At 50.1% G+C, this 57,671-nt stretch carries 37 protein-coding genes and 1 pseudogene (1 of these 38 running past the window's edge); 10 read left to right on the plus strand and 28 right to left on the minus strand.

From position 1 onward, the window contains the following. From PGL02S_RS24035 to PGL02S_RS24045, 3 genes are all read left to right on the plus strand, one after another. A partial coding sequence (locus tag PGL02S_RS24035; RefSeq protein ID WP_164762890.1) for an energy-coupling factor ABC transporter ATP-binding protein occupies window positions 1–863 on the plus strand: 863 nt, incomplete at its 5' end. Then, entirely contained in the window at window positions 838–1,647 is an 810-nt protein-coding gene (locus PGL02S_RS24040) for an energy-coupling factor transporter transmembrane component T family protein (RefSeq protein WP_036636435.1), read from the plus strand. The genes PGL02S_RS24035 and PGL02S_RS24040, both read left to right, overlap by 26 nt. 33 nt (window positions 1,648–1,680) lie before the next feature. Then, window positions 1,681–2,457: a PHP domain-containing protein gene (locus PGL02S_RS24045; RefSeq protein WP_036636433.1), complete on the plus strand. Its 777-nt coding sequence runs from the start codon at window positions 1,681–1,683 to the stop codon at window positions 2,455–2,457. A gap of 1,340 nt (window positions 2,458–3,797) precedes the next feature. Here the strand turns inward: PGL02S_RS24045 and pstB are convergent. The 7 genes from pstB to PGL02S_RS24080 all read right to left on the minus strand — a co-directional run bounded on the left by pstB (window position 3,798) and on the right by PGL02S_RS24080 (window position 14,981). After that, window positions 3,798–4,553, minus strand: a complete 756-nt coding sequence (gene pstB, locus PGL02S_RS24050) for a phosphate ABC transporter ATP-binding protein PstB (RefSeq protein ID WP_036636430.1) — start codon at window positions 4,551–4,553, stop codon at window positions 3,798–3,800. A 54-nt stretch (window positions 4,554–4,607) separates the two neighbouring features. Beyond that, window positions 4,608–5,516: a phosphate ABC transporter permease PstA gene (pstA, locus tag PGL02S_RS24055; protein WP_006207718.1), complete on the minus strand. Its 909-nt coding sequence runs from the start codon at window positions 5,514–5,516 to the stop codon at window positions 4,608–4,610. Further along, a complete protein-coding gene (pstC, locus tag PGL02S_RS24060; RefSeq protein WP_006207717.1) occupies window positions 5,513–6,475 on the minus strand; it encodes a phosphate ABC transporter permease subunit PstC in 963 nt (320 codons plus the stop codon). Before pstC ends, pstA begins: the two co-directional genes overlap by 4 nt. A gap of 106 nt (window positions 6,476–6,581) precedes the next feature. Next, a complete protein-coding gene (locus PGL02S_RS24065) occupies window positions 6,582–7,436 on the minus strand; it encodes a phosphate ABC transporter substrate-binding protein (RefSeq protein ID WP_036636428.1) in 855 nt (284 codons plus the stop codon). A 55-nt stretch (window positions 7,437–7,491) separates the two neighbouring features. Beyond that, window positions 7,492–8,886, minus strand: a complete 1,395-nt coding sequence (locus PGL02S_RS24070; RefSeq protein WP_228029897.1) for a stalk domain-containing protein — start codon at window positions 8,884–8,886, stop codon at window positions 7,492–7,494. Between the two features lie 283 nt (window positions 8,887–9,169). Continuing rightward, a complete protein-coding gene (locus PGL02S_RS24075) occupies window positions 9,170–14,125 on the minus strand; it encodes a pullulanase (protein ID WP_036636425.1) in 4,956 nt (1,651 codons plus the stop codon). Between the two features lie 403 nt (window positions 14,126–14,528). Further along, the gene (locus PGL02S_RS24080; RefSeq protein WP_006207713.1) at window positions 14,529–14,981 is read right to left on the minus strand and encodes a hypothetical protein; all 453 of its coding nucleotides are present in this window, start codon (window positions 14,979–14,981) and stop codon (window positions 14,529–14,531) included. Window positions 14,982–15,388: 407 nt separating this feature from the next. On the opposite strand from PGL02S_RS24080, the pseudogene PGL02S_RS24085 reads away from it, so the two are divergent. Then, a pseudogene (locus tag PGL02S_RS24085) lies at window positions 15,389–17,303 on the plus strand (family 20 glycosylhydrolase). A gap of 116 nt (window positions 17,304–17,419) precedes the next feature. Here PGL02S_RS24085 and PGL02S_RS24090 read toward each other — a convergent pair. Then, window positions 17,420–18,739, minus strand: coding sequence for a sulfatase-like hydrolase/transferase (locus tag PGL02S_RS24090; RefSeq protein ID WP_036636423.1), 1,320 nt, complete (start codon window positions 18,737–18,739; stop codon window positions 17,420–17,422). Window positions 18,740–18,898: 159 nt separating this feature from the next. On the opposite strand from PGL02S_RS24090, the gene PGL02S_RS24095 reads away from it, so the two are divergent. Continuing rightward, complete coding sequence (locus PGL02S_RS24095; protein ID WP_036636421.1) at window positions 18,899–19,768, plus strand: AraC family transcriptional regulator; 870 nt, start codon at window positions 18,899–18,901, stop codon at window positions 19,766–19,768. A gap of 28 nt (window positions 19,769–19,796) precedes the next feature. Here PGL02S_RS24095 and PGL02S_RS24100 read toward each other — a convergent pair whose 3' ends face one another. The 17 genes from PGL02S_RS24100 to PGL02S_RS24180 form a co-directional block, all read right to left on the minus strand. After that, window positions 19,797–20,711, minus strand: coding sequence for a hypothetical protein (locus PGL02S_RS24100; RefSeq protein WP_235187289.1), 915 nt, complete (start codon window positions 20,709–20,711; stop codon window positions 19,797–19,799). Between the two features lie 68 nt (window positions 20,712–20,779). Beyond that, window positions 20,780–21,268, minus strand: coding sequence for an RNA polymerase sigma factor (locus PGL02S_RS24105; protein WP_036636417.1), 489 nt, complete (start codon window positions 21,266–21,268; stop codon window positions 20,780–20,782). A gap of 193 nt (window positions 21,269–21,461) precedes the next feature. Continuing rightward, complete coding sequence (locus tag PGL02S_RS24110; protein WP_036636414.1) at window positions 21,462–27,722, minus strand: 5'-nucleotidase C-terminal domain-containing protein; 6,261 nt, start codon at window positions 27,720–27,722, stop codon at window positions 21,462–21,464. 182 nt (window positions 27,723–27,904) lie between these two features. Next, window positions 27,905–28,858 carry an ABC transporter permease gene (locus tag PGL02S_RS24115; RefSeq protein WP_036636412.1) on the minus strand — a complete coding sequence of 318 codons (954 nt, stop codon included), beginning with the start codon at window positions 28,856–28,858 and terminating at the stop codon, window positions 27,905–27,907. A 6-nt stretch (window positions 28,859–28,864) separates the two neighbouring features. After that, window positions 28,865–29,920, minus strand: a complete 1,056-nt coding sequence (locus PGL02S_RS24120) for an ABC transporter permease (protein WP_006207704.1) — start codon at window positions 29,918–29,920, stop codon at window positions 28,865–28,867. Further along, window positions 29,913–31,445: an ABC transporter ATP-binding protein gene (locus PGL02S_RS24125; protein WP_006207703.1), complete on the minus strand. Its 1,533-nt coding sequence runs from the start codon at window positions 31,443–31,445 to the stop codon at window positions 29,913–29,915. Before PGL02S_RS24125 ends, PGL02S_RS24120 begins: the two co-directional genes overlap by 8 nt. A gap of 397 nt (window positions 31,446–31,842) precedes the next feature. Next, window positions 31,843–32,955, minus strand: coding sequence for a BMP family lipoprotein (locus PGL02S_RS24130; RefSeq protein ID WP_006207702.1), 1,113 nt, complete (start codon window positions 32,953–32,955; stop codon window positions 31,843–31,845). Between the two features lie 525 nt (window positions 32,956–33,480). Continuing rightward, window positions 33,481–33,669: a hypothetical protein gene (locus tag PGL02S_RS24135; RefSeq protein ID WP_006207700.1), complete on the minus strand. Its 189-nt coding sequence runs from the start codon at window positions 33,667–33,669 to the stop codon at window positions 33,481–33,483. A gap of 443 nt (window positions 33,670–34,112) precedes the next feature. Further along, the gene (locus PGL02S_RS24140) at window positions 34,113–35,132 is read right to left on the minus strand and encodes an SPFH domain-containing protein (RefSeq protein WP_036636411.1); all 1,020 of its coding nucleotides are present in this window, start codon (window positions 35,130–35,132) and stop codon (window positions 34,113–34,115) included. Between the two features lie 21 nt (window positions 35,133–35,153). Further along, the gene (locus PGL02S_RS24145; RefSeq protein WP_036636410.1) at window positions 35,154–35,954 is read right to left on the minus strand and encodes a TPM domain-containing protein; all 801 of its coding nucleotides are present in this window, start codon (window positions 35,952–35,954) and stop codon (window positions 35,154–35,156) included. After that, complete coding sequence (locus tag PGL02S_RS24150) at window positions 35,951–36,982, minus strand: TFIIB-type zinc ribbon-containing protein (protein ID WP_036636408.1); 1,032 nt, start codon at window positions 36,980–36,982, stop codon at window positions 35,951–35,953. The genes PGL02S_RS24145 and PGL02S_RS24150 overlap by 4 nt, the downstream gene beginning before the upstream one ends. Window positions 36,983–37,009: 27 nt before the next feature. Continuing rightward, a complete protein-coding gene (locus tag PGL02S_RS24155; RefSeq protein WP_172964080.1) occupies window positions 37,010–37,711 on the minus strand; it encodes a PspA/IM30 family protein in 702 nt (233 codons plus the stop codon). Between the two features lie 160 nt (window positions 37,712–37,871). After that, the gene (locus PGL02S_RS24160) at window positions 37,872–38,318 is read right to left on the minus strand and encodes an Hsp20/alpha crystallin family protein (protein ID WP_006207695.1); all 447 of its coding nucleotides are present in this window, start codon (window positions 38,316–38,318) and stop codon (window positions 37,872–37,874) included. Window positions 38,319–38,584: 266 nt separating this feature from the next. Next, entirely contained in the window at window positions 38,585–38,812 is a 228-nt protein-coding gene (locus PGL02S_RS24165; protein ID WP_006207694.1) for a helix-turn-helix domain-containing protein, read from the minus strand. Window positions 38,813–38,889: 77 nt separating this feature from the next. Then, window positions 38,890–39,132 (minus strand): cold-shock protein, encoded by a 243-nt coding sequence (locus tag PGL02S_RS24170; protein ID WP_006207693.1) that lies wholly within the window; start codon window positions 39,130–39,132, stop codon window positions 38,890–38,892. Window positions 39,133–39,239: 107 nt separating this feature from the next. Beyond that, complete coding sequence (locus PGL02S_RS24175; protein ID WP_006207692.1) at window positions 39,240–39,440, minus strand: cold-shock protein; 201 nt, start codon at window positions 39,438–39,440, stop codon at window positions 39,240–39,242. Window positions 39,441–39,763: 323 nt separating this feature from the next. Next, window positions 39,764–42,550, minus strand: coding sequence for a glycoside hydrolase family 3 C-terminal domain-containing protein (locus PGL02S_RS24180; protein ID WP_036636405.1), 2,787 nt, complete (start codon window positions 42,548–42,550; stop codon window positions 39,764–39,766). 1,078 nt (window positions 42,551–43,628) lie between these two features. Between PGL02S_RS24180 and PGL02S_RS24185 the strand changes: the two genes are divergently transcribed. Beyond that, window positions 43,629–44,114 carry an RNA polymerase sigma factor gene (locus PGL02S_RS24185; protein WP_006207689.1) on the plus strand — a complete coding sequence of 162 codons (486 nt, stop codon included), beginning with the start codon at window positions 43,629–43,631 and terminating at the stop codon, window positions 44,112–44,114. 8 nt (window positions 44,115–44,122) lie between these two features. Further along, window positions 44,123–44,722, plus strand: a complete 600-nt coding sequence (locus PGL02S_RS24190; protein WP_160163972.1) for a zf-HC2 domain-containing protein — start codon at window positions 44,123–44,125, stop codon at window positions 44,720–44,722. Between the two features lie 189 nt (window positions 44,723–44,911). Here PGL02S_RS24190 and PGL02S_RS24195 read toward each other — a convergent pair whose 3' ends face one another. Next, on the minus strand, window positions 44,912–46,933 hold the full coding sequence (locus PGL02S_RS24195) for a fructose-specific PTS transporter subunit EIIC (RefSeq protein ID WP_036636506.1): 2,022 nt from the start codon (window positions 46,931–46,933) through the stop codon (window positions 44,912–44,914). 249 nt (window positions 46,934–47,182) lie between these two features. Continuing rightward, window positions 47,183–49,135 (minus strand): BglG family transcription antiterminator, encoded by a 1,953-nt coding sequence (locus PGL02S_RS24200; protein ID WP_036636400.1) that lies wholly within the window; start codon window positions 49,133–49,135, stop codon window positions 47,183–47,185. Between the two features lie 266 nt (window positions 49,136–49,401). On the opposite strand from PGL02S_RS24200, the gene PGL02S_RS24205 reads away from it, so the two are divergent. Next, the gene (locus PGL02S_RS24205) at window positions 49,402–53,388 is read left to right on the plus strand and encodes an endo-1,4-beta-xylanase (protein ID WP_036636398.1); all 3,987 of its coding nucleotides are present in this window, start codon (window positions 49,402–49,404) and stop codon (window positions 53,386–53,388) included. A gap of 138 nt (window positions 53,389–53,526) precedes the next feature. Here the strand turns inward: PGL02S_RS24205 and PGL02S_RS24210 are convergent, their stop codons facing one another. Further along, entirely contained in the window at window positions 53,527–54,780 is a 1,254-nt protein-coding gene (locus PGL02S_RS24210; RefSeq protein WP_036636393.1) for a mechanosensitive ion channel family protein, read from the minus strand. A gap of 252 nt (window positions 54,781–55,032) precedes the next feature. On the opposite strand from PGL02S_RS24210, the gene PGL02S_RS24215 reads away from it, so the two are divergent. After that, window positions 55,033–56,715, plus strand: coding sequence for a sigma-54-dependent transcriptional regulator (locus PGL02S_RS24215; RefSeq protein WP_036636392.1), 1,683 nt, complete (start codon window positions 55,033–55,035; stop codon window positions 56,713–56,715). 162 nt (window positions 56,716–56,877) lie between these two features. Beyond that, window positions 56,878–57,671, plus strand: partial view of a 2-keto-3-deoxygluconate permease gene (locus PGL02S_RS24220; RefSeq protein ID WP_036636391.1) — the 5' portion only. It continues 190 nt past the right edge of the window; 794 of the gene's 984 nt are visible here — the first part of the coding sequence; the start codon lies at window positions 56,878–56,880; the stop codon falls past the right edge of the window.

Below are 57,671 nucleotides of genomic sequence, written 5' to 3' on the forward strand. Positions count from 1 at the left end.
AGCACAGCACGGTTGTGCAGTTGAATCAGGCCGCTCTAAGGTACCGCACGATCCGCAAAGTAGATCATGAAGTGCTGCGAGGCATCGATTTGAGCTTGCACGAAGGCGAACGGATCGCTCTTGTAGGCAACAATGGTGCAGGCAAATCGTCCCTTCTGAAGCTGATCGCCGGAATCGCCAAGCCTTCAAGCGGCTCTGTGGAAATTATGGGACAAAGCACAGCGTTATCGTCGATGGAACAGATCTCCTCAAAGGTGGCTTATGTCTTTCAGAATCCGGAGGATATGTTCATTGAGGATAGCGTGTATAAGGAAGTTGCCTACGGCTTGACGAGCCGCCACTACCCGGAAGCGGAAGACAGGGCCAATCGAATGCTGGCCCACTTCCGCCTCGAGCCCTTCAGGGAACGAGATGCCCGGCTTCTCAGTGGAGGGCAGCAGCGGCGTGTATCGCTGGCGATAGGCTCGGCGATGATGCCTCATCTTATTCTGCTGGATGAGCCTACCGCCAATCTGGATTTAGCCACCCGTGAAGAGCTGCTGGGCACGCTGAAGGAGCTGGAGCAGCAGGTCCGTACGGTCATCATCGCCACGCATGACATGCAGTTGGTCCACCAATGGGCAACCCGAGTGATCGTGCTGCATCATGGCATGGTCGCTGGGGATGGCTCGGCTGCCGACATTTTTGCTGATCCTGCCTTAATCCATCGAGCCGGGCTAGCGCCTACTCAGATGATGGATTTATCCGCAAGGCTCGGCATCAACCCGCCGTACAGCTCTCCCACTGGGTTGGCACAGCATGTATACGCGATGATGACAGAACAGGAGGGAAGACACGATGCAGCTCGTCCGCAGCTGGTTTAACAAAATTACCATCGAACGCATTCAGCTTGAGCTGATGAATACCGCCTATGGGAGCGGTCATGCCACGCTATCTCGGCTCGATCCGCGCGGGATGCTGATCTGGTATCTGTTTTTTGCCATCGCGCCATGGTTTATCTCCAGTATGACCGTGCTGGCCGGATTGTTTCTCATGATGGTGGTCACCACGATCCTGTCGCGGGTAACGCCGTTTATTATTTTAGTCCTCTGTCTGGGCTTGATCGGGCAAGTCGGCTGGCTGTTTATCCTGTCTCTCTTTTTTGGCGGGGACATCAGCTCGGCCTTGCCGCTGCTGAAGCTGACGCTCAAGCTATCGGTCGTGTCGCTGGCCAGCATCACGGTTTTCTCCGGAATGGATCCTGAAAAAATCAGCGACGGTCTGTTGGCGCTCGGCATGCCGGCCGCTTTCTCGTTCAGTCTGTCTTACGGCTACCGGATTCTGCCGGTACTGTTCGAGGAGTTCCGCCATGTGCTGCTCTCCTACCGACTGCGGGGTAAAGCGCCGGATCAACCCGGCTTTCTCTACTGGCGGCTCGGCGTCTATTATTTGAAGCTGCTGGTGCTATCCTTCTTCCCATTAATGCTGGCCACGGCCAAGCGTTCCCGCACGACGGTGGAAGCGCTGGAAACCCGCGGTTTTTCTTATGGCATGAAGAATCCGGCAGCGAAGAAGCTGAAGCTGTCCCATCTGAAACTAACGTCGCAGGATATGCTCTTCCTATCCGGTACCGCCGGATATACGGCTCTGCTGTTCTGGGTCGGCTAACTCTAATACAGATTTTATAAGGAGTGTTTGAATATGAAGATTGATCTGCACACCCATGCCAAATTGTCCAAGGCATCAGACTTCTCACAGACCTACTATGAAGAGATGGTCCGCGAAGCCATGGATAACGGGCTGCATGCACTCGCGCTCACCGAGCATTTTAACACACGCAACTTCGACGAGGTGTACCAGCAGCTGGACCGGATGTTTCCTTACAATGGCGAGTATTATGATGCAGGCGGTTTAAAAATATTCCCCGGCATGGAAGTCGACATTCGGGAGACCGGCCACATTCTGCTCATCGGACGGAAGGAGTTCATTCTGGAAACCCGCCACCAGTTGAACGATTATACGGAGAAGGGCGCTTTTATTCCCTTTGATGATCTGATGGATCTGGCCGAAGCCCTGCCACTGCTCAAAATCGGAGCCCATCCGTTCCGGGAGAGCACGCCACTCCATCATTTGGACCACAGCCAGCTCCAGCGTCTGGATGCCTTTGATCTCAATGCCAAGGACATGTACCAATACGGCTGTGAGGCCAATCAGGATCAGGTCCAGCGTTTTGCCGCCAAACTCGGCAAGCCGGTGACGGCGGGCAGCGATACTCATCAATGCCTGCAGTATGGAAGTGTCTACAACGAGCTGGATATGCCCTGTGAAACTGTTGCCGAGCTGAAGCACGCGATTCTTCAGGGTGCTTACCGGCTTCATGTCTCGGATAGCCTCCCTCTTCAGGTCAAGGCGTCCGTCATGCTAAAAAAGCTGATGAAACAAATCATCCGACTCGAGACAGCTCCAGGCATCGTATAAGGTCACGGAATACGTTGTCAGCCCAGAGGCGGCTGGGTCATAAAAATGACTCGGCCGTCTCTGGGCTGTCTAGTCCCTTAGGTAGAAGGGGAATCTGCGGTGAGGAAGGGGAAAAACCTAAGATAATCCATCGAATCTGTGGCTATTGAGCGCAAGAGTGGATAGCAAATCTTGTGACTAATCAATGAATCCGTAACTAACTATTGAACACCAACGTGGGGCAAATCTATGCCCATTCAACGAGTCTGTGACTATTGAAAGCCGAGAGTGGAAAGTAAATGTTATGACTAACCAAATGAATCTGTAACAATTGAGCGCCAACGTGGAGCAAATCTATGCTGTTCAACGAGTCTGTGACTATTGAGCGCAAGAGTGGAAAGTAAATGTTATGACAAATGAATCTGTAACTTTTGAGCAGCAATCTGGAGAAAATCTATGCGTATCAACGAGTCTGTGGCTATTGAGCGCCAAGAGTGGATAGCAAATCTTGTGACTAATCAATGAATCTGTAACTAACTATTGAACACCAACGTGGGGCAAATCTATGCCCATTCAACGAGTCTGTGACTATTGAACACCAATGTGGAAAGCAGGAGTTGCTATGGCGCTTGAACTCTACCAAACATGGTAACTAGAACTTCTCTTGACGGATGCCCGTCTATGCGGCTTACGGACCCTGAGTACGCTATTACCGCAAAAATAGTACTTTTCAAATTATAACGGACCGTAGGGACCTTATTTTGCCTTTAATTACGGTTACGCACGGTTTTTTTGCTAAATAACGGCTGTGGTGTCCGATAAACCACGAAATTATGCGGATGATTGATAATAGCGTACCCTCGGTCCGTTAGATCCGGCCATTGCCAAGCAAACAGGCAGATGGTGGGTATGTGTGTGTGTGTGTGTTACTCACCAAGCGAGCTGAGGAAAGGGGAATGCGGTGACATCATCAGGCGAGTCAAGGATGGTGCACGCACGTTGCCATCATCAAGCAAGCCGAGGATCGGTGCACTATCAAAAGAGCTGAGAATAGCTGAACCCGTTGTCATTATGCAAGCGAGCTGAGGATAGGCGAACGTGGCGAAATCATCGAGCGGACCGGGGATTAGTGCGAGCTCGCTGTCATTATCAAGTGAGCAGAGAATTTGCGAGCTTGATGACATCATCAAGCAAGCCGACGATAGGCACGCGCGTTCCCATCATCAGGCGAGCCAACGATAGCCGCACGCGGTACCAACAACACGCGTGCCGAGGATTCGTGCGCACGCAGTATCCCCTAACAGAAACAAGGGGGTGTCCCGCCAGATCCAAGATCTGCTGGGACACCCCCTTTTGATGCATCAGCCGAACCGACCGCTGATGTAATCCTGTGTACGCGAGTCAACGGGATTGGCGAACAGCTGCCGGGTAGCGTCGTGCTCGATAACCTCGCCGTTCAGGAAGAACACCGTCTGCTGCGATACGCGCGCCGCCTGCTGCATATTGTGCGTAACCATGACGATGGTATAGCGATCCTTCAGCTCATGGGTCAACTCCTCGATCTTGAAGGTCGAGATGGGGTCCAGCGCCGAGGTCGCTTCATCCATCAGCAGAATATCGGGCTCTACCGCGAGCGCCCGGGCAATACAGAGCCGCTGCTGCTGTCCTCCCGACAAACTGAGCGCAGGACGCCTCAAGTCGTCCTTCACCTCATCCCACAGCACGGCAGAACGAAGGCTTTGTTCAACGAGTTCGTCCAGCTTCTTCTTGCCGCGAATTCCGTGCTGCTTGGGTCCAAAAGCGACATTATCGTAGATCGATTTCGGGAACGGGTTCGGCTGCTGGAATACCATTCCGATTTTTTTGCGGAGGGATTCCACATGCACCTCCCCGGAATAAATATCGATTCCGCCAATGGCTACCCTGCCTTCAACCCGTGCACCCGGAATCCGGTCATTCATCCGATTAAGGGTCCGCAGCAGCGTGGACTTGCCGCACCCGGACGGTCCGATAAAGGCGGTAATCGCACGCTCCGGAATCTGAACCGAAACATCCTTAAGGGCATGGAACTCGCCATAATACAAGTTCAGTTTGTTCATTTCAATGAAAGGCTGCATGACATGTCCTCCCGGTGTTGTTTTTGACGTGTTATCCAGATCGGCTTGACCCCATCAGGCTTTATTTTTACGTTCATTCAGCCACAGCGGCACACGGAATACGATATTAATGAGCAATGCAACAATGATCAGCACCGCCGTGGTCTTCTGGGCAATCTCCTGGGCATCCGGCACAATGGCCTCGGATTGGACATACCACAGATGTACGGCAAGGGTTCCACCCGGCGATAACAGATTGAAATCCCACATTTCCCCGGAGGTGGATACCCCGGCGGTCAAAATAATGACGGCACTCTCGCCGAACGCCCGGCCTGCTGTCAGGCAGATGCCCGTCATGATACCGTTCATAGCCACCGGCAGCAGCACACGGCGGATCGTCTGCAGATGGGTGGAGCCGAGCGCAAAGGACGCATTGCGAAGCTCAACCGGAACCGCCCGGATCGATTCTTCGGTCACTCTTGTAAGTACGGGCAGATTCAGGAAAGCTAAACTAATAGCCGCACCTAGAATCGTAAGACCGATCTCGAAGAATTCCACGAACAGCGCAATGCCAAACAATCCGAAGATGATCGACGGAACGGATGACAGTCCCTCCACGCATATGCGGACCACCTCAATCAGTTTATTGTTCGGGGCAAATTCCGCCAAATAAATACCGGCTGCTATGCCGATCGGGATGGAGACAATGAGGGAGATGATGAGCACATAGAATGAGTTAAACAGTGCCGGTCCGATGCCGCCGCCCTCTTCAATCTCGCTTGGCAGCCCGTACAGGAAGTTCCAGCTCAGCTGTGGCAGCCCTTTTTCAAGCAGCAGAAACAATAACCCGACAATAAATAAAATCACGATGATGCCGGTACCCCATACGAGTCCCGTAAACAGTCGATCCAGAAGGACGGAGGCCCCTCTGCGTTTGCCAAAGGAATAGGCCAGAGTAGGATGAGCCGGCTTCTTCACACTCATGAGTAGCGCCCCCCTTTTTTCTGAAGTATTCTAACCGCTACGATCATCAGCAGCGAGATGGCGAGCAGAATGAAACCCATCATGTACAAGCCATAATTCCAGGTGGAATCGAATTCCACGCTTGAAATCTGCATGACGATGTTACTTGTCAGCACGGCTGTCGGGGTAAACAGACTGTTTGGCAGCTGGGCCGTGTTGCCGATGACCATGACTACGGCCATGGTTTCGCCGATCGCACGGGCCATGCCCAGAATTACGGCATACATGATGCCGCTTCTGGCCGCTGGCAGCACGACCCGGAACACGGTCTGGAACCGGTTCGCACCAAGCGCGTAAGCCGCGTCGCGATATTTATTGGGCACGGCAGAGATGGCGTCGTCACTGATCCGGCTGATCGTTGGAAGTACCATGATCGTCAGAACGATGGAAGCCGCAAGCAGACCGTCAGCCAGATCATGTCCGCTGAGGTTGCGAAGCCAAGGAATGAGCAGGGTTAATCCCAAAAAACCGTACACCACCGAAGGAATTCCTACGAGCAGATCCAGCACGGGGCGCAGCAGATTGCGAAGCCACTTCGGCGTCATTTCGGCCAGGAATACAGCGATGATGACAGAAATCGGAATCGATATCAGCATTGTCAGGCTGGTTAGCGCCAGCGTTCCGAGAATAAAGGTAAGCGCTCCATAGTGCTCATTCTCCGGGTCCCAATTGGTGGAGAAGAAAAATTCCGTCAGCGAGACGTTCGAGAAGGTCAGGACGCCTGTACGGAGCATAAGGACCAATATGCATAACAGGACCAGGCATACAAACAAGGCGCTGCCGATACAGATCATGCGAAAAAGTTGGTTGGACCAGCGAAGACGCGCCTTCCGGTCAAACTTGGAGCCGGAAGTCTTGCCAAAGCTTTGACCCAGCTCGGCCGGGGCCTTGCTGTTCGTGGACGGGTTCATATCGATCATGTGGGGCTCTTCCTTTCACATAGAGAAGCCAGCTTGGCGTCCGTGCGCTGAAGCTGGCTAACCCTTTCCTTATGGAATACGCGTATGAATAACGTTCAAAGCACGCTTATTTAACGGCGGAAAGCGGAATGAATTTCAGCTTTTTGAGGGAACCGTTCTGGAACTTGCTGCTTTGGATGTATTCGATGAAAGCTTTCGTTGCGCCAGTCGGCTGGCCTTTGGTCATGTAATAGCCGATGCCCCACACTTTGTAGCTTCCGTTAAGCACGTTTTTCTCTGTTGGCGCCACACCGTTGATCGACAATGCCTTCATCTTGCTGGTGACGTAAGGAAGGTCGATATAACCGATGGCATTCGGCGTTGTCTCAATCGTGGTTTTCATATCGCCACTGGAGCCAACCTCTTTGTAGTTATCACCTTTGTTCATAAACTCTTTGCCATCCAGCGCTTTTTGCTGGAAGTTAACGCGGGTGCCGGAACCGAACTTACGGTTAACGACTACGATTTTGGCATCCGAGCCGCCAACTTCCTTCCAGTTTGTCACTTTGCCGGAGAAGATGTCCTGAAGCTGCTTGGTCGTCAGGCTGTTTACGCCCACATTCGGATTCGCAACGGCTGTGAACACTGTTACCGCAACGGGGTTTGCTACCAAGCCATCGAATTTATTAAATCCAGGGACGTTCTTGGATGCGTCCCAATCCACTGCGCCGATGTCGGCAATGCCTTTACGAACCGATTGAGGACCCGTGATCGAGCCTGCTGCGGAAGCCGAGATTTTCACTTTCGGATTCTCTTTCTTGAATTCACTCGCGGCTTGAAGCGTAAACGGCAGCAATGCGGAGGAACCGTTGATGACAATATTGCCTTTCAGGTTGCTTTTGGCTTCTACAGCAGACGAAGCGCCGCCGATCAGAGACACGGCCACCATCACCGCTGTCAGGGATTTCATCCATTTTTTCATGTTATATAAACTCCTCTCGAATTGGAAAAAGATGGTCTATTCTTGATTGAAAACATTACTTCGTAACCGCTCTCCAGCTGTCGCCTGCATTCACCAAAACCCGGCCGTTCTCGATGATGGCGATTTGCGATCCGGCTACGGTGATGGCGGATACGTCAGCAGATACCGTGTACAGCTTGGTTTGTTTGCCCGTCGCCGTATCAATGGAATAGATCACGCTGTTGCTGTCGTCTTGGGCAGCCAGCACATATAGTACTCCACCGGACAGAATCGCTTGCTCCACATCGTAATCGGCAAACACGTTGGCTGCCTTCTGAGAAGCATCCACCGACAACAGTGTGGCTTGATCATCTGTGGACGGGACGCTAACGTAGTATGCTTTCAGTCCATCCGTGGACAGTACAAACACTTTATCATCCGAGGTCGTAGTCAGCTTCACAGCTTCCGGTTTCGATCCGTCGATGTTAAACGAAAAGATTTGCTGCTGATTGGATGAGAAATCAATGGACACATTGTCTTCATCGATATTCGTGGTATCGGAGGTTACCGTACCGAGTGTGGTCACAGTGTAAATGAATTTCTTGCCGTCGGCGGAAACGCTCAGATTTTCCTTATAGTCCACCTTGTCCTCCACCAATTTCGCGATGGAACCGTCGGCCAGACTCAGCTTGGCGATCACGGTGCCTTTATCCCCTTGCAGAAAATAGATAGCACTGCCGTCAGCCGACCACACGAGCTCCGGTTTAATGCTGTTATCGTTCGTGATCTGACGGGAAGCTTTGCTATTCAGATCCAGCACATATACCGCACCTTCTGCGTCCGTGTAGGCTGCTTGATTGCCGCTGGGCGCCACCACCAGATCGGACCCGCCGCTTGTTGTCAGCAGCAGCTCGAACTTACCGCTTGTTGTATCAACCAGGTAATCCGTTCTGCCATTCTCATCGCTCTTGGAAACGATCAGTTTGCCCGCTCCGGCAAAACGAGGGTTCTCTGCGCCTTCCAGAAGTGGTACCGTGCTGATCTCAAGCACGCCTGCTCTGCGGGCAATGGTTCCGCCAAGCCCTGATACCAGTGGACGTAATGCAACATAGCTTGTGCCACTAACATTTGTGACAGGCTGGGCCAGCGTGGATTTCACTCCATCTACCATCATCTGAGTCGAATTGGCTTTCAGTACAACGGTATGTCCGTTCAGCGTTATTGTCGTAGTGCCGCTATGTACTTCTGCTTGCGCGCCGGTTGCCTTGATCACATCGCGCAGCGATACAAGCGTCTCGCCTTTCTTCACCATGGAACGAACCACAACCGTGCTGCCATTGATGGTGAACGAGGAATTTTGCACCTGGGCTGCAGCTGCAGCAGGCTTTACAGCCGGTGCGGCCGATACGGCGCTAACAACAGAAGTACCAACCACTGCGGCTACCATGGATACTACGAATGCTTTCTTCATTGACATTGGCTCTTGTCACCCTTCTCTTTTAACATTCTATTGGTTTAGGACTGTTTCACCCTGCTGCCCGGAACTCTGCTATTCTATTTATGAGAGCGTACCTGGCTCATCCCCCCAAACTCCTATCGTTCATGGTAAGCAGTAACCCTGCTTGATTGCTATTATAGGAGCGAATTGTAAACGGAAAATGTTGGAATTGTTATCTTAGTGTCAATATTTTCATATGCAAACAAAAAAGAGCCGCTGGAATCATCCAGGGCTCTCCTTCTCGTATCGCATGGTATTACTTCATTTGATTCAATAGATTCAGCATGGCCTGTGCGCTTTCAGCACGGGTGGCAATCGCCTTGGGTGCGAATGTTCCGTTCGTATGACCCTTCATCAATCCAAGGGACAAGGCCTGATTCACCTCTTGGGCTGCCCATGCCGATATCTGCGACTGATCCTTCAGCTTCGGAGCTTCCACGGCGGTAGCGTTCCCCTTCAACTGGTAGGCACGGAAGAGCATGACAGCCAGCTCCTCTCGGGTGACAGCCGCATTCGGTGCGAAGGTGTCTTGGCTTCTGCCTTTCACCAGCCCATGCTGATGAGCTGTCGCAACAGCGGACGCATACCAGGCATCGCTGCTCACATCAGTGAAGATCGTACCTTGAGCATCTTCAAGGTTCAGGGCCGAAGCGAGCATCTCGGCAAACTGAGCCCGTGTCAGCTGCTGATTCGGGCTGAATTTTGTATCACTGGTGCCTTGCACCACCTGTTTTGCTGCAAGCGCTTTTACCGCCTGCTCCGCCCAATGGCCAACCAGATCGGTAAATGATTTGTTGTACTCCAGTACGGCATATGTGCTGAAATGGCTCACCTCTGCCGTCAGCAGCCCATTCACGAGCTTGCCGCCTGCATAAGACAATCGGCCTTGGTCTGAGATTTGGTAGATTCCAGCCCAGCTGCCCTGTATGCCACTGTCAACTGCGAAACTAAGCCGTACGGGTGCGGTGAACTTCTCCTGTACATATTCCTTGCCGTCTTTGGTCTTCACGGAAAGGTTAAAATCATACATCTTGCTGCCCTGCTTCAGCTCAGCCTTCCCGAAAGCAGCGGCTTTAGCTATGAGTGAGGCAGCGGTCTGAGATGCAACCTCTTCCAGCTTGAAGGAAATCATCGCATCCTTGGCTTGATCCGCTGGCACAAGCTGCCGCAGCGCTTTGAGCAGTGCTGACGGAAGCTGGACAACCAGGCCGTCTCTCTTCAGCTCCAGCGGCTTCGAACCGAGAATTTCTCCTGCTGTCAGCGGCAGGAGAATCTCGTTATCCTCTGCTCCAAGCTGAATCGTTACGTTCTCTTGCCCGCCTCGCAGTGACTCTTCGGAGATCACGCGCTGCCCCTTATCCGGCTTCGTTCCCGGATCGGTAGACGGGCTGCCGCTTGTTCCTCCATTGCCGTTGCCGCTTCCGCTTCCGGAACCGGGATTGCTGCCGTTGCCGCCCCCGCTCTTGGCGTCCGTCTTAATGACAACAGCCGTGAGAGGCTCAAGCGTGATCGAGCCAGCTGTTAATGCAAAGCCAGATCTCGCCTTGACGCCAACCGTGCCTGCCTCGTCATTATCCACAAGCACCGTGCCGGAAGTCAGGTCCTCGCTCAGCGTCAGCGATCTCGACTGGTTATCGGCATTAACAAACACATAGTAGCTGCCTGTTCCGTCCGTCGCTTTGTTTTTGTAGGCTATAACCAGATCCTGGGCTTTCACTTCAGGGATCTGCAAAAGCGTCACATTTGAATCCACTGCAGACTTGTCGCCCAAACGGAAAGCATCGGACGATTTTCTTAACTCAATCAATCCGGTAGTGTACTCGCGTGTCTTGTTATTCTCCGGGTATTTGACTTCATTAGTCGCCTTCTCCCAATCAAACATGTTGATGGCATCGGAAGAGTCATATGAGTCATGAATGAAATATCCGAATCCCTTGCCTGTCTCATCAACCAATTCATGATACTTCTGTTCCGGAACGCCCGGGGCTTTCCACTGTTTCGTACGGCCGTATTCCTGCCCGGCATGGAGGAAAGACGTCCCTTGGGAAGTCAGAGTAAGCAGGTTCCCAAGACGTATCCGTTTATGAATCTCCAGATCATGAGCTGCCACCGAAGGGTCCTTCTTGATGGACTGTGCAATAATATCGTATAACGGCAGATTGTCATGGGCTTCAATGTATTGAACCATGTCGCCCGGATCGTCCTGCTTGGTATTGCTTGGCTGCGCCTTGATATTGTTAAAAATCGTTTGGATATCGCGCGCGCCGCCTGTAATGAATCTAGGCTCGCCTTCGTTACCGAAGCCGGATTTCAATTCGTTGCGGAATTCATCGGAGAATACGCCGACGTCATTCGTTTTGTCCATCCAATTCTGGTCTGCGCCCTTACCCGCCAGGGAAGGATCAGACAGATGTCCACCGAAGGTTATCCAGCCTTCACCGATAAACAACGCCTTCGGATTAATGGCAGCTGCGGCATCGTATGCGTTCTGTACCGCGTCATACGTGGCGTCGCCCATCATATCCCAGCGCATGCCGTCGATCTTGTACTCCTCGAACCAGTATTTCACGGAGTCTACCATCAGCTTCTCCGCCATTTTGTGGTTCGTTGCCAGGTTGTTGCCGAAGCCCCCAATGAAATTGCCGTTAGCATCCTGGAAGGCATAATAGTTAGGCACGATATCGTTTAAAAATTCAGCCTTGGCCATATGGGTGTACACCACGTCGAGAACGACGCCCATATCCGCCTCATGAATGGCGTCAATCATCGCCTTCAGCTCTTTGATTCGAAGCTCCGGATCCGCAGGATCCTCGGAGTATGCACCGTCAGGCGAGAAGTAACTGTGCGGATCATACCCCCAGTTATACTCGTTGTCTTTTGCCGAATAGTCCAGTTCTCTATTCTTCATGGCAGCTTCGTCCCCGTAATACCAAGCCATCACAGGCAGCAGCTGGACATGAGTCACGCCCAGTGACTTAATATATTCGAGCTTGGTTTTGAAAGCATCGTACGACCCCCAAGTAGCGTTATGCAGGTCATTCTCGATGGTTGGATCTGAGGTAAAATCCCGAACATGGATCTCCCAGATGATGGCGTCTTCCCGCTGCTCATAACCCGGAATATCCGCGAAATCAAACCCGGCCGGATTCGTCTGGCTTAAGTCAACGATGGCCGCTTTGCCGACGGTATCGCCGTCAGGCCCAACTTCGCCCTTCGTATTCACTCTGAATTGCGCCATGGATTTAGCGTATGGATCAAGCACATTTTTCGTTACGCCGTTATGGCTCACCTCGTATTGATAGAAGTATCCTCTGAAGTCCTGAATGCCAAGGTCCCCAGGCTTCACCTGGACAGACCAGACGCCTTTATCGCCTTTTTGCAAAGCGACGTTGCCAATAAACTGCGCAGCATCATCCTTGTCGTATACGTTTGCGGTAACCGTGGTTGCCGTCGGTGCCCACAGCTTGAGCTCGGCCCCGCCAGCCTGGTAGGTTGCCCCAAGATCATTCCCATCGTAAGCATACATTTCATCCAGCATTCTCCAGCCTGTGGAGGCCGATATGGTTTTACCCGCGTAGCTTACCTTCAAGGGAATCTGATCCAGCTGGAATAACGCCATAACTTCAATCGTGGTGTTACCGGTAATCTCCACGTTCTGGATGTTAACGCTACCCCCGTCTTTGTCCTTGATTTGGAGCTCATTCTTCAGGGTCTCCGCTTCCAGACCTTCGGTCATCGTAAAACCAAGCTGGAGCTTCCCGGGTGCCAGCACCTCAGCCGAGACTAATCCGGTAGGCACTTCACCATATGGCGATGTGTACACCGTGTTATCTCCCTCTTTAATAAACAGGTGCTGGTACCGGTCTACCAAAGTGAAGCCTTTGTCACCAGCTTCCTTGCCCGCATCTCCCTTGGATGGATCAAGGACCAGGAAATTCATCTTCTGAGCTCCCGATTTCATCGGGATATCCACATAAGCGCCATAGCGGTCCGTTTGACCCGCAGGGAACATCGTTGCGCCGGTCGGCCAGTCATTCGATGGCGCCGCTACATCTCCCCATAACCATAGACCAAACGGTTGGTAGTTCTGATCCTGTCTTGCATAGTGAACACGTACCGTATCTGCTGGAAGATCCACCGGTTCAAAGCTGTACACCGTATCGGAGCCTTCCTTAAGCCATACTTCCTTCATGTCCGGTGAAGCCAGCGCGAATTTCTTGTCTCCGCCGTCTTTATTGCCGCTGACGCGGTCAACAACGACGATGCCCACCTTCTGTGCCGCATCCTTCAGCGGAATGTCGACGAACGCGCCATAGCTGTCCAGCTGCCCATTCGGGAATGGCGTTGCCCCGTTTGGCCAGTTGGCCGAAGGAGCCGCAACGTCGTCGAATACCCACAGCCCTGTGCTGCCGTAATTCGCGTCAGCCCGATTATAATGGACACGCAGGTGGTTTGCGGGAACCGGAATTCCCGGATCTACAGGCACTGTAAAATCGGCAGCAACCTGATGATTGACAGCATTGTAACTGAACGTTACCTTAACATCCTGGGGCAGTTGAAGCGCCTCTCTGTTAGCCGGATACACTGGGCTAGCCGCGTCACCCCCTAAGGCAATCTGGTATTCGTGATCACCGCCATACACATCGGCTGTGACCGTATACACATTGTCATAATCGGAATCCTGCATGATCAGTCGTGCATCCGCCGGCGACCAGTCGGCCGCTTCGCCGATGCCTGATTGGAAGCTTCCTATGACTCTTGGAAGCTTATTCGCTTCCATCGGCGCGTAGTATGTAGAATCTGCGATCCGGTGGGTTCCATGATTGTAATAAAAGGTGACTTGGGCGTCCTGGCTTAGATCGATTAGAATATTGCCGTCCTTGTTGGCACCGCTGGTATTGGAGTAATTAGCGAATCCATAACTCGCCGTCCAATCCCCGTCAATGGCGATCTTGTATTCGTAAGATCCCGCAGGCAAGTGGCCGGTAAACCTGTATTCGCCGTTCCCCATATCATTCATGGTGGTTGCGGCTGCTGTCGGATCCCAATCCGTGTTATGACCAAGCTCGGACTGCAAAGTCCCGACCAACGTGACCTGGCTTGGTGCGCTATTGGCATTGGCCGCCGATGGCGGAATGCCTAGCATGGAGATAATCAAAGAAAAAATCATAATGATGGACCACGTTCGCTTGCTTGCTGCAGTCATTCTCATTAACAAATAGCCTCCTTCTGTTTTTTAAATCAGGTAAGTGGTTGATGCTATTCTGATGCCATTCTTTGCGCAAACGCTTGCATTAATGAGTTTAAGCTTCCATCGTTTCAGGGAACGACAATTACTGACAATTGGGGAAGAATCACTCCGATATCTAGTGCTGGAACATGAAATGAAAGCGATTTCAATGAAAACGTTTGCATTTCTTATTGTAGTATCGCATCTCAAGGTCGTCAACCACATTTTGACCTGTTTTTAAAAAGTATTTTTCAGCTTGAATCAAGCTCTATCCAGCAGTATCTAGCTATAACAAATAAAGGGAAACAGCGACTGTATGGCTGATTCCCCTTCAATCTTATTGAACCGTTTCAGCAGTTTCCGTTTCTTGAACGGTTGACATGTCTTATTCCTCTAAGGTGTGCACATTAAACGTCTCGGTGGCTAATGAAACACCATCGATGCCTAGAGCCTGAACATCTACATGGTTATGGAGTGATTGGTCCTTGATATCCCATACCAAAGACCAGCCGTCTTCTCCATCACTATCATACCCTATGAGTTTCCGTTCCTTGCCAACCTCCGTTCCTGTAGGAGATGACCAGAATAACACAGTGTCGGCATGCTGTGCCTCCACATAAATGGTTATTGTGTCAGCATCCCTTGGGACAACCCACCATCCATTTTCCTCCTCGGCATCTGTATATACTTTATCCATCATCACGGATGTTTTGCTGAATCCGGAAGGAGCATCGGAATTTGCTTTGTCTGGAATGGTTTCAGGTTCCTCGTTGCGAGAACAAGCTGATGCCAGAATCATGGTCAGCATCAGAAATGAGATTACGATTATTTTTTTCATATAGATCCCCCATGTGTGGTTACTTTGCAAGACTAATGAATTTCTAGATAATAATGTTTTGATGATGATCCGGATGATCTGTTGAATGATCCCCATGCTGTTTTACCCGCTGTCTAGGATATGTGACGTTATATCAAGCATAGGAATTAGCTAATACCCCAGCATAGGACTTATTAGCTACTGCCGCAGCATAAGAGACTTCTCTTTTGCTCTAATATTTACTGTTCATATATATATTAACTCTTAACACAAGCAATGGTTACGCAAAATTTTAGAGAGTTATGCCGCCATACCACTAGTGTTCGCAAAACTTAGGATTGATTTCCCTCAACGATTCCCATAACATTAAACATTATAATGATATAATGTTTAATGTTTGCAAAATCTTGGATGCAGGGGGATTTCATATGAAATTTCGTTTCGCGGGTGCTGTATCGGATATACTGCCCGGTGCGCAGCTGCTGCTAGACGAACTTGGCGTAGAACTTGGGGAAGGCGGAGTCACGGTTGAGGTAGCATTGTCCGAGGGCGAGCTTCAAGTCGGACGAGAACATACGCGAGCTTACATTCGTTACGGCAGAAAGCATCAATTCTTCCGGGGGCTCGGCTTGCTCATTCAACTTAGCCGCCATAGCGATACGTTCCATCTTCAAGAGAACCAGCAATTTGACCAGATCGGCCCAATGTTTGACCTGTCCCGGAACGCCGTGCTCACGGTGGACAGCTTTAAACTCATGCTGAACAAGATGGCCTTGATGGGAATGAACAGCGTGATGTTATACATGGAGGATACCTACGAGATCGAAGGCGAGCCCTATTTCGGATACATGCGCGGCCGCTACACACAGGCGGAGCTAAAAGAAATTGACGATTATGCCGACCAGTTCGGCATTGAGGCTTTTCCAAGCATTCAAACCTTGGCGCACCTGGAGGAGTTTCTGAAATGGGAGCCCATCAAGCATTACCGTGATACAAAGGGTGCCCTGCTTGTTGGCGGCGAGCAAACGGATGCCCTGATTGAACGAATGATCGAGGCTGCAAGTGCCCCTTTTCGCAGCAAGAAAATTCATATTGGCATGGACGAAGCAGAGGAGCTTGGACGAGGCAAATATTTGGATCACAACGGCTATGTGAGCCGCTTCGATATTATGATCGCATCTGGAGAAGGTTCTGGCAGCCGTTCGAAGGCGCGGCCTGAAACCGATGATGTGGAGCGACATGTTCCTGAAGCTCGCTTCCGGAGGAGGCGGTGATGCGGCGTATTACGATAAGGAAGCCTCGATTCCGGAGGAAATGGCCCGCCAGATTCCGAAGGATGTGGACATGGTGTACTGGGACTATACCCATATGGAGCCGGAGGATTACGAAAAGGTGATTGCCAATCATCGGCCGCTCGGCTGCAATCTCGTGTTTGCGGGAGCAGTCTGGATTTTTAACACGTTCGGCGTAAACTACGGTCTGTCCCTGAACGCTTCCGATGTGGCGCTGCAAGTGTGCAAGCAGGAAGGGATCCGTGAGGTATACGCCACGATGTGGGGCGATGATGGCAACGAAGGAAATCCCTTTGCAGCCCTGCTTGGCCTCCAGCTCTATGCCGAGCATGCCTATTCGGAAGAGAAGCCTTCCCGGACGCAATTAGCGGAGCGGGTGAAGTTCTGTACGGGCATCGAGATGGAAACCTTCCTGCAACTGAAGGATCTGGACGAGATTCCCGGCCAGGAACCCAACAACGCCAAACAGAGCAATCCTTCGAAATTTCTGCTGTATCAGGACGTGCTTCTCGGGATGTTCGACAAGCAGATTGAAGGCCTGGATCTGGCGAACCACTATGCCGAGTTAGAGCAAAGCATACGCGGGAAACGCAACAGCCGCGCAGAGCTGGATTACCTCTTTGAAATGCCGGAGAAGCTGAGTGCTGTCCTCAAACGCAAGAGCGAGATCGGTATCCTGCTGAAACAAGCTTATGATGCCAAGGATAACGATACCCTAAGACATATGGCCAAGAACGTGCTGCCTGCCATCTCCAGAGCTGTCCAGGAGCTGCGTCTCGCCCACCGTACGCAGTGGCACCGCATGTTTAAGCCCTTCGGCTGGGAGGTCATCGACATCCGCTATGGCGGCGTTATCACCCGCCTGGACACTGCGTCGTTCCGCATTCTGGAATACGCCGAGGGGCGAGTGGCACGAATCGAAGAACTCGAGCAGGAACGGCTCGTGTTCAGCACGACCCACCGCGGCAACCACAAGGGTGTCGGCTGGTGCAGCCATTATTACCGGATGGCTTCGCCGAACGTGTTCTACCATGTGCTGAATCCTTTTTAAGGGTCCAAGCTGCCTGAAATTGCAATACTTTTCACCAATACATCATGAAAAAGCCCCGGAGACCGGGGCTTTTTTGCATAATCGCTAAGTCTTAGATGATATGCCCTAATCCACGCTTAAGATCCTTGATTTTGCACTTCCTCATACCAGACTCGTACATCCCGGCTAAGGCGCTCCACGATCTCGGGATAACGGTCCGCCAGGTTGGATCGCTCTCCCGGATCCTTGGACAGATCGGACAGATGAACCTGATCCGGAACCACGCGATCGAAATCGAGTTTTCCGTTCAGCACCAGCTTCCAGTTGCCTTCCCGGACAGCCAGTTGACCTTGATACTCCCAGAACAATTGCTTATGCGGTGACGGCTTGCCCCTGAACAGCATCTCCTTCAGGCTGCTCCCATCCAGGGTAATCCCTTGAAGCGGTCCCGCCGCCAGATCGACGCCCGCCAGATCCAAGAAGGTCGGAACGATGTCCATCATGGCCGCGACCTCATCGCGCACTTGTCCGCCTTCCCATCCGTTCGGCCAGTTCAGTATGGCAGGTTCGCGGATTCCACCTTCGAACAGGCTTGCCTTATGCCCCCGAAAGATCCCCGCGCTCCCGCCGTAATAAATGTCTTCCGTCCCGTCCAGCCAGTTACGGCTCTCGGAAGACGGCCCATTATCGCTGGAGAAAAAGATGACCGTATCCTCATAACAGCCGGCTTCCTTCAGCGCCTCCACAATCTCTCCGACGCCATCATCCACCGCCGCAATCATGGCGGCCATCACCTGCCGATCCCATGGCAAATGCGCAAACCGTTCCATGTATTCCTGCGGCGCATGCATCGGATAGTGGGGCGCATTGTACGACGCAAACAAGAAGAACGGAGTCTCCTGCTCCCGTGACCGCTTAATGAAATCAACCGAGCGTTCTGTTATCAGTTCGGTCATATACCTGCCGTTCTCCCAAACCTCCGTTTCGTTTTCCCATAGATCATGCAGGGGATTGACGCCATGACCTTGCCCCCAATAAAAAATGTGCGAGTAAAAATCGACACAGCCTGCCTTAAATCCAAAGAACTCATCGAACCCATGCGCATTCGGGCTGGTTTCTTTGGACAGGCCCAAATGCCATTTTCCATAAAGTGCCGTCCTGTACCCGGCAGGCTTAAGCGCCTTGGCCAACGTCACCTCGGCGGCAGGCAGCCCATGGGAACCGCGCTTTGCCCCCAGGATTTCACCGACTCCCGCTCGGACCGGATATTTGCCTGTCAATAAAGAGGCTCGTGACGGAGAGCAGACAGGGGAATTCGAATACCAATTCGTAAAACGAACGCCTTCATCTGCCAATCCGTCCAGATGCGGGGTTCTCACGGAATCCGAACCATAACATCCAAGGTCCCCGTAGCCTAGGTCATCACAATAAACGACGACAAAATTCGGTTGTTTCATATCTCCATTCACCTCGGCTATGCTCGACTTGTTCCTCATATCGTACCCTGTCGCGGATCAACACGGAATGTCCAATCCTTGCAATCGTTATACAATATGTTGCATATTAGCATTATCAAGCGAAGTGATCTTGTTTAGCTGGAAGGAGGGAGCAAAAGCATGACAGTGAACCAACGGCCATCCCGAGAAGAATACTTTAACAACTCGGCTCACTTTGAGACCCAACTGGGATTATGGATATTCAAATCCGGATCCCACCCCTTTTTCACCGAAAAAGTCGGTCCCCGGTCCGTCGAATTTTATAGTATACATTTCGTTGCCAGCGGCAAGGTGCGGTTCGGATGGGACGGCAGCAGCGTCTCCCTCTCGGAAGGCGATCTGTTCTGCCTCTTCCCCGGCTCGGTCTATACGTATGTCAAGGACTGCGACGAGCCGTCTACCATGATCACCTGGACGGCCTTTATGGGCGAGTTGATGCCGTCCATATTGAAGCATGTCGATTTATGTCCGGAACGGCCCTATCGTCAAAATGCCTTCAGGGACGATGCCTTGGCTGTCATCAAGGAAATTCAGGGATTGCTCCGGCAGCCCCAACAGGATCACAGCCTTCAGCTGATGTCGCTGGGCTTCCAATTGATCCACAGCATCGATCCGAACCGGAACCAGCGACATCCGGCTTCTTCGTCTGCTTCCGATTGGCTCGAATCCGTTCCCGGGTATATGAAGCTTTATTGCACAGAGAACCTATCTGTGGAGGAGCTTGCTGCGTGGGCCGGTGTGCATCGCAGTCATTTCACCCGTGCGTTTACCCGCCGATATGGTATCTCTCCGTCCCGCTACATGCAGCAGCTCATTATGGAGAAAGCGACCCGCCTGTTATCCGCTGAGGGAACCAGCATCACGCATACCGCTTTATCTCTGGGGTATTCGGATTTGTTTACATTCTCCCGCGCCTTTACCCGGTATTTTGGTATGACGCCGAGTGCATTCGTAAAAGGTCATCGCTCTTCATCGACGGCACGCGAATAAGAAGAAGCCATTGCGCTGAACAAACGCCCTACTCTTCCATCCGTTCCCACAGCGCCGTGAAAGCCTCGGCATCCAATTGAAAGAATACAGGAGCGTTTGCGTATCTTACATATTCCCCGTCTCTGAACAATCTTAACTGGACTTCCGTTCCGTCCTGGAGCTTAATATACAGAAATTTCTGTTCTCCCGATCCGGTCTCGTAGATCCCTTGCTCGAATAGAGGATCGGCCGCAATCGGCTTCGCCTCATACAAGGCCTCGACGAAGGCTTGCACCTCCGACTCGCCGGAAAAATCGTGCAGCTTGTTCTCCCCCATGTTCCAGCTATCAAAATCCTGCCATTTTACCGATGTCATTCGATCCCTTAAATTCAGCTTGCCTATCAAGTCCTCGCCCTTGGTCACCGTAATCCCATTCAAATGCTCATACAGTTCAGCGTAGATCTCCCCATCATGCTCTACATAGGACATGATTCTAAAATCCAAGTCATACCCTTTTACCGAGTAAATGTCCATTTCTCCTATTGTTGAAGCGAGTTCCGTATAATCGTCGGGGGAACTCCATTCCGTAATGCCCGATTGGGACCGTCCCAGCTTGTCGCCCCGCAGCTGCTTGGCGGTTTCCGGCGATATTCGCGTGCCGGTTTGGGTGTAGATATTGCCCTGGTATACAACCAAACCGATCATGTCGGCTTCGACGTTGCTCTCGCCCGGAAGCTCAATCTTCGGAATGATCACCGGATCATGACCGACCTTAGCGATCGGTGTCGTGTTCTCTCCGGTCCCGGGAGTCACCGGGGTATTGCTGACAACTGGAGCATCTTCTCCATTCAACATGAGCGAAATAACCAACACCACACCCAGCATGACAGCCGCACTAACACCAGCCATCCCCATCCGGTTCCTTCTTGGCGTTTGGCGCCCATTCTGTTTCATTCCATTCATAAGCCGCTCCTCCAATCCTTGGTCAGGTTCTATTTGATCTATCAATTGGTTATAGTCATTCCGATTCATCAATCGTCCTCTCCTTCCAAGTCCATTCGCAGCAGCTTCCTGCCGCGCTGAAGGCGCATCTTGACCGCGGATTCGTTAATCTGCAATATCCCGGCAATCTCCTTAACAGAATAATCCTCGTAATAAAACAGGTGGATGACCGACTTATATTTGAACGGCAAACTCATGACATGGTCCATCAGCATCCGTTCAGATGGCTCAGCAAAATAATCGTTCATATGCTCCATTTTGGTTACCCGCCTGCGCCACAGGCTTCCTTGCATGTTCTTGCAATAGTTGGTTATCACCCGAATCAGCCAAGCCTTCTTATGCTCCTGGTCGCTGAATTCAGGCGCTTTATGCATCAATTTGATGAATGTTTCCTGAATAGCTTCTTCTACATCCTGTTTGTTCCCAAGGTACACCATCGCTATTTTAAAAAGCATATTGCCATATAATTCATAGGTTTCCGTAAAATCTCCGCCCGGCCGGAGCGAATCCATCTGCATCGCGTGTAGACCTCCTTTTACCCTTAACACAGTTATGGACGTGGATCGGTCACATTTTGTTTTTGCTTTTACGAACTAAAAAAAAGAGCTGCCCCTGAGGGGCAGCTCTTTCTCGCCAACCAATATCTCCGCTTATTGGAACACGAACACTGATGTGAACATCCAATCTCCATAAGCCGCATGCACTGCATGTTTATTTTACATACGTCAAATCCTGAATCATGCGATGAAGCACAGCGGCGCTTTCGGCTCGGGTTGCGCTGGACTGAGGATTGAAGCGCAGCTTCGGATCCCCGTTCAGAATACCAAGACCCGCCAATTCATATACAGCTGCCTGCGACCATGCGCTGATCGAGGACGCGTCGGCGAATTGGGCTTTTGCCGCGTCTGCCTGATGGTATCCGGCATAGTCCATAGCTTTGTATACCATCAGCGCCATCTGTTCGCGTGTAATGTCCCGATTCGGCTTAAAGTTGCCGTCCAAATATCCGGTTATGATGCCGGCATCGGCTGCCGCCTGGATCTCACCGGCATACCAGTCGGATAACGCAATATCCTGGAAAGCCACTGCCTTAGCGTCGGCCGTGAGGCCCAGCGCCCGGACTACCAGTGCCGCGAATTCGGCTCGGGTTATCGGAGCATTCGGAACAAAGTTCTGCTCTGAACGTCCGGTCACGATCATGTTGGCTGCAAGGGATTCAACGTCTCCCTTGGACCAATGTGTCCCCATGTCCTGGAACGTTACCGGGTTCAGAAGAACCAGGTACGTGCTGTTCGTTTGACTGTAGATATCGATTCGTTGACCATTCACCTTGAACGGCACCGGCGTGTATCCACTGCCTGTTCCGTCAACCCGAACAACCGCAATTTCGGAGGAACGATAGGTCTTGGCAACATTCAGGGACCGCTTCACATACGATTGGAACTTATCCAGCGTGATGGTTTTGCCGCTGCCGGACGTTGCGGTTACCGTGTAGCTTACGGCTTGCAGCCCATTATGTCCTTTGGAGGCTGCCGATTTAAGAGCATTCGAATCCACGGCAAGTTGAATGACCAGCTGGATACTGTTTATATCCGATCCAGCTTGAGTTGCCAGAGCCTGCAGGTTGATCTCCCGCTTCGGAAGCTCGTAGCTTCCGTATGGAGTGACCACGTTCAGCACTTGAGCGCTTGATTGATCAAGCCATGCCCGCAGCGCTTCATTCTCAATCGTAATGGATGAAGACTCTATAGGCTGCGCACTTGTAACCTCAATGGTGACTTTCCCGTCTGAAGGCAGCTTCAACGCTTCCTTCATAGCCGCTCCGGTTACGGAGCCTGCTGCCGCGCCATTTTCCACTTTAACCGGAACCTTCACCTTGCCTGCTTCCGCCGGTGGCGTCGTGCCAGGGTTTGTAGGATTCACTGGAGGCGTCGTTGGTCCTGGAGTTCCAGGCGTGCCCGGGTTCCCAGGGTTGCCTGTCCCAGGCTCTCCTGGCCCGCCAGGAAGCGGCGCTCCTTTCAGGTCTGTAATCCGACCCTCGACGGCCGAGGTCTTGTCCGTGATGGTGCCTACTTTTTTCACGTAATTCGAGAATACCTCATAGTCAGGCATATAGAGCAGGTTCACGCGCCCTTCCAAATATGCCTTTTCGAGCGAAGCGTAGAAATCGCCGCCCTTAGCGGTAAATGCATTTGTCGCTACCTCATATGATTTGTTCATATCAATCGGCTCGTAGCCGTTCTTGCCTTTCACCTCGATACGCAGTACGCGCGATCCAACCGGTTTGGTTGAATCGTAGATAAACTTCATGCCCGCAATATGCGGGAAGCGTCCATCCTCGGCCGGGGTTTTGGAAACCCCGTTCTCCATCGCTTCTTTAATCTCGGAGCCCGTCAGCGTGATGGTGACGAGATCATTGTTAAACGGCAGGACGGTCATTACGTCACCCATCGTAACTTTACCGGCTCCAATCGAATCGCGAATTCCGCCGCCATTCTGCAAGGCAATGACCGCATTCGTTCCGGCTGTTTGCGCCGCATTCAGCATTCCGTCCGCGATGAGATTTCCGAGATTCGTTTCCTTCGTGCGCACATCGGCGCGGACGCCGTTCAGTTTCACTTCCGTTGTACCAACCTCGGTTTGTTTTAACTGATCTACGCCAGGTTTGTACTTGGCATTCAAAATGGCAAGTGCTTCTGTATCCGGCTGAATGACATACTCGCCTTTGCTGTTTTTCTCGTCAACCGAAATGAGGCGGCTGTTCCACTCCTGCAGAACGCCCTCGTTGTCAAATACGACCTCCAGCTGGCCTAAGAATTGGCCTTTTTCACCTGTCTGCACGATCAGTTTCGGCTCGCTGTCCGAACGGTCTACAACCGCCTGATCCAGCTTGGTATGACTATGACCGCCCACGATGATGTCGATGCCTTCAACTTGCTTCGCCAGGTTGACATCCACGTCATAACCGAGGTGCGACAGCACAACGATTTTGTTGATGCCTTCATTCTTCAGCATCGCGACGGTGTCTTTTGCCTTTTGCACCGCATCATCAAAGGTAACATCTCCAGGGGAAGCGATGTTTGCCGTGTCTTCGGTCGTAAGACCGATCAAGCCGACCTGCTCACCGTCTACCTCCATGATGATGGCCGGGTAGATGGTTGCATCCTTGGCATCCCGGGCTACTTCATTCTTGAACTTTTGGCTTAATATAGCATCGGCTGAGAAATTCACGTTCGATGAAACAAACGGGAACTTCGCATGCTCAATGAAATCATTCAGTACTTCGGATCCTTTATCGAATTCATGATTCCCGAAGGTCATAGCATCATATTGAACCATATTCATGAACTCCAGATCCGCAAGTCCCAAGTATTGGTTGAAATAGAGTGTGCCGGAGAATACATCCCCCGCATCCACGAGCAGTGGATTGACCGCATGCGCTCTCGCCTCTTTAATTGCCGTTACCCGGCGAGCAACGTTGTTCGGAGAGCTTGTGGTATCCAGATTGGCATGCGTGTCATTGGTATGCAGGATCGTAAGCGGGAACCCGTTAGCGGCCTCTCCTTGCAAATCGATCTGCGCGACAACCGGATCATGATCCGATACGCGGCCCTTAGAAGCCGGGAAATCGGCGTTCAGGTGCACTACATCGACTTGCGTAGAACGGGTCAGGTTCTTGCTGACCAGAATATGATCCAGCACCTGCGAATTTCCGTCATACGTGTACGTATACTGCTCTTTCAGCGGCAGCGTATCAATCAGGTTATCTAATTCATTCCCTTTCAATATCGTTGCCGTCTGCGTAAATTGGAAATCATTCAAATCGCCCAGAACAACAACGTTTGCGTCCGGATTTGCGGTTACCACGCTCTTAACAAATCCGTTAACGACAGCCGCGATCTGATGGCGCTGCGTTTCGCTGGAAAGAACCGGCGGCTGCGTATTTCCGAATGGTCCCTGGTCCCCGGATTTCGAGTTAAAATGATTCGCAATCACAATCACTTTCTCGCCCCGGAATTCAAACTGCGCGGCCAGCGGCTTGCGTGAGGCATTAAATGCAGGATTCTGCGGATCAATTCTGCCTGGATTATAGGTCAGCTGATCCTTAGCTGCATCATAGGCCACGAAATCCGTGGAAGAGCCTTTTTTGTTGTTTACACTGTCCGATAATTGAACACGGTCCGGGTTGTAGAGGAATCCGACACGAATGTTGGCTCCCGGCGCTCCCCCGTCATTATTATTAACCGGATCAATGTCGGTAAAGCTGTAGGTTGGGCCTCCCGCTGCCTTAATGGCTTTAATCAGAGCATCGTAGCTTAAGTCTGCTGCGGTGGTTCCATTGTTCTGCTCACCGTTGTTGTCCTGCACTTCTACAAGCCCGATAATATCCGGGGACTTGATGCTGCTAACAATCGACTCGGCCAGCTTGTTGATTTTGCTGGAGCCTACGCCCGGATAGAAGTTCTCGATATTATATGTCGCCACCCGAAGCTGCTCGGCATTCACATCAATGGTGGATACCTCTTGTTGAAATGGGCTGCTGTTAATTGCAGGCAATTCGCCTTTGCCCGGAATCACCTTGAAATTGCCGCTGTTGTATCCGATCACACCGATCACATCATCAGCAAACGTATCCCCGGTGCTTACTTCCTGTCCTGGATTGCCATAGGCAATAATAAGGCGCTGCGGATTGAAATTCCCTTGTTCTTTCAGAACGAGACCGCCAGCCGGCGTAATCACATCTGCTATATGATTTTCCACGCGGGTCGCGATATTGTACGTTCCGCTGCTTGTCCAGTACGGACTAATGATGGTTGGCTGCGGAAGTCTGACCCGCATACCCTCCAGGGACTCATAGAAATCGATAGCGTCTTCCTGCGGCTCGAATGCTGTCATCCCGTCGTTATCGATAATGGCAGCCGGAATCGGACGTCCACCCTTACCTAAAGTAACAGGCTCCGGCAGTGGTTGACCCTGATCTAGATTCTTCAAAGATTGCAGCTCAATTTGAGTCGATGTCAGATTGCTTGAGCTTCCTTCGTTAAATTCGGCCACTTTACCGGTGACGCTGACCAAATCTCCGATCTGAGGCCGGCTTGGATCCGTAGAATACACAAAGATCGCATCAGAGGTATTCGGATTGGAATCCGGCTTCGGATCCTGAATATAAAAACCTTTGATGTTGCCGTTAGAGAAAGTATAGCCGTACTGCGTGACAACACCCTCGATATCTTTTACGGTTTGACCGTTGTAAGGCGAGGCATGGGTTTCCCCCTGAATGTCCGCAATGCGCGGCTGCTGTGTAGCCTTGTAGGCAAATTCGTATACCTTGCTTACATCCACACCAGAAACAACAATCGCTTTGATAGTCGTATCACGGTCAATTGGAATTGGCGAGCTGTACTGCGTGCTGGATGTCGTCGGAACCGATCCGTCCAGCGTATAATAAATGTTTGCACCTTGCGTAGGGCTGGACAGCGTTACCTTTCCGCCGGTAACAATCGGTCCGGCACCCGGGCTCGCCATCACAGAGAATAACTCTTCGATTAAGGCATCCTCACCCAGGGGGATCAGTTCATAAATACTTCCGAACTGCTTCACCACACCCGTAACGAGGCTGAACGATTTAACTGTCTTCAGCTTGGACAAGCCGGAATAGATAATGAATTCATGCCCGCCCTGTTCGGCTGTATACTCACCCGGCTTGTTCTCCGACTTGATGGTTACATCCTCCAGGGAGACGAGCCTTGCTTCGTATGTCTCTCCTGTAGCTGGAGACAGGTCAGCCCCGGTGATTGGGAGAGCCTGCGGCAATCCCACTTGGGTGCCCGTTACGCTGTTCGGCAGCAAGGCGTGTGGTTTGATCTCCTGAAGATTGTTGTAAATCTCCATCACGCCTGCCACACTGACCCGGTCGCCAACACCAGCATTCAGCGGGTAGTCATAAAGCACGATACCGGCCGCGTCGTCTTGAATATAGGTTTCTCTGCCTTCAATATGCGTAATGATGCCTTCCGTCCACACATGCTCGCCTTTTGCCTTGCTGCGGGCTTCCGTAACGGATTTCTGCGTTAAAACATCGTATTGGAACGAGGTTACCGGTCCATCCGGCTGGCCGTCCTGGGCTGCGTACGCATCCACTCGTGTTGGCTCGTTGATCACAATTGGGTTATTGATGAGCTGGAAGCCGGACCCATTCCCGCCGGACAAGTACACATCCGCATAGACGGAAGCTCCCACCGTAGGAGGACTTAGCGTAATCTCCGTTCCGGCTGGCCAAGCATTCGGTCCTGGATTAGCCGTTACCAGGCCAAGTCCATTCCCCGGATTGACCGGTGTTGCAGGAGCTGCACTGTTACGCGGATCCGGCGTCGCAACGATAAAATCCGCTGCATTGTTATCCGTATCAAGACCACGATCCGATTGACCAGTGGTCAATTCTTTGCGAATTGCTGCCGTGCCGTTGGACAAAACTGCCGTTGGATTCGTTTCAGATTCTATTGCAGTTGATCCATAACCAATGAGATCGATACGATCTCCCGCCGCATTCACCAGATCCACGATTCCGTTGCTGCCGCTTAAATTAAGCGATCCTAGAACATCGGGTGTCGGCAGAGCATTCCCTGTTGTGCCACCACTCTGTTGGACTAATAGATAGGTATAAGGCTCCATAATGCCGTTTAAAGAGGTTGTACCGTTAAATGCACCCGAGGCTGCGCTGGCATAACGTACCTTCCAGCCTGTGAGGTCAACTGGACTGCCCGTTGGATTGAACAGCTCGATAAAATCATTCTTATATTGCGCTCCGCTGTTTCCCCCTCCCCCGTATACCTGGCTGATGACAACCTGATCATTGTGGGGAGCAGCCTCCGCAACCTTCACGGGACTGAAAGGAACAAGGATACTCAGGAGCATCACGATGGCCAAAAGCATGCTGAGATGCTTTTGGTACTTATGTAATCGAATGTGCATTCAGGTTTTTCACTCCTCTATTCTATTAAATTTTGTAGCCTTATTAACTATATATAACAGATATGTTTGGGGAGTTCTAACATAAAGTATGCCCTATGTAAAAAAACCTCCGATAGACCTAACCCATAATCTGGATAAGCATATCAGAGGTTCTACTTATGTTACATTTCCTTGCGTATACGTTACCGTTTACCTGAATCGAACGGCTCCCCTACCGCCTTCGGCGCATTCGAGGATTTGGAGAAAATAACCAAAGCGACTAGTGTCACCACATAAGGGAAAATCTTAAGAATAACCGGTGGGAACACCGCCAGCGATGGAATGACCTGCGATACGTTGGCTACCGTCGTGGCAAACCCGAAGAACAAGGTCGCCAGCAGGATGCCAAGCGGCTTCCATTGTCCGAAGATGAGCGAAGCCAAGGCAAGGAACCCTAGTCCCGCAACGTTCCCCGTAAATTCGCCAGAATACGTCAACAGGATAACAGCTCCCCCAAGCCCGGAAAAAGCCCCCGAGATCATGACGCCGACATACCGCATGGACTGGACTTTAATCCCTGCTGCTTCCGCCGCATGCGGATGCTCACCGCAGGACCGAAGTCGCAGGCCGAACGGTGTTCTGTACAATGCCAGTGCACTGAGCACCAGCACCAACAGAACTAACCAGGTCGTAGCATAGGTTTTAGTAAAAAATAAATCTCCGATGATCGGTATCTTCGACAGCCAAGGCACATCGAACGGCGCGAAACCATTCGTGATGCTGATCTTGCCGCTGCCCGTAATGTTGCGGGCCAGGAAAATCGTCAAGGCGCCTGCAATCATGTTGATCGCCGTTCCGCTTATGATCTGGTTGGCACTGAGGTTAATGCTGGCAAAGGCATGCAGCAGAGAGAACAGCGCACTCGCTGCGGCCGCTGCTAACAGCCCTACCCATAATACCCACGATTGGCCGGGCCATTGCGCCTGCATTTTGAAAATAACAAAAGCTCCGATGAAAGAACCGACAATCATCAACCCGTCAAGGCCGATATTCACGACTCCGCTTCGTTCACTGAACAGCGCGCCCAAGGCGGTAATCAAAAGCGGGATCGTGTAAGCGATGGCATACGGAAAAATCTGTTCAATCGTTGTCCACATATGTCCTTACTCCCCCTGCTTTTTATTTGCCGCACGACGCAGCTTCAATTTGCGGTAAAGACGTTCGATCAAGATGCTGGTTGCTGCAAAATAGATAATAATAGCGATGATCGAATCGGCAATCTCCGGCGGAATCTCCGTCATGGCATTCATAAACCCTCTGCCCGAGTAGAGAATCCCGAAGAACAAGGCCGACACCAATACGCCGAGCGGCGCGTTAATTCCGAGCAGGGCAACAGCGATGCCGTCGAATCCCTGGCTTGGCAGCACGCCGATCTGCATGCTGGATGCATTCCCCGCATATTGCGCAACGCCGGCAAGGCCCGCGAGCCCCCCGGAGATGAACATGGACAGGACGATGCTGCGTTTTACGGCAATCCCCGCATATTCGGACGCATGGCGGTTGAACCCAACTGCCTTCAGCTCATATCCCAGCGTCGTTTTGTTAATCAGGAAAGCTACAATCAATACGGCGATGACCGCGATAAAAAAGCCCAGATTGACATAGGAGCCTTGGAACATATCGCTGAGCCACTGCTGATGCAGCATCGCATCCGGCGGAAGCTGGCGAGATTCCGTCTCCAGGCTTGTCCCTTTGAAATAAGCTGGAATGACATAATAAACGGTCCAGTAGGCCGTCCAGTTCATCATGATGGTGGACACGACCTCATGCACGTTATATTTGGCCTTCAAAAAACCGGGAACGACCGCCCATAGCGCACCGCCGATAAACCCGGCCAGCACCATCACCAACAGGAGCAGGGCACGCGGCAGATCCAGCGAGAGACCAACTGCCGTCGCGCAAAAGCCGCCGAACAGCATTTGTCCCGCTGCACCGATATTAAACAGTCCGGTACGGAAGGCAAAGGCTACCGACAAACCGGTCAGAATAAGCGGAGTTGCCGTCGCCAGCGTATTTCCGATCCTCTCCGGGTTCTTGAGTCCACCCTGGATGAGATACTTATACCCTTCTACCGGATTATGACCGGTCAGCGCCATAAGCAGTGCCCCCGCGATGAGTCCGAACAGGACGGCAAGCAACGATTTTACGCTGTTATTCATGTGGTGCCTCCTCTTTTTGATACCCGGCCATCATCAGCCCGAGCTCTCTTTCGTTCGTTTCGGAGGTTTTGACGATACCTACCAGTTCACCGTTATTTATAACGGCAATCCGGTCCGACAAGTTCAGCACTTCATCAAGCTCCAGGGAAACCAGCAGAACGGCCTTCCCTTTATCACGCTGTTCGATCAGACGACGGTGAATGTATTCAATCGAGCCTACGTCAAGGCCGCGGGTCGGCTGGACCGCAATGAGCAGATCGGGATCACGTTCAACCTCGCGTCCGATAATCGCTTTTTGCTGGTTACCCCCGGACATTGAACGCACGATCGACCGGCCGCCCGTTCCTGACCGTACATCAAAGCTCTGGATGATATGCTCCGCATGCTTGCGAATCGCGGCAGGCTGAAGCAGGCCATTCTTGGAGTAAGGAGGCTTGTTATACACCTCGAGAATCAGATTCTCTTCGATTGTATAGTCCAGAACAAGTCCTCTTTTTTGGCGATCCTCCGGGATATGACCGATCCCGCTCTCATTCCGCTGACGGACAGATAGGCCGTTCAACGCTTTGCCGTTCAGGTTTACCGTTCCACTCTCCGCTTGCCGAAGACCGGTGATGGCTTCGATCAGTTCGGATTGGCCATTGCCATCCACGCCCGCAATGCCCACAATCTCTCCGGCATGCAGATCCAGGCTAAAGCCTTTGAGTGCATCAACCTTCTTGCTGTTTTTCACTGTGAGCGACTGAATTTGAAGAACGGTTTTACCCGGGCTGCTCTCCTGCTTGTCTACCTTGAAGGAGACGCTGCGGCCCACCATCATTTCGGCCATGGCCTCGCGGCTGGTGTCCGCGACATCGACGGTGCCGATTGTTTTGCCCCGGCGGATGACGGTACAGCGGTCCGCAACCGCTTTAATTTCTTTCAATTTATGCGTGATCAGAATGATCGATTTGCCTTCCTTGACCAAATTTCTCATGATGCCCTGCAAATCTTCGATTTCCTGCGGCGTCAGCACCGCGGTTGGCTCGTCAAATATGAGTACTTCCGCATCGCGGTACAGCATTTTGAGAATTTCTACCCGCTGCTGCATACCTACCGAGATATCCTCGATTTTGGCGTAAGGGTCTACGTTGAGGCCGTATCGTTTGGACAATTCCTCCACCCGCTTGGCAGCGGATTTTACATCCAGGCCAAAGTAATATTTGCGCGTCTCACTGCCCAGAATAATATTCTCGGTCACTGTGAACGGGTCGACCAATTTAAAATGCTGATGCACCATCCCGATTCCGAGTTTATTTGCCACATTCGGATTGGAAATCCGCACTTCCTTGCCGTTGACCTTGATCGTGCCACGGTCAGGCTGATACATGCCGAACAGGATACTCATCAGGGTTGACTTGCCCGCTCCGTTTTCCCCAAGCAGAGCATGAATCTCGCCCTTCTTCAGCCTGATCGTGATATCGTCATTGGCCACAATCCCCGGAAATTCCTTGCGGATGCCCACCATCTCGACAACATAGTCCATGGTTTAGGGTCCTCTCCTTCTTCTTGGTTAAATATCTTCTGTGTTCAAAAATTGCTAAAAAAAACGCGGATCGACTCACTTCCAAACAGCCAGATCGCAGTTAAATAGTTCTGATTCTATTCAATATCAGGATGCAATCGCTTGCGCCGGTGATACGGTCTGATACCTAAAATAGCCCCACAAAGTGGAGCCTATGCTTCGATGCTTGTTCCAAATACTTTGCGGGGGCCCCAAAACATATAATTGCGATTACAGAATTGCTTACGCTTCGCTGAAATAACTTATTATTTCTAATACCTTAAAAAAAGACGGAAGGGAATCCGTCTTTTTTTCATGCGGTATCGCTGCTTTTCAAGTAAGTCTATCCACGCTCTGCTAATGCTCTTGTTGTCTTGAATTACTTAATCAATTCGCCTTGCTCTCCGGCTACTTTAATTTCCCCGGCTTTGATCTTGTTGAACACATCATCCACTTGCTTGAGGATGTCTTCGCTCAGGTTCGGGTTCTTCTCAGGAAGACCGACACCGTCATTGGTAGCATCCAGTGTGAGTGTTTGTCCACCTGGGAATTTACCTTCGGTTTCCGCTTTGATCATATCGTAAGCCGCTTGGTCAATTTTCTTAACAGCGGAAGTCAGAACGACGGACTTGTCGCCTTCGTAAACGCCATCTTGATACTGGTCAACGTCAACGCCAACGATCCAAACGTCTTTGCCGTTCTGAACGCGGGTCTTCGCTTCGTTAATCGCACCAACACCTACGCCGCCAGCTGCCGCGAAAATGACATTGACACCGCGGTCATACATTTGAGCCGCCAATTGGTTACCTGCTGCAACATCGTCGAAAGTTCCTTGGTATACCACGTTTTCTTTGTTAATAACCAATTTTGTTCCGAGATTATCGTTCGCATAAGTCACACCTTGCTGGAAGCCCCAGTTGAACTTCTGTACAGGCGGAATTTCCATGCCGCCGATAAATCCGGCTTGTCCATCCTTCACATGAAGCGCAGTCGCTACGCCAGCCAGGAAGCCAGCTTCATGCTCAGCGAAGAAGATCGATACCGTATTTTCTTTAACTACCGGGGCTGCGCCTTCTTCTCCTGAATGAGGCGTTCCGTCGATAATAACGAATTTAGCGTCTGTATACTTGTCCTGTGCTTTGAACACGGCTGTTTCAAATTTGAAACCCGGGGTTACGATAAATTTAAATCCGGCATCGTACAGGTTTCCGATCTCTTTGGTGTAGTCAGCTTCTGTTGTTCCTGCAGGCTTCAGGTATTTATACTCCATTTTGAAGTCCTCATTGGCCTTCACAATGCCCTCATATGTTCCCTGGTTAAACGACTTGTCATCAATGGTTCCCGCGTCCGTAACCATACCAACCTTAAAGTTCGCTTTAGGTGCGTCTCCTCCTGCACCGCCGCTTGGTTCTGTAGCTGGTTTGTCGCCGCAACCTGCCAGCATTGTGACAGATAACGCCAAACTGATTAAAGATATGACCCCTTTTTTCATTAAGGATAACCCTCCTAGGTATATATGCCCGAATACTAGATTCGTGCTATTTACAATATATTAATAAAACAGACCCTTTTCAACATAAATTTGGGGGATTCTGTCAAACTGCATCTGTGCCGCGGTGAAACGTTTAAGACATGTTTTATCCCAATTTTAGAAGACTTAGGTAACCGCTCTCAACACGATGTTGATATAACAGTTTTTATAGATAACACGGGGGTTACAGGTGATGTGATACACAAAGCGAGGAGGATATAATATCAACTAAACTTCGAAAAAAATAAATAGACTTTATTCTACCACATTTGTATTTGGGCTTGTTTGTTATGGCTGCGTTAAGTATTAAGGCCTACTGTTTACATTCTGTTTTTGTACAAAAATACAGGTCGTCGGAATGAGACACATTACCAAAACTCCTACTTCCATTCCTTTCGTCACCCGCAAGCTTCCATATCCTGAAAGAAAGCACCTCGGCAAGGTGCTTGAGCAGGATGTCATCCATCCTGTAGCTTGAATTATTATTCATTTACGACGAACTTTCATCATGCGGTTATACATGACAAATGCGGCAATAATCATGGCAATAAAACCGAGATTGCTCGCCGACTCCGGCGACATGCCGAACACCGCAGCCAGGTTCGAAACCAAGCCGTTCGTAAGCAGCGCAACCGCAATCAGCATGATCGGACGCCACACATTATACCTTCTCATCCTCGAAACACCCCCAAGCCAGTTTCGCAAGCAGAATACCAGAACATCAGAATACCTGAGATCATAGACTATTAGCTGTCATTATACCATGAATAAGAATGCGTTTACATTAATAATTAGATTCATAGGGGAATTTATGAGTCGATTGATTCAATAACAAATCCAAAGTCAAAAAAGAATCGGAGCCGGGATGAGAACGAAATTTCGAGAAAGCTGCTTCATTTGAGAAAGATATTTATATAGAAGAAACAGCAATTGATTTGTAGAACAAACACCTAATTACAGTAAAACGAACAGCCCCCCGCTCCTTTGAGCGGGGGGCTGTTTTCATGAAGTAATCGATAATCCGCTGGCTCCAGCCAACACTAGTATCGTGAAGTAACGAGTCTGAAACTGCTCAGCGTAACCATATGTTGTGCGGCTATTTCAATTTAGAGCGAAACTCAGCCCAGCTTATGTCCACAATTCGGACAGAAATTCGCTCCTTCGTTCTTCGCGCCGCAGTTCGGGCAGAAGTTAGGCTTCTTATTGCCTTCGGAGGAAGATGAAGCCGCAGTTGACGCAGATTTCTCCTTCTCAGCTGGTGGCTGCTGGTTTTGATTTTGGCTCTGGCTCTGGTTTTGGTTCATATTTTTCATCATCTCATTGGCCATGTTCATGCCCATCATCATACCCGCCATATCCGAAGCAGCGCCGCCGCCCTGCACCTTGCCGGATGCGATACCGTCGGTCATGCTGACCTGCTGGTACTTTTGCAGATTGCCAATCATTTCATGGGAAGCCGTCTTCGTAATCATATCCTGAATTTCCTTCGGATAATTGAAGCTCATCACCTGGAAGCCGGTGATTGTCATCCCGTTGTCCATCACCTGCATATCCAGATCTTCACGAATCCCTTGTGCAATATCCGCGGCATTCGCCTGCAGATTGAACATATCCTTGCCTTCTCGACTGATCCACTTCATCAGCAGTTGATCGAGCACCGACGTAATCCGGATCTTCACATCCTCTACAAGGTAACTCTCTTTCATGCCGGCAATTTTGTCGATCAGTGTAACATAATCGGTCACTTTGAAATTGAACGTGCCGTTGGCACGAATTGGCATACCCCCGGGCAGCTGGGGAGTCGGGATCAGAACCGGATTCTGCGTCCCCCACCTGACGGTGAATTCCTTGGTGTTAACGAATAACACCTCCACGCGCATGCTGCTGTTAAAGCCGAATTTAAACCCTTTTAACGTGGACAGGAACGGAATGATATCCGAGTCAATGCTGTATACCCCTTCATCCTCGAAGATCCCTTCGATCTTGCCGTTATTTACGAATATTGCGTCTTGCCCGGAGCGAATGACCAGCTTGCTTCCTTTTTTGATCTCCCGGTTGCTCCATTTCCAGAAAATCATGTCATCTCTAAACTCTTCCCATTCCACAACATTGGAGAATTGGTTCTTAAAAAATCCCATCTATACAATCCATCCCTTCCATTAAAATTTCCCGCTGCTGCTGCTGTGCGAATGCCCACCCCTGGTGACGCCTCCGCCTCCTCCGCCACCCGAACCTCCGCCCGTGTTGCGCTCAATCTTCCGCTTCGTTGTTGTTGTTCGAATGTATCGGTCCTGATGATCCATGATTCCCGATGTGCTGGCATCCTCATAGGTTCGACGGTTGACCGTCACGCGGCCGCCGGAGCGGTAAGCCATGATGCCTACAGCAATTGCGCCGATGGCAGCGGCACTGCCAAGTTGGAACCAAATGTTAAACAGGATATTATCCGGGTTCACACCAGGCTCAAAGCCCATATAGCGGTGAGCGGTTTTGATGTATTTTTCGAAAGCCTGTTTATAATTTCCATTCGATAAATCGGGTGTAATCTTGCTGCGTATTTTCGTAAGCCTGCCGGAGTCCAGATACTTCTCAGCCTTATAATAACCTTCCAAATGCACGTTCCGAGTACCATCACGAGCACTCATGACCATGGTCAAAATGACGGTATTGCCGTGCGGCTTGTCATACCCGGGTGCATACTCATCGTAAAAATTTTCCGTCCATAACTCATAATCGTCATTGGGAACGCTGTTAACCGTAAGGATCATAAAGTCCGTCTCGCGCTTTGCGCCGTACTCATTCGCCATTGCATTCAGCTCATTGCGTTCTTCCGGACTAAGCAGATTCGCTTCATCGAAGATCAACGGTTTCATATCCTCTGCTGCCACCGCACCGGCGGGAACCATCCAATATACAACCAGTAAGAATAAGACCGCCCATAACGTATATCGTCTTCTCACAGGAACCCTCCCCCCATCGCCCAGGAGATTAGCTTCAATGATAGCAAGGAGACGCCAGAAATGCCTGCAAACCATGCAGCCACCTTGGCTTTGCTGATCGGCGGTTTGCCGACGACCTTACCCGTCTGACCATTCATCGCAAAGGTATGCTCGGATTTATTGTAGTCATAGTGAACCATCCATACCGGAAGCAGCACATAATCGGCTTGTTTTAAAGTTGTATCGATCTGTTTGTTGGTGTAACTCACGGTTGTATAACCTGACACCGCTGTCGAAATATAGGAATCAATGTAGGAGCTGATTTTTTCTTTGGCGCGTGGATAGAGCTGCTCGTCGTTCTGACTGTATTTCTCCGCTATGTAACCGGCAAGATACGGCGTCTTGAACTCCTTCAGCTGCTGATAGGGAAATGGCTCCAGCTTATCCATCAACTCATCGTTCATCTTCTCCGAAGCGTCAATTGGCACCTTCACATAGTTCAGGCGAATTTTCCGATAGATATCAAAATGCTGCGTTTCCGTGTACTGATAATCGCCTCTCGTGTAGGTTCTCACCTTCGTGCCGCGGGCATGAACCTCGACCCGGTTATGCAGTTCATACAACCAGAAGGGCACATACATCCCCGTAATGCCCTTGATGCGATCCGCGGTCATAAACCCGCCTGGCGTCAGCAGGCCGTTTCTGCACCATTTCTTGAAAGCCTTCATGGCCTCTTCCTTCGTAATCGAAAAAGGGATCACCATCACCGGAGCCAAATTACCGCTCAATCGATCGCTGAGCACAACGGCCGAACCGCAGAAGCTGCAGGTCGTTGCACTTGTCTCCGGTTCGGTCACGATGACAGCCCCGCAGCTGTTGCAATGATACTCCTTCACCTCGTCCTCGATAAAAACCTGCTTCTTCAGGGGATCCGGGATTTGCTCGATATTGTCTTTTCTACCGCAGCTTGGGCAGGATAACATCCCTGTATTACCGTCAAAAACCATGCCACTGCCGCAATTGGGGCATTTGTATTCAATAACCGGCATCTGCTCACCTCAATAACAAAGAAATGGTTAGTCCTTCTTATTCAGCTTTTCCTTCATGGCTTCCAGTTCATCCTCGGCATGGGGAGCCTTGGTTGAACCGGCTACGCCCTTCTCCATGTTCTTCTCCAATTCGGCGATCAGATCATCCAGATCATCTTCCTTAGCACCCGCACGAAGCTCAGCCAAGGCGATCGCTTCATCCAGCGCGCGGCTCGCCTTCTCTTCCATCGAATGAAAGGCTGAATTCGCGCCACCCGAGGAAGAGCGGGAATTTAATTCCTGCTGAGCCTTGGCAGCGGTCATTTTCCCTTTCAGCTCGGCATGGCGTGCTTCCAGCTGGCTCATATCCGATACAAGTTTATCCTGCATTCGCTTCATATTCGCGGCGTTTGAGGAAGCGGCATCATATGCAGCCTGCAAATCGTCCAGCTTCTCAGCCTGCACCGCTTTTCTCTGCAGGAACTTCAAGGCATCGTCCTCGTTCCCCGCTTCCACAGCCTTCTCCGCATATCGCTGCAGCTTCTTGATCTCGGCGCTGCACTCATCAAGCGCCCGCTTTGCCCTGCGCTCATCCGATAGCACGGAGGCCGTCTCCGCTTTCACCTTGCCCAGATCACTGCTCAAGCTCCGCATATAAGTATCCACTGTTTTCTCCGGATCTTCGGTCCGTTCCAACAATGAATTCACGTTGACCTTCATAATATCCTTAAACCTCGATAAGATTCCCATCATGAGTTTCCCCCTCGAAAAGTTTACATTTACCCTATAATACCCTATGTACCGACGAAAGGTTTCATTTGCCGAAATTCGATGGAATATATGTAAATTTATAACTATTAATTACAGAAAAGAACCCCCCGACCCTAAGGATCGGAGGGTTCGTATAGGATTAGATATCATCCCGAATCTGGATGCGTTTCTTACCGGAGTTAGGCTGCTTCGGTATTTCAAGCTTAAGCACCCCATCCTTCAGCGATGCCGAGATTTGGTCCTCCGCAATCTGCTGAACGTAAAATCTGCGGACATACTCGCCATAACGGCGTTCCTTCCGGACGATGTGCTGGTCCGTATCCTCTACGCTGTGATCTTCCTTGCGAACGGCTTTGATCGTTAAGTAAGGGTCAGCGTAGCTGATTTCGATGTCTTCTTTTTGGAAACCGGGCAGCTCCGCCTCAACCAGATAAGCCTGCTCACTCTCTTTAATGTCCGTCTTGAAGGACATCATCGAGCCCTTAAACGGCGCAAACACGTCATCATTAAAGGCATCATGAAACGACTTCACCAGCTGACCGAAGGCATCTTCTCTGCGCTTCCCAAAAGGAATCAATTCAAACATCATCTATTTCCCCTTTCTTTGACCTTGTTTGACCTTACGCCTTTATTATATGCCGGGAGAACGTAAATGCCAAAACCGATTTAGAAGGAAAACAGACCAAAATAACGCGTTTTCAGCCAATTTACGTGGGTAATTTAGTTTGATCTTTTCGTTTGACCTTTTTTGACCTTCGGACTTATTCACTCTGGATTCATTTGAATTCGTTCTCATTAAGCAGCGTGATATTAAAGAAAAGGACATCCCTGAGGATGCCCTTCCATATCGGCTTATCGTTTCTTCATAATCTGATCGATTTCACTCTTCAACAAAAGGTATCGATGCACGCTTCGCATGATCGGAACTTTGGTTAGCTTATTCTGATCGACATAGCTTTTCATTTGATCCTTAGACAGACCTAACAAATTACCTGCTTCAGAAACGGTTAATACCACTTCGTTGCTTGTCGCATTAAACGTTTTCTTCACCTTTAGATTCCAATCCTCGAATACCTGCATGAGATTCTCAACCTTTCTTATACTTAACTAATGAAACGAACAAACCATCTTCTATCGGAATTGCAGGAGCCTGCCTCTTACGATTTAGTATCCTTGCGCTGATTCTTGCGGTAAAGTTTGATTTGCTGATCGGACGAAACGAGTATCGGCAAAATCTTATTGCTGCTGACCATGGACGACGCGCACTGTGAACAAACGGGAACTTCCTTGAACGAGAAGCTGTCTCGAATCCAACCGTTGCACCCTTCCTTCGTACAGGACCAAATGGCGGTCAACTCTTCTGGCAAATTTTCCAGTGGTCTATTCCAAGAGTAAGACATTGAATTTCCCCCTTAGCTACATTTTTAACGCCCTCATTGCCCTTTTACAAAGCTTGCCTTTTATAAAAAAATCCCCAAACGATACGTTTGGGGATCCTTTCAGAAATCTACAGTTTTACAACGTTCTCGGCTTGCTGTCCGCGGTTACCTTGGACTACGTTAAATTCAACGCGTTGTCCTTCGTCCAGCGACTTGAAACCGTCACCTGTGATCGCACTAAAGTGTACGAATACGTCTTCTCCACCTTCAACCTCAATGAAGCCAAATCCTTTTTCTGCGTTAAACCATTTCACTGTTCCTGTTTGCATAGAAACACCTCCTAAATTTATATGATTTTCTCATTTTGGTTAAAAAACAAAAAATTCACATATTGAACAAGGTTAATAATCAAAATAATAACCCTCTGCAATATGTGAATCCCAGGTCAAAATCCCAATAAACTTATTATACCCCAAGGGTCAGGAAATAGCAAATGATAAATCATTTCCAATAACATCTACACAATTAACGTAAATAAATAAGGTAAACATCGTTTTAAAGATGAAGAAGAAGCCCGCTCCTCGAGCGGACTTCTAATATTTCACAAAGACAATGGCATACAGATCATGCAGCGTTTTACCAACGATGCTGTCTAAACCCGTTTAAATTCAATCCAATCGATCTGTAGGCCAGGTTTGACAAAATCCAGCTTCATCTCATAATTACCGGCCTCCAACCGGACTTTGACGAGCTTCTGTTTGATCCATCTGCCGTCCGTGCCGTTCGTTTGAATCGTTGTCACCGGCTGATCATTCAGCGTCACGTTGCACGCGCTTTGCGCCAGCTCGGATTCCGGCGACATGATGCGTACAATGATGCGGTATTCGCCAGGCTCCTCCACGTTCACATAAGTCGATCCGCCTGCGGCAGGCTTCACCTGCATATTCCCGGATAAGGTCTGAGCCTGTTCCGGCGAGAGGGAACGATTGGATTTAAAAGCACCAACGGCCTCCTCCTTCACCTGTTTCCTGGAGAATACCGGAGCGTGCATCAGAAATTCGCATATGTTCATCGCGTTGCGCTGCAGCTCCCCACGGGTAAGCGTACCATTTTCGAGGGATTCCAGCGTATTGTCTTCCCACGCATTGATTTCCGCGCCATAGTTCATGACCACCATGTACAGATCATTTTGCGCCCGGATCATCCAGTTCGTATTTTTTCGATCAGCTGGACCCCCGTTTACCACATCATTCATAATGGCCCACCAGTCGGTCATCACAATGCCTTGAAAACCCCACTCCCCGCGCAGGATCGTAGTATTCAGATCATAGTTGGATGCTGCCCAGTGCCCGTTAATCGGGTTATAGGAGGTCATGATGCAATTCGCCCCGCCCTGCTTCACCGCAATTTCGAAGCCTTTCAAATAAATCTCGCGAAGGGCTCGTTCGGACACAATCGCATCCACCTTACTCCGATGTTTTTCCTGGTTATTGCAGGCAAAATGCTTCAGAGTAGCGTTGGAGCCGCCCTTCATAATCCCGCGCGTGCACGCCGCAGCAAATGCCCCGGAGATCAGCGGATCTTCCGAGAAATATTCGAAGTTTCGTCCATTCAGCGGACTCCGCCGAATGTTCAGTCCCGGTCCAAGCAGCGCATCAATGTTGTAACTGAGCAGTTCCCGGCCTTCCATAACATACAGCTCTTCGACCAGTTCCGTATTCCAGGTCGCTGCGAGCAGGGTGCCAATCGCAACCTGTGTGGCCTGCTGTCCGCTGTCCATCCGAATCCCGGACGGGCCATCCGCCGTACAAGCCACCGGAATTCCGTAGTCGAGCAAGCTGTCGCTTAACCCGCCGAATGCGGAGGCCGTTCCCGCTGTCACCAGCGGACTGCTCATGCCCTCCCCTCTGACAATCACCGCGAGATCCTGGTCGCTAAGCTGAGCGACAAAGTCCTCCATGCTGGCTTTGCCCTCATAGACATCCCTCAATGTATAGCCGCGATTACCCGTTTGCTCCAAGGCAGCGGGCAGATTATGCTGGACCCGGTCCGCCATGGATACCTTGCGCTGCGGAACTTCCTCGAAGATCAGTTCATAGGAGCCGTCATCCTTGCGGGCACCCGGCTTCATTCTTGTGAAGCTTTCCGTTGGCGCCATGGCTTCCTGAAGCTGCTCCACCACTTGAAGCGTATCCACCACGTAGCCGCTGTGACCCTCCATACCGATGGGCTCCACGCTTCTCACGCTGGTTCCCACGTACAAGTTATAGATCCCGGCTTCTAACACATACGCGGAAGGCTGCCCCGTCACACCGGCATCATCATAAGAAGCCATTGCATGAACCGGGAAGCTGATCGTAAGCTGCTGCGAATCGCCCGGTTGAAGCTCCCGCGTCTTACCGAATGCGGCCAACACTTTGGCGGGCTGACCCAGCTTTCCTTGCGGCGCTTCGTAATAAACCTGCACGACCTCTTTACCTGCATAGGTGGACCCTGTATTTTTTACGTTTACACGGACTTCAATGGATTCTTCACCATCTTTGACCGTTCGCTTGGCTTCTTCAAGGGCAACTTCGAATTCGGTATAGGACAATCCGAAGCCGAACTCATACTGAACTTGGCTGGGTCGAAACGTTTCGAAAAAACGGTACCCTACATAAATGTCTTCCTGATACAGGTTCTTCTGTTCATTGCCATAGTTACGGGTGGATGGATAATCCTCGATCGAATAAGCAATGGTGTCGGTTAACTTCCCGCTAGGGGTCACCTCACCGACCAATACGTCCGCAATCGCGTTGCCACCTTCCATGCCACCGTGCCAAGCGTAAATGACACTGGAAATCGGGTGTGCGTAACCTTCATCATTCATCCAGCTCATATCAATAATATTGGATACATTCAATACAACAACGGTCTTATCAAAATATGCTGTCACCTGCTTCAGCATCGCTTGTTCCTCTGCCGTTAACTGGTAGCTGCCGGACTCGTCGGCATTATCCTGGTCTTCTCCCGCGGTGCGGCCGATTACGACAATCGCTTTGTCGGATATATGTCTTGCTGTGGATACCAGTTCATCCGTTAGAGGCATTTCCTTCTGGTGCCACGGCTCAGCCGCCCAGCCACCACCGCCATTATCGAAGGGGTTCTGCTCAATCCACTGTTCATAGGCAGCTGCTAATTCCTCGTTAATCGCAATGCTTTTCTTATCCCGAAGTCCGTCAAGCAGATTCGTGGTATGGGAAACATGAACACTCCCTCCCGAACCGGTACCGCTGCGGTAATAGTTAATCTGCGTTCTGCCAAAAACGGATACGGTATCGTGTGCTTGAAGAGGAAGCACCTGTCCTTCATTCTGTAACAGTACGGCACCTTCGGCGGCGACTTTTCGGCTGAATTCAGCAAAGCCTTCCAAAGGAACTCCTAATCTCTCTATGCTCAATAGATTCCCTCCTAATAAATAATCGACATCTATTCACTATCATAGTAACAAATTCTGTATATGAATATGTAAAAAACTCTTGTAAGGAAATTCTTATCCTATTTCTTGCAAATAAAATAATTACGATCGAATGGTGAAGCTGGTATACTTGAAGGTATAACGTTTATCTTGATTGGATTGGCACGCTTTTTTTGAGAATATAACTGCGAATGGATCTAGTACCTTAATATAATCTGCTTTCAATAAAAGGAGGCACTCCCTTGAAGATCATCTCCAGGCTGTTTTCTGAGTACTTGCTTATCCCCCGGCCTTTTCGCTTATTGATTTTATGGGGCTGGATTTTCCTCTTTTTTGCCATTGGAATTAAGCTCAATTGGTTTTTTAACTTTTAACAACGTACAACCTCCATATTGGAGGTACGACAAAATACAACGATTAAGAATCCCATCTGCGATGGCGGAAATCACAACCCATTACTAAGAAATTGCAGGTAGTCTCCTGGTTCAAATAAAAATTCAATTGCTAAACCAGATATTCCTATTAAAACACCATACAGAATATGAACTTTTTCTCGCTTAACTTTGTTTTTTCAAAGATAACAATTAATGATATAAGAATCACCAAATAAACAAGATTACTGGCACTACTTTCTTTAACAAAGTTAGATAAGAATAAAGAAACACCAAGAGCAAACAAAAACAACGGTATTCTTAAGGTTACCATTTTATTCATAAACTCCTTCCTTTCTGGGTGCTCAGTGTGCGGAAGCTGTATCGATGGATTCGTCGGAAGCTAAACAAGCAAAAAACCACCGTGTAAGGTTGGAGCCTGTTTACAGTGGTTTGTCGTTAGATGATTAAATTATGTCTCAAACGCATGCCGTGGGTTTCACAGCCTTTGATCCTGAACTTTAGAGTCTTCACCGTTCCCGCGGTGAGGGCTCTATTTCTATTATAGTTAGTAATACTACGACGCAATTACTCTTTGTAATCATATTTTTGCGTAAAACAAAAATATTCCTAAACCTGTTGTAACGTTTATCATGATTTACGGATATATAGTTTGGGGAGGTGAACAGATGCAAGACACCGATGAATTATACAGGGAATATTCGACCCAAGTATATAAATTCGTATTCAGTTTTTGCCACAATCACTTGCTGGCCGAAGAAATCACACAAGAAACTTTTTATAGAGCTATAAAATCCATACATAGATACGATGGAACCTGCAAAGTGTACGTGTGGCTTTGTCAGATAGCTAAGCATGTGTGGTACCAGGAGCTGGACAAGCAGAACAAGAGGAAGGCTGACCCGTTGGAAGACAGTTCCTTATCCGAATCCTCCCATTCCACAGAATCTCAGTTCATTCTGGCTCAAGAGAAAATGGACTTGTTCAAACAGCTTCATTTACTGGATCCCCATACAAAGGAAGTCATGTATCTGCGCATGACCGGAGAATTCAGCTTTCGGGAAATCGGCGAAATTCTGGGCAGAGACGAAACGTGGGCCAGAGTTACCTTCTACAGAGGAAAACAAAAATTGATGAAAGGAAGAATGTCATGAAATGCGATATGGCTCGGGACTTATTACCCTCCTATATTGAGAAACTAACTTCTTCGCACAGTAACGAAGAAATCGAAAAGCATCTGCAAACGTGCGAAGAATGCCTCCAGTATTACAAGGAAATGACCAAACCAACGGATCTCTCCGTGCCCGTCATGGATAAAGAAGAGGTTGAAAACATCAACTTTTTGAAAAAGGTGAAGCAAAAAAACAGAAAAACACTCCTTCTCTCTATCTTGGCGGTGCTCATATTGGTGGCTGCCATTATTAAGCTGTTTGCCATCGGCTTTACGGTGTCATCTCAGGATGTAGATATCGTTCATCAGAAAGTGAATGGTCGCCTGGAGGTACACCTATCTCTGAAGAAGAACGGCCAGGACTTGGTGTTCTCGGGCAATAGCAAATTTATCTATGATGAGAATGACAATGTAATCGGCTACGAAACTCGTTACACCCCTAAAGGCGTGCTTCATAATCCTTTTGATGATGTGGGCGATGAGATTATGCTGGGTACAGAGATGAACAACGATACGGATTATTCGAACACGTTTATTCTTGTATTCAAAGATAAAACCATGACGTTCATCGATGGCGTTCTGGTGGAATAGAATACATCGGATAACATCCGGTCACAGCCTATGCAAAATTAAAGCCAGTCCCGCTCATTTCTTGCGGGACTGGCTTATTGTAACTCCAGCGGTTCATCCATTATCCTTCAGCTATAAGTCTAGCTTCGTGGCTGCCGCCGAAACGAAACGCCCAACCAATCATTCGGTAAAGTCTCTGAGCTTCTTGAATTAATGCACCTGATCGAGCAATTGATAGGCTTGCTCCTTCGTTGTCACCGCCAATAGCGCTTCTCGGAAATCATCATCCATCAGCTTGCGGGACAGCATCTGCAGCACTTTCAAATGCGCATTCTGTTTACTATTCCGCGGCACGGCAATCATAAAGATCAGTTTGGCTTCACTGCCGTCCAGACTCTTCCAATCCACACCATCCTGCTTGATACCAAAAACCACGCTTGGTTTCAGGACAGCATCCGATTTACCGTGAGGGATCGCAATATTCAGGCCGATGCCGGTGGAGCTTTCTTGTTCCCGGGCTAAAATGGCCTGTTTAAAATCTCCATCAGCGCGTACCGACCCGTTCCGCTCCAAGATCCCGATCATTTCATCAATAACGGCATCCTGTGTCGTTCCAACCAGATTCAGATTTATAAGCTCCGGTGTTACAATATCCGTCAATTTCTCAACCCGAATAACAGGTGGTTCCGTTACTGTCCCCTTATTACTCTCGATTGAGGACACTTCGGCTGAGTTCCGAGCCAGAGGTACACCTGCACCTGCGTCTTCGTCTGCTGCCAATCCCTCACCTGATCCGGCAGGATTACCAGCCGCTCCTCCTCCAACAGCTGCCGGCGTCACAGCTGCCACATCTTTCTTGAGCAGGCTTACCATCATCACCGATACGGCTGCGCCGACCATGACCGCGATGAAGAACATCAACACATTATCAACGGCACCAAGTACGGCTACAATCGGACCGCCATGGGCTACGCTGTCACCGACACTGCCAAACATCGCAATCACCGAACCTGTCATCGAACCGACCATGATACTCGGTATGACGCGCAGCGGATCTTGCGCAGCGAATGGAATCGCTCCTTCGGTAATACCGAACAGTCCCATCGTAAAGGTTGCCTTCCCAGCTTCACGTTCCGAAGGCGTAAACTTCCTTTTGTTCATCATGGCTGCCAGTCCCATCGCAATCGGAGGAACACAGATGGCTACGGCAATTTGGCCCATAATCTCATAATTTCCTTCACCGATCATAGCCGAGCCGAACAGGAACGCAACCTTATTCACGGGCCCACCCATGTCAAAAGAAATCATCGCGCCCAGAATAAGCGCTAACAGAATCGAACTTGTGCCCTGCATTCCCGCGAGCCATGCGGTCAACGCTTCGAACAGGTCCGCAACCGGAGCACCAATCACAAAGACGAAGATTAACCCTACAACCAGTGAAGCCAGCACCGGGATAACGATAATGGGCATAATCGGCTGCAACGACCGGGGAACCTTGATCTTTTTAATCGCAAGTGCAACATAACCTGCCAGGAAACCGGCAATAATCCCCCCGATGAATCCAGCTCCCGCTTCACTTCCGTAAAAGCTGCCGTTCGCAGCTATGAACCCGCCGACCATACCTGGTGCAAGGCCCGGCCTGTCCGCAATACTCATTGCGATAAATCCGGCCAGGATCGGAACCATGAAGGTAAACGCAGCCCCGCCGATACTCTCAATCGTTTTCCAGATCGAGCCTTCCGGTATAACCAGACCGCCCGGCGTCTTCACACCGCCCATCGTCAGTGCAATCGCAATGAGCAGCCCGCCGATCACGATAAACGGTACCATATAGGATACACCGTTCATCAAGTGACGGTAGATCGGATTTTGTTTCGGTTTGTTCTCTCCTGTATCTTCAACAGACTTGGACTGTGCCTGATAGACGGGCACATCCCCTCTCATCATCCGTTGGATCAGCTCTTCCGGACGACGGATACCCTCCTGCACCCCAACAACAAGCAGTTTTTTACCCACAAACCGGTCTTTCACCACCGTTTTATCCGCTGCGATGATAATACCATCGGCTTCACGGATATCCTGCTCCGTGAATTGGTTCTCCACGCCAATGGAGCCCTGAGTCTCAACCTTCAGATCAACGCCCAGCTTCGCGCCTGCCTTCTGCAGATTCTCAGCGGCCATATACGTATGTGCAATTCCGTTAGGACATGAGGTAATCGCTAATATTTTCATGATCGTCATTCCCCTTCTTTCCTGTCATGTTCCCGCTTACATTTATAGTGTACACGCTGAAAACGCTGTTATCGGACAAACTTTTTACCGGAACTTCCGGAAAAACAGGTTTATTTCGCAATAAAATATCCCGCAAAGTGGAGCCTATGCTACGCCGCTTATTCCAAATACTTTGCCGGGACCCGAAAAAAAATGTAAAAAGCAGGACGTATACGCCCTGCTTCATCATCACAAACACTACTATTCATGTTAACCTTTTAACGTATTCAGCAATCGAATCGCATCAGTCTCCTTAGCCAACACACTGACCAATGCCGGCTGCTCACTGATCCGCGACAATTCTTTGAACAGCTGTCGCATCTCTTTCCGCTCATCATGCTTAATCGCAAGCAAGAACACAAGCTCTACCTTCTCGGTTCCCCAGGTGATGGGCTGCTTCAGAGTAACAACAGCGATGCAGGACTGTTTGACCCACTCCGAGCTGCCATGTGGAATGGCAATGCCGCCCCCTATCGTCGTAGCCGACATGTGTTCACGATCCAGCACGCTTTTCGTATACCCTGCCTCGACATACCCTTTGTCCTCCAGCATGAGCGCAAACTTGGCGATTAACTGTTCTGGACGCTCTGCCTCCTGCTGAGGAAAGACAAGAAAAGGTGTCGTATATTTCAAGAAAACCGATTCCTCAGCCGTCCGGCTGTACGGCTCATCAAGCCGGCGGATCGCCTGCTCCAGCTTCCGTTCATCATTCGCCTCGAGCAGAGGGGAGACGAGGATATGAGGTGATTTTAACTCGGGCAGCTCAACGGTCGTAATAACAAGATCCACCTCATGAGCTGCCAGATAATCCTCAACCTCCCCTCTGGACATCGTTGTCTCCACATGCACGGAAGGGAATCTCCGTTCCACCTTCGCTAGAAGCAATTGTGACATCCCAACGCCCATGTGACACACAATAATCACCTTCTGAGGGTGGCTCTCATTCTGGTGAAGCCGTTCCACGGACGCCTGAAAGTGCAGCGTCAAATAGGCGGCTTCCTCTTCGGGAAAGTGCAGATGGAGCGCTCCCCCTACCTCTTCCAGTGCGATAATGACCCGATCGAACATATAGGGATACATCCTTTTGATCTCGGCCAGCATCGGATTGGACACAGCCAGACCGTATTCAAGACGATTTATGGTTGTGTACAAATGCACTTTCAACCCGTTCAATAATACCTGGTCCTTGGAAAACGGGATCATATTCAGCTCCGACATTCGCTGAATCAGCTGCTCAACCAATTGGGGCAACAGGGGGTGGCTATCCGCCAGCTCGCTCCGTCCAACGCCCCCATCCTCCTGACTGTATCGGAACTTCCCGCCAAGCAGGTGCAGGGTAAGATAAGCCGTTTCTTCCTTGGAAAAAGGGACCGCGAACAGCTTTTGCAGCTGCTTCAAAAAGCCTATCGCCCATGCAAACTCCGCTTTGTTCTCCAAAAAGGCAATGTCCTGCCCAGAAAGCGAGATCGGCTGTCCCAGCTTGGTCCGCTTGACCATGAGCAGAATATGCAGCATCAGGCTTTCAAAGGTTTCATCGGTGAAGCGAAGCTGATGCTGCTGTTGCAAACCCTTCAACTCATTGTATACGGTTGCAATCTCGTGCGGTTCATACTGGTTGCGCATCATCTGTCCCGTTAACTCGGGACGGTTGATCAACTGGTTCAACCGTGCCAGTGCCGTCCGTTTGTTCTTCTCCGAGCCTTCAATCATGAAGCCCACGCGCTGCTTGGTCACCAAGCTCAGATCAAAGCTCCGCAGCCAGTTCTGAATCTTTTCCATATCCCGGCGGATAATCGCCTTATTCACGTAAAATGGGGAAGCCAAATTCTGCAGCGTTACGGGTTTCGCACTCATCAAGAGCCGGTATGCCAGGTGCAGCACCCTTTCCTCATCGGATTCATCGCCGGTGGTGCTCTCGTTGGAATATAAGCGGTGGAATAAATCAGCCTGATCCGCTTCGCTGATCTCCAGATAGATGCCAAGTCCCGGCCTTTTCACCAGATGACCACCGGAGTGCGTAACTATATATTCTTCAATCACCTTCAGATCGTTTCGGATCGTCTTCTCCGAGCAATCGGTCTGATCCGCCAGATCCTGCACGAGCCACAACCGGTTCGGTTCCATTAACAAATTGCGAAAAATCTCTTTTTGCCTGTTATTCATTCCAATCTCCCATATTCAGCTTATTTGGAGAGCTCACGAATCGTGAGCAGGTACTTGGTCCTACTGTATATCATATCCGGCCTGTGTGGCAATCTGATCGGGGAAATGGCAGCAAAAGATATTTAAAAAGCAAAGGATCATCTTTAATTTACAATAAGACTTGCACTCCTGCCGGATGATAAAATCAGGAAAAGGAAAGGAGGTCTCTCACCACATTATGTAAGCGCTTAAATAATTCAACCATCACGATAAAGGGAGGACAGTACATGAATAAATGGACCCAACAAGTCATCTCGATGATGACCGCGGCAGCTTTGCTCATACCTTCAGGCTGGTATGCTTCGGACGTAAACGCGGATGCACAGGCATCACCAAATATCGAGACCGTATATCATGAAAGCTTTGAGACCGGAGTTGGAAAAGCCGTGCAATCTGGCAGTGCCAGCTTAACGTACGTTGCCGACAAAGCGTTTGAAGGGAATGATGACGGCGGGGCTCTGTATGTGAGCAATAGAGCAAACAACTGGGATGCCGTTGACTTCAAATATGCCGACATCGGCTTGAAGAATGGCGAGACGTATACGGTAACCGCATCCGTCTACGTGGACGCAGACGTGATCGTGCCAAGCGGCGCACAAGCGTTTTTGCAAACGGTAAACAGCTACGGCTGGCTGGACGGCAAGGATTTTACAGCCGGAAGCGCTGCCGTGCTTAGCAAGGAATTTACGGTGAATACCGGGACGGATTCAGCCCTGCGGATTCAATCCAACGATGAAGGGAAGGCCGTTCCGTTTTACCTCGGAGATGTACGCATTACCAAGAAAGTGACTCCCGGCGGCGGTGAGGAGGAATTACCGAGAGACCCCGCGCTGCCTTTCACCACCATCGACTTTGAAAACCAAACGACAGGCGGCTTTGAAGGCAGGGCAGGCACCGAAACGTTGACCGTAACAGAGGAAGCCAACCATACGGAGGGCGGCTCGTACGCTTTGAAAGTCGAAGGCCGGACAACCTCATGGCATGGCCCTTCATTGCGAGTGGAGAAATACGTAAATAAGGGCAGCGAATATAAAATATCAGCATGGGTCAAATTGATCGAGCCCGCCAGCTCACAGCTTCAGCTGTCCACCCAGGTTGGCTCTGGAAGCAGTGCGAATTATGTAACTCTGGCACCCAAGACGATCAGTACCAGCGACGGATGGGTTCAATTTGAAGGAACTTACCGTTATAACAGTGTGGGGGACGAATACTTAACCATCTATGTAGAAAGCTCGAATAACGGGTCTGCATCCTTTTATATCGACGACATCAGCTTTACAGCAACAAGCGCGGGCCCAGTCGAAATCGAGAAGGACTTGATTCCCATCAAGCAGGCGTATCAGAACGAATTCCTGATCGGCAATGCCATCACGGCGGAGGATCTGGAAGGTGTGCGACTTGAGCTGTTATCCATGCACCACAATGTCGCCACGGCAGGCAACGCGATGAAGCCGGATGCGATGCAGCCGACAAAAGGCAATTTTACGTTTAGCTCAGCGGACGCCATGGTCGATAAAGTCCTGGCAGAAAATATGCAGATGCACGGACACGTGCTTGTCTGGCACCAGCAATCACCGGCGTGGATGAATACGGCGCAGGACGGACAAGGAAACTCTGTGCCGTTAAGCCGCGATGAAGCACTTGAGAATTTGCGGACGCATATCCGCACCGTCATGGAGCATTTTGGCGACAAGGTCATCTCCTGGGATGTCGTCAATGAAGCAATGAACGACAATCCGCCAAATCCGGCCGATTGGGAAGCTTCGCTCCGCCAATCCCCGTGGTATCAAGCCATTGGACCGGACTATGTCGAGCAGGCCTTCCTTGCGGCAAGGGAAGTGCTGGATGATCATCCCGAGTGGGATATCAAGCTTCATTACAACGATTACAACGAAGATAACCAGAACAAAGCTACTGCCATTTACAACATGGTAAAATCCATGAACGACAAATATACAGAAACTCACCCAGGCAAATTGCTGGTGGACGGTGTCGGCATGCAAGGGCACTACAACATCAACACAAAACCGGAAAATGTAAAGCGGTCCCTGGAGAAGTTTATCTCCCTGGGTGTAGAGGTTACCATCAGCGAGCTGGACATCACCGCAGGAAGCGACTACCAGCTTCCCGAGCCGCTTGCGAATAAACAGGGCTATTTATACGCCCAATTGATGAAAATCTTCCGGGACCATGCGGACAGCATCAGCCGCGTGACCTTCTGGGGGATGGACGACAGCACAAGCTGGCGGGCTTCATCCAATCCATTGTTATTTGATAAGAACCTTAAGGCCAAGCCTGCCTACTACGGCGTCATTGATCCTGACACCTTTATCGAAGAGCATCAGCCCGGCTCGGAGAATGTCAACCAATCCAGTGCGGCGTATGGTACACCTACCATCGACGGGACCATCGATGCCCTGTGGAATCAGGCTCCCGCCATGCCGATCAATCGGTATCAGATGGCTTGGCAAGGTGCGACCGGCGTGGCAAAAGCGCTCTGGGATGAACACAATCTGTACGTACTGATTCAGGTTAGTGACGCGCAGCTGGATAAATCCAGCACCAACGTCTGGGAGCAGGACTCCGTCGAAATCTTCGTGGACCAAAACAATGCAAAAACGACATTTTACCAAGATGACGACGGGCAGTACCGAATCAACTTCGACAACGAAACTTCGTTCAGCCCGCTGAAAATCGCCGAAGGCTTCGTATCGGCAACGCAGGTATCAGGCACCAACTATACCGTGGAAGCGAAGATTCCGCTCAAAGCGATCACTCCGGCAAACGGAGTCAACATCGGCTTCGACTCGCAAATCAACGACGCCAAGAGCGGCGCTCGCCAAAGTGTAGCTGCCTGGAATGATACAACCGGCAACGGTTATCAGGATCCATCCATATTCGGCGTGCTGACCCTTACCGGCAAACCCGGAAGTCCAGGCGGGAATGGCCCCGGCAGCGGGGACGGCGGCAGCGGTGGTCAGAATAACAGTAGCGGCAGCAGCAGTCATAGCAGCAATGGTGCCGGCAGCCCATCCGGCATCTCTGTGAGCGAAAATGGCGTAGTAACCATCAAGGCGGAAGTGAAGGTCATAGACGGACGCGCAGTGGCTGTCATTTCCAGTGACCTCCTGAAGAAAGCACTTGAGCAAGCTGCTCAAATGGTCAACGGCAAGAAACAGATTATTGTTGAGGTGACCCAACAGAACGATGTCGATTCATACGACATACAGCTGCCTAGCCAAAGCTTGAAGGGTCAGGAAGCCTTTGAGCTATTGCTGAAGACCGAACACGCGGTCCTTCATATTCCAAGCAACATGCTTTCGAGTACAGCGGATCTCGCTGAGCCCGTGTCCGTTCGCATCGGCACAGCCTCTACAGCCCCAATGAGCGCAGCGGACATAGAACGGGTTGGCACCCGTCCGGTGATCCAGCTGGAACTGCTGGCAGGCGGCCATGTCATCGACTGGAACAATCCCAAGGCACCCGTAACAGTAGAAATTCCTTACGCGCCGGCTGTGACGGAACGGATTCATTCCGATCACATCGTGGTGTGGTATATCGATGGCAATGGCAAGGTTCATCCTATTCCAAATAGCCGATATGATGCGGGATCTGGCAGGGCTATTTTCCATACAACCCATTTTAGCACCTTCGCGGTAGCCTATGTGTCCCACGCGTTCGGAGATCTGGCAAGCGTCCCTTGGGCGAAGGATGCCATTATGCACATGGCGGCACGCGATGTCATCAAGGGTACAACTGCGAGCAGCTTCTCACCGGAGACCTTTATCACGAGAGCTGACTTTGCAGCGCTGTTGGTTCGGGCTCTGGAATTGCAGAGCAGCGGAAACCCTGCGGCTGCCTTTAACGATATCGAGCCAAGCGCTTATTACAGAGACGCCATAGACACTGCGCTTTCCCTTGGCCTCGTGAATGGATTCAAGGACCAGACCTTCAGACCAAACAGCCCCATTTCCCGGCAGGATATGATGTCGATGGCAGCACGGGCATTGTCTGCAGCCGGCAAGAAAGCCGAGGGCAGCGGAAGCTTGGACGGGTATCTGGATGCAGCAAGCATCTCCGGCTATGCCATGGACAGCGTTGCGGCCTTAGTGAAGTCCGGAATCGTAAACGGCAAGAACGGCAAGATCGCTCCGCATGACTCGCTCACCCGCGCGGAAGCGGCGGTGATTTTGCACCGAATTTGGAACCTGTAGTGCAGCGATAGAGCCTTCATAAACAGAAGCAGACGCCAGTCCATGACTGGCGTCTGCTGTGTTTTCAGCACACAATGCAAACCGTTATCCTAAAGCTTACATGTCTCTTTGACGATCTGCGATCTTGGTTTTGGTATCTCAATATCCTCGCGAATACTCTGGACTTTCTTTCAGTTGGACTATATCATGGCCCGTCGGATTCTGGAAGGCACGAAGCCCGAATGTCGGGGCGACGGCAAAAATATGATCAAATATATCGGCCTGAATCGATTCATACACTGCCCAGTTGATATCATTGGTGAAAGTGTAGATTTCCAGTGGCAGTCCATTATCTCCCGGCGCCAGCTGTCTGACAATCAGCGTCATATCCTTATGAATTTTCGGATGATTTCTTAGATATTGATGGATATATTCTCTGAACACACCTACATTCGTAAGCTGTCTGCCGTTCACTTTGCTATCCGTATTAATCTGATGCTCCATGTTATAAGCGTTAATTTCATTTAATCTGGTCGTGACATAATCGCTAAGGTAGTGAATCTTCTGAAATTCCTCAATCATGTCCTGAGTACAGAAGCATATGCTGCTCGTATCAATGTAGAAGCTGCGCTTAATCCTTCTGCCGCCGGATACCTGCATGCCTCTCCAATTCTTGAACGAGTCCGAGATGAGGGCATAGCTCGGAATCATCGTGATCGTTTTATCGAAATTCATCACCTTTACGGTGTTCAAGGTAATGTCGATGACGTCACCGTCCGCATTATATTTGGGCATTTCAATCCAGTCGCCTACGCGTACCATATCATTCGATGATAGCTGAATGCCTGCTACCAGACCTAGTATGGAATCCTTGAAGACCAGCATCAGAACAGCCGATAAGGCACCCAGCCCACTGAGAATGATCAACGGATTCTGACCGATCAGGTTCGAGATCACCACAATGCCGCCGATGATGAACAGAATGATGTTCGCCACCTGAATGTATCCCTTGATCGGTCTGATCTTGGAGATTTCAAACGAACGATAAATCGCGTCAAAGGCGTTGAGCAGCGCATTAAATACCATGATGGTTACGATAATCATATACGTCATGGCCGCTTTTTCAATCAGAACCTGGTACGAGGGAAAGATGGATGCCGAGAAATAGATGATGATGGCCGGCACCAGATGCGACAGCTTGTGGAACACCTTTTTCTCCACAATGATGTTGTCCCATGTGTAGCGATTGCTGTTGACGATATGTATAATCGTCTTCAGTACGATTTTTTTAGTTATGATATTTGCCAGAATTGAGATCAATGCGATAAATAAGACCATGATCATACTCGAAAGATACACAATGGTCTGTTCACTCATGCCATATCCGTCTAGTTGATTTTTGATAAAATCCATTGGTTCCTCCTACCGCTGTTTATATTAGCCTATTATTATAGAATAGATTCCAGCACGAAGCAAAAGAACAAAAATTCCCATCCGCGACCTCATGTGGGTAATGAACATACAGGTTCAATATCCAGCAGCGGAGATTCGCCATGCTTGCAGGGTGCGATTCCGATATAAGTTGGCTATAATGGAGGTACGCGCCTGCATCTCGCAAGAACGAGGTACACGGCCAATTGATTTATACAAAAAGGCAGGATAAATATGAGTATACATGTCCATATGATTGCTCCATATGAAGCGATGATTCCCGTAATACAAGAGTGTATTCCCCATTTTCCCGAACTAGACATTCAGTATGCGGTCGGCGATTTGATGAAAGGGGCTGAGCTGGCAGCCCATGCTGAGAAAAACGGAGCCGAAGTCATTATCAGCCGCGGCGGAACGGCGCAGCGCATCAAGGACGCCGTCACGATTCCCGTCATTGACATCCACCTGTCGGGATACGACATGATCCGTTCTCTCACGCTGGCGAGTCAGTTTAACGGAAAAACAGCCATCGTGGGCTTTTCCAATATTACTTCCGGCGCACAATCGATTATTGAGCTGATGGATTTGCCATTAAAGGTATACACCATCCATAGCTCCGAAGACGTTGCCAGATTACTGCTGGAGCTGAAGTCTGACGGCTACCGCCAGATTGTCGGCGATGTCATCACCGTGAATACAGCCCAGGCATACGGCTTAAAGGGCTTGTTAATCCATTCAGGCAAAGAATCGATCATAAGAGCTCTGGAGGATGCCCAGCTTATCTATCGCTATCTCAGCAAAAGCAACGTCGTTTCCATGATACTGAACGATCTCGTTACACTGGAGCATCCCAATCTCGTTATTCTGAACGATCGGAATGAGGTCATATTTGAGCGATTGACGGATTTTGACCACAGCCCTTTGACGGACCATCATATTTTTCTGACTAATACCAGCCTGGAATTCCACAAATCCAAAATTCAGAATATGTTCATGGTCGATGATTTCCAGTTGGCGGTCACAGCTTATGAAACAACCTTGAATCATATAAGTTATAAAGTATACACGCTGGAAAAAGAACAGCCTTATGCGTTTGCGCAGACAGGCGTAAAGGCATATCAAGAAGCACTAGCCGAACCTGTTGTCGCGGAATCCCCCGCTATGCGCAGGGCATTGGACCATATCCAAGCGCTCTATCAGCACCATGAGCCCATTCATCTGCTTGGGGAGAAGGATACGGGGAAGTCCTTCCTTGTTCAATATTTTCATCAGTTGTACTCGGACGGCGGCTTGCTGCTTCAGATCGATATGGCCCAAATCTCCCCGGATCAGTTAGAGAAAATTCCGTTGTCCAACGTTCGCAATGTGGAATTCATCCATATCGAACAAAGCGTACCTGATCCTCGTTTTGCTGCATTCGTTCAGTCCTGCCTTCCTAGGCAGATCGGCGTATTCATGCTCAGTGAACAGCAGCTTGACCAAGTCGGAACCGGACATATACAGCTCAATACAGTCATCATGCCGTCCCTGTCTGACCGATTGGATGACCTCCCTTCGCTCATTCAGCATTTTCTAAGCAGATACCATCAAAAATACGGAACCAATGCAGTAAAAATAAAGGATGACGCATTGCAGCTGATACGGCAGTCCGCTTCGTTTATGACAATCGGCCAATTAAAACAGCTCATCAAGCAAGCGGCCCTGAACGAGACGGATTACGTGATTTCAGCCGAAACCTTATCTCGCTTGCTGGATGGGCATTCTGCCTCAAACCCTATCCAGCTCGAAGGAACCCTAAAAGAGATCGAGAAAGAAATCATTCAACATGTACTCCGTGAGGAAAATAATAATCAATCAAGGGCGGCAGAACGATTAGGGATTAATCGGGCCACGCTTTGGCGCAAACTTAAAGAATGAATTTAAGTTCGCGTCTTTTTTTCGTTATATATGTTGCAATTTTAAACAGTTAAATAAAATTTTATTATTTACATAAATTATATGTTGCTAAAATAAGCAATATAGACTAGTATAATGACTGCAAGCGCTTCAATAAAACGATTACATTAAGGAGCTAATACTATGAAAATCAAAGCGACATTAGATCGTATCCCTGGCGGTATGATGGTTGTTCCCCTCCTCGTCGGAGCGTGCATCAATACATTCGCACCTAATGCTTTGCGCATCGGCGGTTTCACGGAGGCTTTGTTCGTGAACAGCTCGAGTACACTCATTGCCCTGTTCCTGCTGATTGCCGGAACGCAAATCACGTTTAAAACGGCAGGGTCCTCTGTTGGTAAGGGTGTCACACTGCTGGTGTTTAAATGGGCTATCGGTGCACTATTAGGATTGATCGCCATTATGTTTGCCGATTCCAATGGATTATTCCTGGGTCTTGCCCCTCTTGCCATTATCGCCGCGATGACAAATTCCAACGGCGGACTGTATATAGCGCTAGCCGGACAATATGGAAAAGAGGATGACAAGGCTGCTTATCCTTTCCTTGCTTTAAGCGACGGACCGTTCTTGACGATGGTGGCCCTCTCGATCTTCGGCGCTATGGGTTTTGCCAACGGCATGTTCTCGCCGATGTCTTTTGTTGCGGTACTGCTTCCCCTGCTCGTCGGTGTCGTGATCGGGAACCTGGACCGCGATATGGCCGATTGGCTGCATAAAGGCAGTGACAAGCTGGTTCCTTTCTTCGCTTTCTCGCTGGGTATGGGCATCAATTTCTCGTCCATCATTCAGGGTGGACTGAGCGGCATCCTGCTTGGGGTGATGACCGTATTGATCACGGGCGGCATTGGATTCCTTCTCTTCAGAGCCATCGGCTGGAACCCGATTGTCGGTGCTTCGGAAGGCTCCACAGCCGGTAA

Origin of the sequence: Paenibacillus glucanolyticus NBRC 15330 (assembly GCF_004000885.1) — a bacterium.
Taxonomy (GTDB): Bacteria; Bacillota; Bacilli; order Paenibacillales; family Paenibacillaceae; genus Paenibacillus_AQ; species Paenibacillus_AQ glucanolyticus.

Coding starts and splice junctions, on each gene's coding strand:
- PGL02S_RS24165 (WP_006207694.1), bottom strand. CDS start 38,812: ATGCAGGTATTCGAGGATTGGAATCTAAAGGTGAAGAAAACGTTTAAT.
- pstA (WP_006207718.1), bottom strand. CDS start 5,516: ATGAGTGTGAAGAAGCCGGCTCATCCTACTCTGGCCTATTCCTTTGGC.
- PGL02S_RS24185 (WP_006207689.1), top strand. CDS start 43,629: ATGCAAGACACCGATGAATTATACAGGGAATATTCGACCCAAGTATAT.
- PGL02S_RS24090 (WP_036636423.1), bottom strand. CDS start 18,739: ATGAAACAACCGAATTTTGTCGTCGTTTATTGTGATGACCTAGGCTAC.
- PGL02S_RS24160 (WP_006207695.1), bottom strand. CDS start 38,318: ATGTTTGAATTGATTCCTTTTGGGAAGCGCAGAGAAGATGCCTTCGGT.
- PGL02S_RS24065 (WP_036636428.1), bottom strand. CDS start 7,436: ATGAAAAAATGGATGAAATCCCTGACAGCGGTGATGGTGGCCGTGTCT.
- PGL02S_RS24040 (WP_036636435.1), top strand. CDS start 838: ATGCAGCTCGTCCGCAGCTGGTTTAACAAAATTACCATCGAACGCATT.
- PGL02S_RS24070 (WP_228029897.1), bottom strand. CDS start 8,886: ATGAAGAAAGCATTCGTAGTATCCATGGTAGCCGCAGTGGTTGGTACT.
- PGL02S_RS24095 (WP_036636421.1), top strand. CDS start 18,899: ATGACAGTGAACCAACGGCCATCCCGAGAAGAATACTTTAACAACTCG.
- PGL02S_RS24075 (WP_036636425.1), bottom strand. CDS start 14,125: ATGAGAATGACTGCAGCAAGCAAGCGAACGTGGTCCATCATTATGATT.
- PGL02S_RS24155 (WP_172964080.1), bottom strand. CDS start 37,711: ATGGGAATCTTATCGAGGTTTAAGGATATTATGAAGGTCAACGTGAAT.
- PGL02S_RS24200 (WP_036636400.1), bottom strand. CDS start 49,135: ATGAATAACAGGCAAAAAGAGATTTTTCGCAATTTGTTAATGGAACCG.
- pstB (WP_036636430.1), bottom strand. CDS start 4,553: ATGCAGCCTTTCATTGAAATGAACAAACTGAACTTGTATTATGGCGAG.
- PGL02S_RS24195 (WP_036636506.1), bottom strand. CDS start 46,933: ATGAAAATATTAGCGATTACCTCATGTCCTAACGGAATTGCACATACG.
- PGL02S_RS24140 (WP_036636411.1), bottom strand. CDS start 35,132: ATGGGATTTTTTAAGAACCAATTCTCCAATGTTGTGGAATGGGAAGAG.
- PGL02S_RS24100 (WP_235187289.1), bottom strand. CDS start 20,711: ATGAATGGAATGAAACAGAATGGGCGCCAAACGCCAAGAAGGAACCGG.
- PGL02S_RS24130 (WP_006207702.1), bottom strand. CDS start 32,955: ATGAAAAAAGGGGTCATATCTTTAATCAGTTTGGCGTTATCTGTCACA.
- PGL02S_RS24110 (WP_036636414.1), bottom strand. CDS start 27,722: ATGCACATTCGATTACATAAGTACCAAAAGCATCTCAGCATGCTTTTG.
- PGL02S_RS24125 (WP_006207703.1), bottom strand. CDS start 31,445: ATGGACTATGTTGTCGAGATGGTGGGCATCCGCAAGGAATTTCCGGGG.
- PGL02S_RS24120 (WP_006207704.1), bottom strand. CDS start 29,920: ATGAATAACAGCGTAAAATCGTTGCTTGCCGTCCTGTTCGGACTCATC.
- PGL02S_RS24105 (WP_036636417.1), bottom strand. CDS start 21,268: ATGCAGATGGATTCGCTCCGGCCGGGCGGAGATTTTACGGAAACCTAT.
- PGL02S_RS24135 (WP_006207700.1), bottom strand. CDS start 33,669: ATGAGAAGGTATAATGTGTGGCGTCCGATCATGCTGATTGCGGTTGCG.
- PGL02S_RS24190 (WP_160163972.1), top strand. CDS start 44,123: ATGGCTCGGGACTTATTACCCTCCTATATTGAGAAACTAACTTCTTCG.
- PGL02S_RS24215 (WP_036636392.1), top strand. CDS start 55,033: ATGAGTATACATGTCCATATGATTGCTCCATATGAAGCGATGATTCCC.
- PGL02S_RS24170 (WP_006207693.1), bottom strand. CDS start 39,132: ATGTCTTACTCTTGGAATAGACCACTGGAAAATTTGCCAGAAGAGTTG.
- pstC (WP_006207717.1), bottom strand. CDS start 6,475: ATGATCGATATGAACCCGTCCACGAACAGCAAGGCCCCGGCCGAGCTG.
- PGL02S_RS24150 (WP_036636408.1), bottom strand. CDS start 36,982: ATGCCGGTTATTGAATACAAATGCCCCAATTGCGGCAGTGGCATGGTT.
- PGL02S_RS24205 (WP_036636398.1), top strand. CDS start 49,402: ATGAATAAATGGACCCAACAAGTCATCTCGATGATGACCGCGGCAGCT.
- PGL02S_RS24045 (WP_036636433.1), top strand. CDS start 1,681: ATGAAGATTGATCTGCACACCCATGCCAAATTGTCCAAGGCATCAGAC.
- PGL02S_RS24175 (WP_006207692.1), bottom strand. CDS start 39,440: ATGCAAACAGGAACAGTGAAATGGTTTAACGCAGAAAAAGGATTTGGC.
- PGL02S_RS24080 (WP_006207713.1), bottom strand. CDS start 14,981: ATGAAAAAAATAATCGTAATCTCATTTCTGATGCTGACCATGATTCTG.
- PGL02S_RS24210 (WP_036636393.1), bottom strand. CDS start 54,780: ATGGATTTTATCAAAAATCAACTAGACGGATATGGCATGAGTGAACAG.
- PGL02S_RS24115 (WP_036636412.1), bottom strand. CDS start 28,858: ATGTGGACAACGATTGAACAGATTTTTCCGTATGCCATCGCTTACACG.